The organism is Pseudoalteromonas sp. ATL1 (genome assembly GCF_058933015.1).
The window spans coordinates 865,071-922,741 of sequence record NZ_JBZYXL010000002.1 but is presented as its reverse complement, the minus strand read 5'-3'; the positions used below and the strand labels follow the sequence as shown (position 1 = coordinate 922,741).

Annotated in this window: 49 protein-coding genes and 1 pseudogene (2 of these 50 cut by a window edge); 42 read left to right on the top strand and 8 right to left on the bottom strand. The window is 44.1% G+C overall.

The genetic code is table 11. From position 1 onward, the window contains the following. Window positions 1-40, top strand: the 3' portion of a protein-coding gene (locus AC5FX4_RS22035) for a cold-shock protein (protein WP_476289520.1). The gene continues 170 nt to the left of window position 1, outside the view; the window shows 40 of its 210 coding nt (coding positions 171-210); the start codon falls outside the window, past its left edge; it ends in the stop codon at window positions 38-40. Window positions 41-123: 83 nt separating this feature from the next. On the opposite strand, the gene AC5FX4_RS22030 is transcribed toward AC5FX4_RS22035, so the two are convergent. Next, entirely contained in the window at window positions 124-894 is a 771-nt protein-coding gene (locus AC5FX4_RS22030) for a substrate-binding periplasmic protein (RefSeq protein ID WP_493608563.1), read from the bottom strand. 150 nt (window positions 895-1,044) lie between these two features. On the opposite strand from AC5FX4_RS22030, the gene AC5FX4_RS22025 reads away from it, so the two are divergent. The 31 genes and pseudogenes from AC5FX4_RS22025 (at window position 1,045) to AC5FX4_RS21875 (ending at window position 43,963) form a co-directional block, all read left to right on the top strand. Continuing rightward, window positions 1,045-3,081, top strand: coding sequence for an LTA synthase family protein (locus tag AC5FX4_RS22025; RefSeq protein ID WP_493608773.1), 2,037 nt, complete (start codon window positions 1,045-1,047; stop codon window positions 3,079-3,081). A 189-nt stretch (window positions 3,082-3,270) separates the two neighbouring features. Further along, the gene (locus tag AC5FX4_RS22020) at window positions 3,271-3,657 is read left to right on the top strand and encodes a diacylglycerol kinase (protein ID WP_493608562.1); all 387 of its coding nucleotides are present in this window, start codon (window positions 3,271-3,273) and stop codon (window positions 3,655-3,657) included. 249 nt (window positions 3,658-3,906) lie between these two features. Continuing rightward, window positions 3,907-4,572 carry a GntR family transcriptional regulator gene (locus tag AC5FX4_RS22015; protein ID WP_476289516.1) on the top strand — a complete coding sequence of 222 codons (666 nt, stop codon included), beginning with the start codon at window positions 3,907-3,909 and terminating at the stop codon, window positions 4,570-4,572. An 11-nt stretch (window positions 4,573-4,583) separates the two neighbouring features. Continuing rightward, a complete protein-coding gene (gene prpB / locus AC5FX4_RS22010; protein ID WP_493608561.1) occupies window positions 4,584-5,474 on the top strand; it encodes a methylisocitrate lyase in 891 nt (296 codons plus the stop codon). Window positions 5,475-5,563: 89 nt separating this feature from the next. Further along, window positions 5,564-6,685, top strand: a complete 1,122-nt coding sequence (gene prpC / locus AC5FX4_RS22005; protein ID WP_493608560.1) for a bifunctional 2-methylcitrate synthase/citrate synthase — start codon at window positions 5,564-5,566, stop codon at window positions 6,683-6,685. Between the two features lie 72 nt (window positions 6,686-6,757). Continuing rightward, a complete protein-coding gene (acnD, locus tag AC5FX4_RS22000) occupies window positions 6,758-9,349 on the top strand; it encodes a Fe/S-dependent 2-methylisocitrate dehydratase AcnD (protein ID WP_493608559.1) in 2,592 nt (863 codons plus the stop codon). A gap of 63 nt (window positions 9,350-9,412) precedes the next feature. Continuing rightward, the gene (prpF, locus tag AC5FX4_RS21995) at window positions 9,413-10,585 is read left to right on the top strand and encodes a 2-methylaconitate cis-trans isomerase PrpF (RefSeq protein ID WP_493608558.1); all 1,173 of its coding nucleotides are present in this window, start codon (window positions 9,413-9,415) and stop codon (window positions 10,583-10,585) included. A 77-nt stretch (window positions 10,586-10,662) separates the two neighbouring features. Beyond that, window positions 10,663-11,253 carry a LysE family translocator gene (locus tag AC5FX4_RS21990; protein ID WP_493608557.1) on the top strand — a complete coding sequence of 197 codons (591 nt, stop codon included), beginning with the start codon at window positions 10,663-10,665 and terminating at the stop codon, window positions 11,251-11,253. Window positions 11,254-11,701: 448 nt separating this feature from the next. Continuing rightward, the gene (locus AC5FX4_RS21985; RefSeq protein WP_493608556.1) at window positions 11,702-13,105 is read left to right on the top strand and encodes a phage tail sheath family protein; all 1,404 of its coding nucleotides are present in this window, start codon (window positions 11,702-11,704) and stop codon (window positions 13,103-13,105) included. 23 nt (window positions 13,106-13,128) lie between these two features. Then, entirely contained in the window at window positions 13,129-13,593 is a 465-nt protein-coding gene (locus AC5FX4_RS21980) for a phage tail protein (RefSeq protein ID WP_493608555.1), read from the top strand. 74 nt (window positions 13,594-13,667) lie between these two features. After that, window positions 13,668-14,156: a phage tail protein gene (locus AC5FX4_RS21975; RefSeq protein ID WP_493608554.1), complete on the top strand. Its 489-nt coding sequence runs from the start codon at window positions 13,668-13,670 to the stop codon at window positions 14,154-14,156. Window positions 14,157-14,159: 3 nt separating this feature from the next. Then, complete coding sequence (locus AC5FX4_RS21970; protein WP_493608553.1) at window positions 14,160-14,336, top strand: hypothetical protein; 177 nt, start codon at window positions 14,160-14,162, stop codon at window positions 14,334-14,336. Beyond that, entirely contained in the window at window positions 14,337-15,044 is a 708-nt protein-coding gene (locus tag AC5FX4_RS21965) for a CIS tube protein (protein WP_493608552.1), read from the top strand. Window positions 15,045-15,046: 2 nt separating this feature from the next. After that, window positions 15,047-16,672, top strand: coding sequence for a phage baseplate assembly protein V (locus AC5FX4_RS21960; RefSeq protein WP_493608551.1), 1,626 nt, complete (start codon window positions 15,047-15,049; stop codon window positions 16,670-16,672). A gap of 29 nt (window positions 16,673-16,701) precedes the next feature. After that, on the top strand, window positions 16,702-17,115 hold the full coding sequence (locus tag AC5FX4_RS21955; RefSeq protein ID WP_493608550.1) for a GPW/gp25 family protein: 414 nt from the start codon (window positions 16,702-16,704) through the stop codon (window positions 17,113-17,115). Further along, complete coding sequence (locus AC5FX4_RS21950; protein ID WP_493608549.1) at window positions 17,116-17,538, top strand: contractile injection system spike tip protein; 423 nt, start codon at window positions 17,116-17,118, stop codon at window positions 17,536-17,538. A gap of 13 nt (window positions 17,539-17,551) precedes the next feature. Then, the gene (locus tag AC5FX4_RS21945) at window positions 17,552-20,671 is read left to right on the top strand and encodes a baseplate J/gp47 family protein (protein ID WP_493608548.1); all 3,120 of its coding nucleotides are present in this window, start codon (window positions 17,552-17,554) and stop codon (window positions 20,669-20,671) included. A 19-nt stretch (window positions 20,672-20,690) separates the two neighbouring features. Next, window positions 20,691-21,530, top strand: a complete 840-nt coding sequence (locus AC5FX4_RS21940) for a hypothetical protein (RefSeq protein ID WP_493608547.1) — start codon at window positions 20,691-20,693, stop codon at window positions 21,528-21,530. Window positions 21,531-21,638: 108 nt separating this feature from the next. Beyond that, window positions 21,639-24,035, top strand: coding sequence for a hypothetical protein (locus tag AC5FX4_RS21935; RefSeq protein ID WP_493608546.1), 2,397 nt, complete (start codon window positions 21,639-21,641; stop codon window positions 24,033-24,035). Window positions 24,036-24,051: 16 nt separating this feature from the next. Then, window positions 24,052-30,435 (top strand): translocation/assembly module TamB domain-containing protein, encoded by a 6,384-nt coding sequence (locus tag AC5FX4_RS21930; protein ID WP_493608545.1) that lies wholly within the window; start codon window positions 24,052-24,054, stop codon window positions 30,433-30,435. A 62-nt stretch (window positions 30,436-30,497) separates the two neighbouring features. Next, window positions 30,498-30,779 carry a hypothetical protein gene (locus tag AC5FX4_RS21925; protein WP_493608544.1) on the top strand — a complete coding sequence of 94 codons (282 nt, stop codon included), beginning with the start codon at window positions 30,498-30,500 and terminating at the stop codon, window positions 30,777-30,779. Between the two features lie 51 nt (window positions 30,780-30,830). Beyond that, window positions 30,831-32,813, top strand: coding sequence for a contractile injection system tape measure protein (locus AC5FX4_RS21920; RefSeq protein ID WP_493608543.1), 1,983 nt, complete (start codon window positions 30,831-30,833; stop codon window positions 32,811-32,813). Between the two features lie 21 nt (window positions 32,814-32,834). Next, on the top strand, window positions 32,835-34,793 hold the full coding sequence (locus AC5FX4_RS21915; protein ID WP_493608542.1) for an ATP-binding protein: 1,959 nt from the start codon (window positions 32,835-32,837) through the stop codon (window positions 34,791-34,793). 33 nt (window positions 34,794-34,826) lie between these two features. Beyond that, a complete protein-coding gene (locus AC5FX4_RS21910) occupies window positions 34,827-35,807 on the top strand; it encodes a Pvc16 family protein (protein ID WP_493608541.1) in 981 nt (326 codons plus the stop codon). Window positions 35,808-35,935: 128 nt separating this feature from the next. Continuing rightward, window positions 35,936-36,283 (top strand): eCIS core domain-containing protein, encoded by a 348-nt coding sequence (locus AC5FX4_RS21905; protein ID WP_493608540.1) that lies wholly within the window; start codon window positions 35,936-35,938, stop codon window positions 36,281-36,283. 374 nt (window positions 36,284-36,657) lie between these two features. Then, on the top strand, window positions 36,658-37,596 hold the full coding sequence (locus AC5FX4_RS21900) for a hypothetical protein (protein ID WP_493608539.1): 939 nt from the start codon (window positions 36,658-36,660) through the stop codon (window positions 37,594-37,596). A gap of 1,457 nt (window positions 37,597-39,053) precedes the next feature. Further along, the gene (locus AC5FX4_RS21895) at window positions 39,054-39,584 is read left to right on the top strand and encodes a hypothetical protein (RefSeq protein ID WP_493608538.1); all 531 of its coding nucleotides are present in this window, start codon (window positions 39,054-39,056) and stop codon (window positions 39,582-39,584) included. Between the two features lie 297 nt (window positions 39,585-39,881). Beyond that, entirely contained in the window at window positions 39,882-40,856 is a 975-nt protein-coding gene (locus AC5FX4_RS21890) for a transposase (RefSeq protein WP_493608537.1), read from the top strand. A 405-nt stretch (window positions 40,857-41,261) separates the two neighbouring features. Further along, a pseudogene (locus AC5FX4_RS21885) lies at window positions 41,262-42,077 on the top strand (transposase); the annotation flags it as partial. 93 nt (window positions 42,078-42,170) lie between these two features. Further along, the gene (locus AC5FX4_RS21880; protein WP_493608536.1) at window positions 42,171-43,145 is read left to right on the top strand and encodes a transposase; all 975 of its coding nucleotides are present in this window, start codon (window positions 42,171-42,173) and stop codon (window positions 43,143-43,145) included. A gap of 611 nt (window positions 43,146-43,756) precedes the next feature. Beyond that, on the top strand, window positions 43,757-43,963 hold the full coding sequence (locus AC5FX4_RS21875; protein WP_493608535.1) for a hypothetical protein: 207 nt from the start codon (window positions 43,757-43,759) through the stop codon (window positions 43,961-43,963). 133 nt (window positions 43,964-44,096) lie between these two features. Here the strand turns inward: AC5FX4_RS21875 and AC5FX4_RS21870 are convergent, their stop codons facing one another. Beyond that, on the bottom strand, window positions 44,097-45,218 hold the full coding sequence (locus AC5FX4_RS21870) for an ISAs1 family transposase (RefSeq protein WP_493608534.1): 1,122 nt from the start codon (window positions 45,216-45,218) through the stop codon (window positions 44,097-44,099). 284 nt (window positions 45,219-45,502) lie between these two features. On the opposite strand from AC5FX4_RS21870, the gene AC5FX4_RS21865 reads away from it, so the two are divergent. Further along, the gene (locus AC5FX4_RS21865) at window positions 45,503-46,825 is read left to right on the top strand and encodes a hypothetical protein (RefSeq protein WP_493608533.1); all 1,323 of its coding nucleotides are present in this window, start codon (window positions 45,503-45,505) and stop codon (window positions 46,823-46,825) included. A gap of 235 nt (window positions 46,826-47,060) precedes the next feature. Here AC5FX4_RS21865 and AC5FX4_RS21860 read toward each other — a convergent pair whose 3' ends face one another. Continuing rightward, window positions 47,061-48,338: a hypothetical protein gene (locus AC5FX4_RS21860; RefSeq protein WP_493608532.1), complete on the bottom strand. Its 1,278-nt coding sequence runs from the start codon at window positions 48,336-48,338 to the stop codon at window positions 47,061-47,063. Window positions 48,339-49,128: 790 nt separating this feature from the next. Here AC5FX4_RS21860 and AC5FX4_RS21855 point away from each other — a divergent pair. The 4 genes from AC5FX4_RS21855 to AC5FX4_RS21840 all read left to right on the top strand — a co-directional run bounded on the left by AC5FX4_RS21855 (window position 49,129) and on the right by AC5FX4_RS21840 (window position 51,391). After that, on the top strand, window positions 49,129-49,605 hold the full coding sequence (locus AC5FX4_RS21855; protein ID WP_493608531.1) for a GNAT family N-acetyltransferase: 477 nt from the start codon (window positions 49,129-49,131) through the stop codon (window positions 49,603-49,605). A gap of 189 nt (window positions 49,606-49,794) precedes the next feature. Beyond that, window positions 49,795-50,310 (top strand): GNAT family N-acetyltransferase, encoded by a 516-nt coding sequence (locus AC5FX4_RS21850; protein ID WP_493608530.1) that lies wholly within the window; start codon window positions 49,795-49,797, stop codon window positions 50,308-50,310. 206 nt (window positions 50,311-50,516) lie between these two features. Next, on the top strand, window positions 50,517-50,681 hold the full coding sequence (locus tag AC5FX4_RS21845) for a hypothetical protein (RefSeq protein WP_493608529.1): 165 nt from the start codon (window positions 50,517-50,519) through the stop codon (window positions 50,679-50,681). 206 nt (window positions 50,682-50,887) lie between these two features. After that, complete coding sequence (locus AC5FX4_RS21840) at window positions 50,888-51,391, top strand: hypothetical protein (RefSeq protein WP_493608528.1); 504 nt, start codon at window positions 50,888-50,890, stop codon at window positions 51,389-51,391. Here AC5FX4_RS21840 and AC5FX4_RS21835 read toward each other — a convergent pair. Then, window positions 51,388-52,254, bottom strand: coding sequence for a LysR family transcriptional regulator (locus AC5FX4_RS21835; RefSeq protein ID WP_493608527.1), 867 nt, complete (start codon window positions 52,252-52,254; stop codon window positions 51,388-51,390). The genes AC5FX4_RS21840 and AC5FX4_RS21835 overlap by 4 nt on opposite strands. Before the next feature lie 204 nt (window positions 52,255-52,458). On the opposite strand from AC5FX4_RS21835, the gene AC5FX4_RS21830 reads away from it, so the two are divergent. Next, window positions 52,459-52,704, top strand: a complete 246-nt coding sequence (locus AC5FX4_RS21830) for a TIGR03643 family protein (RefSeq protein WP_493608526.1) — start codon at window positions 52,459-52,461, stop codon at window positions 52,702-52,704. A gap of 80 nt (window positions 52,705-52,784) precedes the next feature. On the opposite strand, the gene AC5FX4_RS21825 is transcribed toward AC5FX4_RS21830, so the two are convergent. Beyond that, window positions 52,785-53,684 (bottom strand): LysR family transcriptional regulator, encoded by a 900-nt coding sequence (locus AC5FX4_RS21825; RefSeq protein ID WP_493608525.1) that lies wholly within the window; start codon window positions 53,682-53,684, stop codon window positions 52,785-52,787. Between the two features lie 158 nt (window positions 53,685-53,842). Here AC5FX4_RS21825 and AC5FX4_RS21820 point away from each other — a divergent pair, with 158 nt between their 5' ends. Genes AC5FX4_RS21820 through AC5FX4_RS21810 form a run of 3 tightly spaced genes read left to right on the top strand, consistent with a single transcriptional unit; the run spans window position 53,843 to window position 55,068 of the window. Beyond that, window positions 53,843-54,466, top strand: a complete 624-nt coding sequence (locus AC5FX4_RS21820) for a glutathione S-transferase family protein (protein ID WP_493608524.1) — start codon at window positions 53,843-53,845, stop codon at window positions 54,464-54,466. A gap of 6 nt (window positions 54,467-54,472) precedes the next feature. Continuing rightward, entirely contained in the window at window positions 54,473-54,856 is a 384-nt protein-coding gene (locus tag AC5FX4_RS21815) for a nuclear transport factor 2 family protein (protein ID WP_493608523.1), read from the top strand. An 8-nt stretch (window positions 54,857-54,864) separates the two neighbouring features. After that, entirely contained in the window at window positions 54,865-55,068 is a 204-nt protein-coding gene (locus AC5FX4_RS21810; RefSeq protein ID WP_493608522.1) for a 2-hydroxymuconate tautomerase family protein, read from the top strand. 332 nt (window positions 55,069-55,400) lie between these two features. On the opposite strand, the gene AC5FX4_RS21805 is transcribed toward AC5FX4_RS21810, so the two are convergent. From AC5FX4_RS21805 to AC5FX4_RS21795, 3 genes are all read right to left on the bottom strand, one after another. Then, complete coding sequence (locus tag AC5FX4_RS21805; protein WP_493608521.1) at window positions 55,401-56,036, bottom strand: hypothetical protein; 636 nt, start codon at window positions 56,034-56,036, stop codon at window positions 55,401-55,403. Between the two features lie 105 nt (window positions 56,037-56,141). Then, the gene (locus AC5FX4_RS21800) at window positions 56,142-56,642 is read right to left on the bottom strand and encodes a hypothetical protein (protein WP_493608520.1); all 501 of its coding nucleotides are present in this window, start codon (window positions 56,640-56,642) and stop codon (window positions 56,142-56,144) included. A 29-nt stretch (window positions 56,643-56,671) separates the two neighbouring features. Beyond that, the gene (locus AC5FX4_RS21795) at window positions 56,672-57,286 is read right to left on the bottom strand and encodes an NAD(P)H-dependent oxidoreductase (RefSeq protein ID WP_493608519.1); all 615 of its coding nucleotides are present in this window, start codon (window positions 57,284-57,286) and stop codon (window positions 56,672-56,674) included. Window positions 57,287-57,588: 302 nt separating this feature from the next. Here AC5FX4_RS21795 and AC5FX4_RS21790 point away from each other — a divergent pair, with 302 nt between their 5' ends. Further along, a protein-coding gene (locus tag AC5FX4_RS21790; RefSeq protein WP_493608518.1) for a GFA family protein crosses the window boundary here: on the top strand, window positions 57,589-57,671 show its start. 319 nt of this gene lie beyond the right edge of the window; only the first 83 of its 402 coding nucleotides appear in the window; its start codon is at window positions 57,589-57,591; the stop codon falls past the right edge of the window.

Here is a 57,671-nt window from a genome sequence, read left to right as displayed (position 1 = left end):
CCAAAAAGGTCCTCAAGCTGAGAACATCACAGTTATCTAAGCAATCTATGCTTAAGAGAAAAAGCAAGCTTCAAGCTTGCTTTTTTTATGCCTACTGTTTTGAAACTGATGAAAAGGTGGATTTTATCGAGTTGGCACAGCAAGTAGCACTTGCTGGTAGGTGGGCGTCTTTTGGATTTCGGCAAATGCCTCTTTTAGCTTCGCAACCAGTGGTTCCGGCGTGCCAATACTTGCAGCCAAGTAGCCACTGACGGACAGATCATTAACAGCAAATAAAAACTTGAAATGTTCTTTAGGCAAGTTGAGCGACTCAGCCATGGCGCTTAAGTATCTTGGGTCATCTAGGACCAAATCGACTTTATTCGCAACAAGTAGCTGATATGATCGCTCAATATCGGCTGTGAGAACGTAGTCAAAGCCAAAACTTTTTAGTTTATCTGCCGCAATATCTCCTCGTTGTACTGCTAAACGGTATTGTTTGGCATCTGCCAATGAATTAACACTCACGTCATTGCGATAGGCATTAGTAACAAACCCTAAATGAAACATGGCAACGGGACCAATCCAGTGGAACAGGTTAGTCCTGTCTGGGGTTTTAGCCATGCTGTAAATTAAGGTATTTTTGTGGCTGCTCGCCAGTTTATAGGCCCGTGCCCACGGATAAAGTTGATAATCACCCTGCAGCTTGGCATGGCCAATAATTTGCTTAACTAACTCAGTACTGGTGCCTGCCACAATGCCATTCTCAAGGGTTTGATTCGGAGGAGATAACTCCGTGACTATTGTGAAATGAGGGGCTTTTTCGGCATTAGCCATGCAACTGATCAACAGTGCCGCACTTACTAATAAGTTAGTTTTTACTTGATATAACAATAATGTAATTGGTTTTCTCACAGTGTAACCTGTTGGCTTTCTATCCTTAAAGTTTAGCAAATTGTATTGCGATGCAAGTAAATGTTGAGCGTTTTAGCAATTATCAAACCTTAAGTTTTCCTTAAGTTTAGTTCGCTAACTTGAGGAAAAATTCAAAATGATAAATGCATGATGAACAGCTTGATTAAATACGCTCAGCAAATAAAGCCGCTTATAATGGGTGGCGTGATTTTGCTGTTCACTTTCTCCGTTAGTAGGTTGGTTTTAAGCGGATGGCAAAGTGCCAGAGTGTCGGGTAGTGAGGTGTTTGAATTAATCATTGGCGGTATCCGCATTGATTTAAGTACGACGGCTTATTTATTGCTACCAGTCGTGCTGGCATTTTTCCTACAGCTTATTACCCCTAGCAAACTCAAAAATTGGCTTGGCCATATCATTAAAATTTATGTTTGCCTTGTTGTTACGCTGGTTGCTTTGTGTGAAGCGGCAACACCCGCATTTATCATGCAATATGACGTACGCCCAAATCGATTGTTTGTGGAATATTTGGCTTACCCACAAGAAGTTTTTTCGATGTTGTTATCAGGGCATCTGGCTACTGTGGTGATCACATTATTGATATGTACAGGTGTTTTTGTGCTGACTTATCGGGCGCTTTTACGAGTAAACGTTTCAACAACCCGACAAGATAAACTTCCCTTTGCACTTTACAACTTTGCCTTACTTATTGTGCTTTTTGCCTTTGCACGTGGCACTTTGGGCCATCGACCGTTAAACCCTGCGTTGGTGTATTTTTCTCAAGATTCATTGGTGAATTCCCTCACGCTTAATTCGCCATATAGCGTGGCGTTTGCGGTTAAAAACATGCATAACGAGACCAATGCGTCGTCACTTTACGGTGCTTTACCTGCGCAAGATATCACCACAATCGTTAAACAGGCATCTTATAAACAACGTTTTGTTAGTGAAGCGCTGCCTACCTTATCGCAAGAACCTAGCTTTCATAGTGGCGCTAAAAAGAACCTTGTGATCATCTTAGAAGAAAGCCTTGGCGCGCGATTTGTAGGGTCTTTAGGTGGAGTAGGGCTTACGCCTAACCTTGATGAACTGTATCAACAAGGGTGGGGATTTAAAAATCTGTATGCGACTGGCACGCGCTCGGTGAGAGGGATTGAAGCGGTGCTGACTGGGTTTTTGCCGTCGCCTTCTCGCTCTGTGGTCAAGCTCTCGAAATCACAAAGTCAATTTTACACGCTTGCCAGTGCACTTACTGAGCAGGGTTATACCACACAATTTATTTATGGTGGTGAAAGTCACTTTGACAACATGAAGAGCTTTTTTCTTGGTAATGGGTTTAGCGATATTGTCGATATCAATGATATTGAATCCCCCGAGTTTGTTGCTTCTTGGGGTGCCAGTGATGAAGATGTATTTAATCAAGCGGACAAAGAATTAGCGACGCTTGCAAATGCGCAGCAACCATTTTTTAGTCTGATATTTACTTCCAGTAATCACGATCCGTTTGAGATCCCTGCTGGAAAAGTTACCTTAGATGACGGGTTTAATAGTGACAACCCGCCAAGAGACCTTGCTATTAAATATGCAGACTATGCGCTGGGGAAGTTCATTCGCACAGCAAAACAGCGTGACTACTGGCAAAACACGGTATTTCTGGTGGTCGCCGATCATGACGTGCGGGTGTTTGGTAGCGAGCCTGTTCCAATCAAGTCATTTCACATTCCTGCCGTTATTTTAAATAGTGAGTTTGACGCAAAGTTAGACACACGTTTAGTGAGCCAAATAGATTTACCAGTGACATTGCTGTCTCTCATTGGTGTGAATTCACCTTCGCCGATGGTCGGCTTTGACTTGACCAAAACCTACCCAAAGCAGCGCGCTATGATGCAGTACTACGACAATTACGCCTACATTGAAGATGATCAAGCAGCGGTACTGCAGCCGGGTAAAGAGGTTAGTTATTGGTCATACGATATACACAATAAACTTCAAAAAGAAATCGCGCCAACATCAGGCTTAGAAAAAATCAAAGAGAAAGCGTTAGCGCATGTGCTGTTTAGCTCGATGGCTTATCAGCAGCAGTTATATCGCACTTCTGCTAGCGGTGACAAACTATCGTTCGCATCGCTTAATCATGTGGGAGCAAAGGTGCTTACAGACCAAACACTCAGCTTACCTAGAAATGAATAATAGTGACAATAAAACGAATGATAGTCGCCTTTTTAGTGAAGGCTTGGACCATGTGATAGCTCTGAACAACGGCAGTAAAGAAAATGATATTTTCACGCTTGGCGCAAGTTAGCAGTGCCACTTACAATGCCAGTCAAGATGTTTTAGCAACTTGCCAGTATCAAAAACTCGCTCAACTTGGAGACCTCAATGAAATTTGATAGTAGTGACAAACCCACTGGATTCAAACGTGTTTACTTGGCATCCACGCATTCAGCACGAGCGCTAAAGTGGTTAGCAAAAAATGAGTCTGCCTTTCGTCAAGAGTTGGTGCTGCTTATCATCACATTTGGGGTTATTATCAGTGTTGATTTTTCCTTGTATGAAAAGGTGATGCTGTTGTGTGCAACACTTTTTGTGATGTTTGCTGAGATTGTCAATACGGCCATTGAAGCCACAGTGGATAGAGTAGGCCTTGAGATCCACCCACTTTCTGGGTTGGCGAAAGATTTAGGTTCAGCAGGCGTGCTGGTGTCACTCATTGTGTTTATTTGCGTATGGGGTAGCTGTTTTTACGTTAACTACTTTTCGCTCTAGTCGGTTCGAAAAACAGCGCAGTTACCTGTGCGTGACTAACATGATCTTAATAAGTTCCATGGCGATGGAGCTTATTTTTATATTTTCTCGTTAAATCTCTGGTCACTTCGGTATTCCTTTCCCTATTCAGCAAACTTATAAGCATTATAAATTAAATTGTCGACAATCTTACCTTAATCAGGTTGACGTCAACGTAAAGCACCACTATATTGTCTACAACTTATTTAGATTCACAGAGCCAAGTTCAAGATGGAGTTTTTTCAAGAACAAGCGGTAACTTCTTCAGATAAAGCATTTTTCCGCCTTAGAAAGGAAATTGTCGAAGGTGTTATCCCATCGGGCACTAAACTCAGTGAAACTGAATTGTCGACAAAGTATGAAGTCAGTCGTGCCGTTGTGCGTGAAGCGATTAATCGTTTAGAAGCGTGCAATATCGTTGAGCGCAAAGCCAACGTGGGCGCGAGAGTGGTATCGCTGTCACCCGAAGGTTTAATCGAGCTTTACCAAGTGCGTGAAGCATTAGAAGGCATGGCAGCACGCCTTGCGGCACAGCACATGAGTGAACAAGAGATCATTGAACTCAATGCTTTACTCAATAGCCAATCTGACAAAGTCAAAAGCGCCAAATTGTATTATCAAGAAGCGGGAGACTTAGATTTCCACTACCGCATTATTCAAGGTAGTAAAAACGCGCACTTAATCTCCATGCTAGTGAATGGCTTATATCACTTGGTGCGCATGTATCGTGTGCAACTTGGCATGGCCGGGCCGCGAGTTACCACAGCATTTGATGAACATAAGCATATTGTGCAAGCCATTAGCAATCGTGACCCCGAGCTTGCCGAAATGCTGATGCGTCGACATATCACTTATTCTAAAAATAATATCGAAGCCAAACTTCAACACAGTTTATAAGAGAGATCATCATGACAGGATTTACTAGCGCAGGTAAAAAGTTCCGCGAGGCACTTAAAGCCAATCAACCATTACAAATCGTCGGTACCATCAATGCATACTCGGCAATTATGGCGAAAAAGATTGGTCATCAAGCGATTTACCTATCTGGTGGTGGTGTGGCAAACGCATCATATGGCCTGCCTGATTTAGGAATGACGTCGTTAAATGATGTGGTTGCTGATGTACAACGTATTACCGCAGCCTGTGATTTACCTTTGATGGTGGATATAGACACAGGTTGGGGCGGCGCTTTTAACATTGCTAAAACCATTCGCGATATGGAAAAAGCCGGTGCAGCAGCGGTGCATATGGAAGACCAAGTAGCGCAAAAACGTTGCGGTCACCGTCCAAATAAAGAGATCGTATCGACCGAAGAAATGGTTGATCGTATCAAAGCCGCAGTGGATGCACGCACCGACCCTGATTTTTTCATCATGGCGCGCACCGATGCATTTGCGCAAGAAGGTTTGGAAGCGGCTATTGAGCGTGCAAAAGCCTACGTGGCAGCAGGGGCGGACGGTATTTTTGCCGAAGCGGTGCAAACAGAAGAGCACTATAGAGCGTTTAGCGAAGCGCTCAATGTTCCTATTCTTGCCAACATCACAGAATTTGGCAAAACCGAGCTTTGGAACAAAGAAGAACTAGGTCAGTGGGGCGTCGACATGGTGTTGTACCCGCTAAGCGCATTCCGTGCCATGAACAAAGCGGCAGAGCTGGTTTATCAAACCATTTTAAACGACGGTGACCAAAAAGCTGTCATAGATACCATGCAAACTCGTATGGATTTATACGATTATCTTGGTTATCACGAGTACGAGCAAAAACTTGACTCATTATTTGCGCAAGGCAAAAACAAGTAATTGATACAGAAAAGAATACATTCGCGATAACGCACGCGTTATCGCATACAAAATAATTATCCAGCAGGTAGAAGAATCAGGAGACAAAAATGGCAAAAGTACTAAGCGGTGCGGGCCTTCGAGGTCAGGTAGCAGGGAAAACAGCACTTTCAACAGTGGGTAAATCAGGTTCGGGTCTAACTTATCGTGGCTATGATGTGAAAGATTTAGCAGAACATTGTCAGTTTGAGGAAGTGGCACACCTTATCTTAAAAGGTCACTTACCAACACAAGCCGAATTAGACAGCTACAAGAGCGAGCTTCGCTCAATGCGCGGTTTACCATTAGCGCTTAAAGAAGTGTTAGAGCGTATTCCAGCAGATGCACACCCGATGGATGTATTACGTACTGGCTGTTCTATGTTAGGTAACTTAGAGGGTGAAACAAGCTTTGATATTCAAGGCAAAGTGACCGACCGCATGTTAGCGTGTTTCCCAAGCATTATTTGCTACTGGTATCGCTTTAGCCACGACGGTGTGCGTATTGACGTTGAAACTGATGATGATTCAATTGGTGCGCATTTCTTACACATGCTGCATGGCAAAAAGCCAAATGAATTGCATGAGCGTGTTATGCACGTATCGCTCATTCTTTATGCTGAGCATGAGTTCAATGCATCAACTTTCACAGCGCGTGTTTGTGCTTCAACACTGTCTGATATGCACTCATGTGTAACGGGTGCCATTGGTTCGTTGCGTGGTCCACTGCACGGTGGTGCGAACGAAGCGGCAATGGAAATGATTGAAAGCTTTACATCGGCAGATGACGCAGAAGAGAAAATGATGGGCATGTTGGCACGCAAAGAGAAGATCATGGGCTTTGGTCACGCGATTTACTCTGAAAGCGACCCACGTAACGAAATCATCAAACTATGGTCAGAAAAACTCGCAAACGATGTGGGTGACACTGTACTTTACCCTGTGTCTGTGCGTTGTGAAGAAGTGATGTGGCGCGAGAAGAAGTTGTTCTGTAACGCAGATTTCTTCCACGCTTCGGCTTACAACTTTATGGGTATTCCAACCAAGTTGTTTACACCGATTTTCGTGATGTCACGTTTAACGGGTTGGGCTGCACACGTGATGGAGCAGCGCGCAGATAACCGTATTATTCGTCCATCTGCTGAATACACGGGTGAAGAGTTACGCCCAGTAACGCCAATCTCACAGCGCTAAATTTAGTGTCGCGGCCAACTTAGTTTGGCCGCATCTTCCAAACACCGTCATCAATTTCCACTGGATGTAGTTATGAATACCAAATACCGCAAGCTCCTGCCCGATTCGCAATTGAGCTTTTATGACACGCGTGAAGCGGTCGATGCCATTAAACCAGGTGCCTACGACACCTTGCCTTACACGTCACGTGTACTGGCTGAAAACTTAGTGCGTCGTTGTGAGCCACAAGTGCTTGACGATTGCCTAACACAACTTATTGAACGCCGTCGCGATTTAGACTTTCCTTGGTTTCCTGCGCGTGTTGTTTGCCATGATATTTTAGGACAAACAGCGTTGGTTGACCTGGCTGGCTTGCGTGATGCGATAGCTGCAAAAGGTGGCGATCCATCCAAGGTAAACCCTGTGGTGCCAACGCAGCTGATTGTTGACCATTCATTGGCAGTGGAACATGCGGGTTTTGAAAAAGATGCCTTTGAGAAAAACCGTGCCATTGAAGACAGACGAAACGAAGACCGTTTTCACTTTATCAATTGGACCAAAACGGCCTTTAAAAATGTGGATGTGATCCAGCCGGGTAACGGTATCATGCACCAAATTAACTTGGAGAAAATGTCTCCAGTAATTCATACTCGTGATGGTGTGGCATTTCCAGATACCCTAGTGGGTACCGACAGTCATACCCCACACGTTGACGCGCTAGGCGTGATAGCTGTGGGTGTAGGTGGTCTTGAAGCGGAAAGTGTGATGTTAGGTCGTGCATCGTACATGCGTTTACCCGATATTGTGGGCGTAGAGCTTACTGGTAAAGCACAGTCGGGCATTACCGCGACCGATATTGTATTAGCCATCACCGAATTCCTACGCGCTGAAAAAGTGGTTGGCGCATATTTAGAATTTTACGGTGAAGGTGCATCAAGCCTAACATTGGGTGACCGCGCAACTATTTCAAACATGACCCCTGAATACGGCGCAACGGCTGCGATGTTTTATATCGATCAACAAACCATCGATTACTTAAAACTCACAGGCCGAGACGATGAACAAGTACGCTTGGTTGAAAACTACGCCAAACATACCGGTCTTTGGGCTGACAGCCTTGAAAGTGCACAATATGAGCGCGTACTCACATTTGATTTATCATCGGTAGGGCGCAATATTGCTGGCCCTTCAAACCCACATAAACGTGTAGCTACTGCAGATTTAGCCAAAGCGGGTATTGCAGGTAAGGTAGAACAAGAAGAAGGTAAAATGCCTGATGGCGCGGTGATCATTGCAGCTATCACCAGTTGTACCAACACCAGTAACCCGCGTAATGTGATTGCTGCAGGTTTATTGGCGCGTAATGCTAATGCCAAAGGCTTGATCCGTAAACCTTGGGTGAAAACCTCGCTAGCACCGGGCTCAAAAGCGGTAAAAATGTATCTGGAAGAAGCTAAGTTATTACCTGAGCTTGAGCAGCTTGGTTTTGGTGTGGTGGCATTTGCCTGTACAACTTGTAATGGTATGAGTGGCGCACTTGACCCACAAATTCAGCAAGAAATTATCGACCGCGACCTGTATGCAACGGCTGTGCTTTCAGGCAACCGTAACTTTGACGGCCGTATTCATCCTTATGCAAAACAAGCATTCTTAGCTTCTCCACCGCTGGTGGTTGCTTACGCGATTGCGGGTACTATCCGTTTTGATATCGAAAAAGACGTGTTAGGGCATGATCAACAAGGCAACCCAGTAACGTTAAAAGATCTATGGCCAACGGATGAAGAAATTGATGCGGTGATTGCACAAAGTGTGAAACCAGAACAATTCCGCCAAGTGTATGAGCCTATGTTTGATTTGAGTGTAGATTACGGCGAAGACAATAACCCGCTGTATGACTGGCGTGAAATGAGTACTTATATTCGTCGTCCACCATACTGGGAAGGCGCATTGGCGGCCGAGCGTACCATGAAAGGCATGCGTCCACTTGCGGTACTCGGTGATAACATCACCACGGATCACCTATCTCCTTCAAATGCCATTTTGGCCAGCAGTGCCGCGGGTGAGTATTTGGCAAAAATGGGCTTACCAGAAGAAGACTTTAACTCGTATGCAACGCACCGAGGCGACCATTTAACGGCGCAACGTGCTACGTTCGCAAATCCGAAGTTATTCAACGAAATGGTGCGTGATGACAACGGCGAAGTGAAACAAGGCTCATTGGCGCGTCTTGAGCCGGAAGGCCAAGAAATTCGCATGTGGGAAGCCATTGAAACTTACATGCAGCGTAAGCAACCATTGATCATTGTGGCGGGCGCAGATTATGGCCAAGGCTCATCTCGTGACTGGGCTGCCAAAGGCGTACGCCTAGCGGGGGTTGAAGTGATCGCCGCAGAAGGTTTTGAGCGCATTCACCGTACTAACTTGATTGGTATGGGTGTGTTACCGCTTGAATTTAAAGCGGGCACAACGCGCAAAACGCTGGGCATTGATGGCACCGAAACCTTTGATGTAGAAGGTGAACCAAGCCCGGGTGCAACGCTTACTTTAGTGGTTAACCGCAAAAATGGTGAGCGCATTGAAGTGCCCATGACATGTCGTTTGGATACCGCTGAAGAAGTGTCAATCTACTCAGCCGGTGGTGTTTTGCAGCGCTTTGCAAAAGACTTTTTAGAAGCAAACGCATAACTCAAAATAAATGACTAGGCCCTCTATACAGGGCCTTTTTTAGGCTTTTTGAAGGAACTTTTCATGTCTTTTAAACCGCAAATAAAGGTACCAGCTACTTACATGCGTGGTGGTACTAGCAAAGGGGTGTTTTTTAACCTCACCGATTTACCAGTGCAAGCACAAACCGCAGGTGCTGAGCGTGATGCGTTGTTACTGCGCGTGATTGGAAGCCCCGATCCCTATGGAAAACATACCGACGGCATGGGCGGCGCGACATCCAGCACCAGCAAAACGGTGATTTTGTCAAAAAGCACACAACCAGATCACGATGTGGATTATTTATTTGGCCAAGTAGCTATCGACAAACCATTTATTGATTGGAGCGGCAACTGTGGCAACTTAACTGCGGCAGTTGGGTCATTTGCTATTAGCAATGGTTTGGTGGACAAAAGCCGTATTCCAGAAAACGGCATTGCTGTGGTGCGTATTTGGCAAGCAAACATTAAAAAAACCATTATCGCCCATGTGCCAATCACTGATGGAGAAGTGCAAGAAACCGGAGATTTTGAGCTTGATGGTGTGACATTCCCTGCAGCCGAAGTGGTGGTGGAATTTATGGACCCAGCCGACGGTGAAGGCGCGATGTTTCCGTCAGGTAGCTTAGTTGACATGCTAGACGTGCCTGGTATTGGTAAGTTTGCAGTAACTATGATCAACGCGGGTATCCCAACTTTGTTCTTTAATGCTGATGAATTGGGTTATACCGGCACTGAGCTGCAAGAAGCCATCAATAATGATGAACAAGCGCTAGCCCGCTTCGAGACCATTCGCGCCCATGGTGCGCTGAAAATGGGTTTGATCAGCTCACTAGAAGAAGCGGCAAGTCGCCAGCATACACCGAAAATAGCCTTTGTCAGTGGCCCGCAGAGCTATGTGGCTTCAAGCGGTAAACAAATTAATTGCGACGATATTGATGTGTGTGTTCGTGCACTATCAATGGGCAAGTTGCACCATGCGATGATGGGCACGGCAGCTGTTGCCATCGCCACTGCTGCGGCTATTCCCGGTACGCTGGTGAATTTAGCGGCCGGTGGTGGCGAGCGCGAAAGTGTTACCTTTGGGCACCCATCTGGCACGCTTCGTGTTGGCGCTGCTGCAAAATTGGTTAATGGTCAGTGGCTAGCAGAAAAAGCCATTATGAGCCGCAGCGCTCGAGTCTTGATGGAAGGCTCGGTGCGCGTTCCGCAAGACTAAGCATTCACTCTTTTCTACTTGTAATGTTACCAAGGCCCGCGTGAGGGCCTTTTTTATCCATATTTTTAAGGAAGTATATGGACGCAATAATTTCATTGGCCATGACCACGGCGTTATTACTGGGCTCTCCGGGGCCTGCTCCTTTAGCGTTGGCAGGCGTGGGAGCAAGTTTTGGTGTTCGCCAAGGCGCAGGTTTTTTAGGGGGGATCCTTGCTGGTTTGTTGGTTGTGATAGCTTTAGTTGCCGCTGGGCTGGGCACTTTGTTTAATACTTACCCTCTCGCGCAGCAAGTGTGCCAAGTGCTCGGAGCGGCCTATCTATGTTACATAGCCTATAAAATTGCCACAGCCAAAGGCGGCATTGGCAGTGTGCAAGGCAGTGCACCACGCTTTAAAGATGGCTTTATATTAAACCTCATAAACCCCAAAGCTTATGCAGCGTTTTTAGCGATATTTGCCAACAACATGCTGACGCAGTTTAGCCCGGCAGTTAATGCATTGGTTACTTTGCTCATTTGCTTTAGTGTTGCCGTGTTGGTGGATAGCGTATGGTTGTGTATTGGTGCCAAAGCGCGCGTTTTATCTAATACACCAAGAAAAACACAAATGCTCCGCTTAGGGTTTGCAATTGCGCTGCTGTTGAGTGTGTGTATGGTTTTGCTGAAGTAGATTCTTTTTCAATTCATCTGAGTAATATGGTTACAGCAATGCAGATCAAATTGGTTATTTACGTTTTTTATAAAAATGTTAATTTTTAGAGTGTTCAGGTAAATTTTGACCTGTTCCTTTTTAAGAAAAAGGGTAGTATTTACGTATTCTGAAAATAGTCTTGAGGGGGCTAAGCCATTAAGCGGTGTAAAGCGCCCTTATTAACATTAATAACAGCTTAGTGGCCAATTTGGTCATCGCAAACTTCAATTCGAATGCACTAAAGAAGCCTGTGTAGGTTCGTCTTATTGTAAAACATGTCGGTAGTTAATTAACTCTTTTAACACACCAAACATCACTTAAATGATTTGGGTACAACCTATTAGGCTTCCGCCTGAATCAAATCAATCTGTAATCATTTCTTAACTAACACAGATCCCTGCTTGGGATTGAAAAAAGGAAATATACTATGCAAAAAAAAACGCCAGGCGTTTACGTAGAGGAAAAGTCAATTTTTCCTCCATCGGTTGCTGAGGTAGCGACAGCTATCCCCGCTTTTGTTGGCGCAACCGACAAAAAACTTGAACAAGATGGAGAAACCTCTCTTCTTAATAAGCCTATACGCATCACTTCGATGCTTCAATACGAAGCCGTATTTGGCGGACCAGAGCTTGAAGTATTTACCATAACGACCGCCGGTGAAATTGATAAAAGTGCAGACTATCGTGCAGTACCGAAGAATATTATGTACCACTGCGTTAAACACTTTTTTGCCAATGGCGGTGGTGCATGTTACGTCACTAGTGTTGGTGGCAGCACTGAAGCGGGTTATGGCATTGAACCTACAAAAGATGATTACGAAGCAGGTCTAGCAGCCGTCAAGCAAGTTGATGAAGTCACCTTATTGGTACTGTCAGATGCAATACGTCTGATCAGTGATGGTACGGAAGAATCCCCTTTTCAAAACTCTGAGTATTATCAACTGTGTCAAATTGCGCTCAAGCAATGCGCCGAAACCAAAGATCGTTTTGCTTTAATTGATGTACTAGACGACCAAAAAGCGCTCTCTCCAGCTGACAACCTCGTTGAAAAGTACATGAATGGAATGCGTCAAGCTCTGGGCAAGGACAACCTAAAATATGGTGCTGCTTATTACCCTTATTTGAAAACTTCCATGGCGCGCAGTTATGACCCCTCTGAAACAAAAATGGGGGAAAAGAGTCTTGCTGAATACAAAAAGGATGGTGATGAACAAGCGTCCATCATGGAAAAAGCGCTGGCGAAAAATTATCTGGTATTGCCTCCATCAGCTGCGATGGCGGGCATTTACGCACAAGTTGACCAGTCGCGCGGTGTTTGGAAGGCGCCAGCCAATGTATCGGTTAGTCAGGTTTTTGAGCCGACACGCGTGATTGATGATGTCGCTCAAGAGTCGATGAACGTCGATACGGTTGGTGGTAAGTCGGTTAATGCGATCCGTGCATTTACCGGTCAAGGCACATTGGTATGGGGAGCTAGAACGCTTGCTGGTAACGATAACGAGTGGCGCTATATTCCGGTCAGACGCTTGTTCAACATGGTGGAAGAGTCTGTCCAGCAAGCCAGTCAATTTGCCGTTTTTGAACCAAATAACAGTTTTACTTGGCTCAAACTTAAAACCATGATCTCGAGCTATTTAGAAAGCCTTTGGAAACAAGGTGCATTATTTGGAAGTAGCGCGGATCAGGCATTTTTTGTCAATGTTGGTTTAGGTCAAACCATGACAGAAAGCGATATCAACAATGGCTATCTCAATATTGAAATTGGTCTTGCAGCTGTTCGTCCAGCAGAATTTATTGTGTTGACCTTCTCGCACAAATCTATCTCTAGCTAATTCAACTACTTTGGAGTAAACAAATGACACAACCGTACTACCCACTTAATGCATATAGATTCAAAGTATCTTTGAATGGCGAAGATATGTCTTTTTCTGAAGTATCAGGATTAGATATCGAATATGAACCGATCACTTACAAAGACGGTGAAGGAAATCGAGTGCATATGCCAGGGCAGCAAACAGACATCAATATTATGTTGAAACGCGGTATCGGCGATAAACACAGTGAGCTGTTCAAGTGGCTGAGTAGCGTCAATGGCAACATGGTCGAAAAGCGCCAAATCGTTATTAGCCTAGTAGGCGCACGCCCAGATAAAGTTGACCCTGAAAGCCCGGCACCACTGGAACCGTTATTAACATGGACAGTTTCTGGGGCATTCCCAACTAAGCTAACTGGGCCAACTTTGGATGCGTCGAGCAGTCAAGTCGCTTTTGAGTCAGTCGATCTGCGAGCTGATAGCATTACTGTAGAGTACCAAGCTTAATAAGGCTTTGTTATTCATTTTAATTTTTAGGCGTAGCGTTTGCTTCGCCTTTGATTATCTAAAAGGCCTTATTTATGTTTGATATACCCAGCCTTCCTTTACAGCCGCTAGTGAATTATCGCTTTGCCGTGGTGATTTTTGCCGGAGGAATGCCGCTTTTAACGGATGTTCGATTTCAGGAAGTATCAGGTTTACAAATTAGCCGCGATATTACTGAAAAAAACACCAAACCTATCATTGGCGCCAGTGATGCGTTTCACGCTTTAACTTTGAAAAGGGGCATAATGAATGTGCTCAAAGACGGCACTCTATTACCAGGTATAAGTGGCTCTGTGTTAACCAATCTTCAACACCTCGAAGCGCAATTTTGGAAGACCAAAGCATTGCGCTGTCGGATCTTACTGACGCTTATGGCACCAGAGGGTTATCCGGTGCGCGCATGGTTGATCAAAAAGGCTTATTTGGAGTCATTGCAGTGGGATCCCATGAACGCGGATGACAGTAAAGTTTTAATTGAATCAATGACCTATAAATATGCTCAGGTGAGTGAAATTTCGGTATAGCACATGGCAATTGAAATAGATAACTTAACAATGACAGCGCAACTGGGCACGAAAAAGTTGCCAGACACTGACAGGGCTCAAGTAAGCTCTGCATTACAAGAAAAGGATTTGATCATAATACAGGCGTTGGTTGAGCAGACTGTTGAGCGAGCGCTTAACGAGAGAGAACGGGAGTGGTAGATGAATATAGTAGCATCAAGGGTACCTGTGGAAATTCGGGCGTTCAAGGACATTAACCGTACAGGCAAAGCAAAACTTATTCAGCTTGAAAGTGAACCAAGTTCTTTGCAAATTAGCGCGTCTAACAGTTACAGCATGCCAAGCTCGCTTAATTCTATTAGTGGCGATACAACTTATCAGCGCAGTAATACAACGCGTGCATCAATGCGCTTTATTGTCGAAACATTTGAATCTAATAGCCTCGCAGATTTTAAAGTTAACACGCCTGATGTTAGTGAACAGATAAAACGCTTGCTCAGACTGTTATACACCATGGAAGACAGCTCTCATGAACCAAATTATTTAATCCTAAAATGGGGAGATATGCCGTTAGGAGATTCTGTGAGCGGCGGTTTTTATTGTCGATTGGAATCTATTGATTATCAAATTTTGTCAGCGGATAAACAAGCTAGACCGATACATGCAGAGGTAAATTGTACGTTTGTAGAGTGTTTATCAAAGAAACAACGAGACACGAAAGTCAAAAAGAATTCTCCTGATCTCAGTCATATCAGACAGGTACATGGCAAAGAGATACTGCCATTCAAAACCTTTGAAATTTACCAAGACCCTCGCTATTACCTTGAAGTTGCACGCGTAAATCAATTGGATAACTTTAGAAAATTGGAAAGCGGAGAAAATCTCATCTTTCCTCCATTGGGATATTGAATATGAACTTGCCAGCAAAAATTCAGCTCATTGTGGCTGGACGAGAAGTGAATCGCTACGACATTCGCGCTTTGCAGGTGGACTATCGTGCGCAACATATTCCAAATGCAAGTGTGCGTATATGCTTAGGTAACCATGCCACGGCTGACTATCCAGCACTTGAAGATGGTCTGTTTAAAAGCGGCAGTGAAGTAAAAATAAAACTGGGTCGACAGGGTAATTCTAATGCGCAAGATTTGGTATTCAGTGGCTTAATTTGTGGCAAGAAGCTGATCATACAGCATGGTTTAACTGAGCTGCAATTGACGTTGCAAAGTCATTTAATCAAATTGGTGGATCCAGCGCGAGACTTTGCTTTCGCTCAGAGTAAAACGGACGATGCCATCATTCGCTCAGTGCTTTCAGAACATTCAATTCGTAATGTGAAAGTGAGCAAAAGTGAGGTGCGTCACGAACAATTTTGCCGATTTAACATGACGCCTTGGCAGCTTGTTATGGAACGAGTACACGCCAATGGTTTTTTGTTGTTACCTGAACCCGATACAGTCAATATTTTAGATATAAAATCCTTCGCGTCTAAATCGCATGCTCTTGAAATTGGTAAAAATGAAATTGCCAGTATCGAGTTAGAAAACGATGTCTCTATGCAGTTAGGTAGCATCAGTCGAGTCGGATACGATGAAACCAAGCAAGCGCAATTGAGCCCATCAACGAGCAGTGTTGTGGCAATTTCAGGGGGACGCTTAAGCCCAAAAGCGGCGGCTCAGGCACTCAATAAAGCCCCCCTAAAGAGCTATAGTCCACGTCCACAAGAACGAGCAAGCGCACTGGCGTGGAGTAAAGCGCAAGCCACTTACCGCGCTTTGGATTTGTATCGCGGCAAGGTCGTGCTAGAAGGAAAAAGTGATTTTAAACTGGGTGACAAGTTATCTATCAGTAAGTTGGGTAATGAGTTTAGCGGTCAGTACATTATTTGTGGCATACGCCAGCGAGTTGATGCGAATGGCTGGAAGACGCAATTAGACTTGGGCTTGCAATTATCCCCTCTGCAGGCAAAAGGCACTGACGCGTCCATCAAAGAACAAGGGTTGCTATTTGGTAAAGTGCTTAGTTATGCCGATGATCCAAAGAAGCTATATCGCTACAAGGTAAGCGTTGATGCACTGAATAAGCAAAGCTTATGGTGTCGTTTAGCATCTCCTTATGCAGGAAAGGAAGAAGGCTTTTTTACACCACCCAAACCCGGTCATGAAGTGTTACTTGGCTTTGTTGCGGATGAACCCGAACATCCTGTCATTTTGGGTTCTTTGCATAACCCAAAAAATAAACCTCCGCTGCCATTTGATGGCAAGTTCAACCGCCGAGGCTTGGTCATTGTAAAAGACAAGCAATCAATACTTTTTGATGAGCAAGAAAAAACCACAACATTACAGGGTGGCAAAAAGAACCGCATCAAGATGGATGATGATAAAACATTGCTACTTGAGCGAGACAAAATAACCATTTCACTCGAAAAAGGCTTGATATTACAAAGTGATGCGCAGCTTGCGCTGTCAGCTAAAAGGGATGTAGTGGTCAAAGCCAGTGGTAAAACCAAAATAAAAGCGGCTAAAACTGAAATTAGTTGATCCACAATAACCTAAGCAAGGAATTAACCATGAAGGAAACACATTTTATAGGTCGAGGTTGGGGTTTTCCACCTAGATTTAGTCCCAATGGTGTGGGCGTTACTATGGTCTCTGGCGAGGAAGATATACGCCAGGCACTACATATTTTGTTATTTACCCAGTTGGCGCAAAGACCCATGGCCCCGAGCTTTGGTAGTGGTATAGCCGATTACTTGTTTGAGTCACCTGATGCGAATACGTTGGCATGGCTTAAGGAGCATATTGCTCAGCAAATAGTAACGCTCGAACCTCGGATTGATTTAAACAATGTCAGTATCGAGTTGTCTTTTGAGCAAGGTCAAAAACTAGAAATTGAGCTGGATTATGTGGTGCGTGATACAAATACTCGCAGCAATCTCGTTTTTCCTTACTATTTAACAGAATACCAAGGTGCAGAACTATAAATGGATAAATTGCTTCTAGACGCCGATTTAGTTCAATTTGATCCCATTTTTAGTGGTGCGGTGCTCATGGGGCCGCCACCTGTGCCAATCAAAGCAAGTGGCAAAGTGAGTGTGTCAGGTAAGTTGATATGCTTGCAAGGTGATGAGAAAAAAGTGCAGCTGCAAATTGGTTACATTAAACCCCCTTATGTGATCCCTGGCATGGGTATGTTGAAAATAACGAAGCTTGCAGGCAATCAAGTCAGCAAAAAAACCGTCAACGGCAAAAAAGCGCTACTGAAAGGCAGTGTCTTTGACGCTGAGTTCACGGTGTTATCTCCAGCTCAGCAGCCCACTGCTGCGGGGCCGGTTCCTGACGCAAAACCCAAGTACAAAGGTAAAGGCAAATTCATTTCTTTAAATCTTAAATGTGCGTCTAAGTAAATGGTACAAAATTATGGACACAAAAAACAGCGCAACCAGTGGCACGGTGCACTTCGATAGAGGCTTGTCTGCTTTGGAGCAGGCTTATTATTCAATAGAACAAAGATCATCCGAAGACTGGTTACTTTATCTCAAAGAGTTTTCAGCAAAGCTCAAATTTTTCGACATTCAAGGCAACGAATATGGTAATTGGGCGCAGTTATTACCAGATCAAGCACAGCTTAAATCGCTTGCAGACTGGATCTATCGTGACGCTACTGTGCCAGAAGAAATTAAAGCGTTGGCATCAAGACCCGACTTGAGTTTATTGCTGACTTTTATTCAATTACTGAAATACCCAGTAGAGCAATTTCAAGCACTCACAGCGCGTCACTTATTACACTACTATCAAAACGTTTTAGAGCTTGAAGCTAATAAAGGGCAGCCGGATAAAGCAAATTTAATTGTTGCACTCAATGAAGAAACTGAGGTGTTAACACTAAATAGAGGTACACGCTTTTCGGCAGGGGTTGATGACAATGATGAGCTAATTGAATATGTACTTGCGGACCCCGTCCAGCTTAATAGAGCTCAAGTCAGTGATGTACATACGTTGGTAAAGCATACCAAAAGTGACAAAACGACTTTTTATGCGGCCCAAGTGCAATCAACAGCTCAACAGCTGGACTTTCCAGAAGAGGGCGTACCTTGCTTTGGTGGACGAGCGCCGATAGCTGCCGATCTAGGTTTAATGATCAGCTCTAATTTGCTCTGGCTTAGTAGCGGTACACGGCAAGTGCGTATTACCTTTGCGGGGGTAGCTTCTGCATCGTCTGCTTTACTTAACGCGCTTGATATTGCAGTCTCAACTGAGCAGGGTAAAAAGCTGCTACCAAAAATTTCAGATAACGTTTCTAATCTCTCTGATTTAAATCAAGGGGTGCGTATCGAAGTGCAGCAAGGCGTTGAGGGGCTTAGTTTACTCTTAACATTTTTACCGGAGTATCCTGCGATAGGACTGTCTCCTGACGATATTGAAAATGGCAAACAAAAGCCATACATATGTTTGTCGTCAAAGTATCAAAATGACAATTTTAGCTTTGACAAATTGGCTCTGTCGGTGTCGGCTCAGGGCGTAGCTCCGACAAGTCTTGGAAATGACCAAGGTGAATTGGAAGCGGATAATCCAGATTTAATATTCGGACCTGATCCTGTTCGAGGCGCAAGTTTTTACTTCACACATCCAGAACTAAATATCAAGCCGCTGGAAAGTTTAAAACTGAATTTTGATTGGGCGGGTAAACCTCAAAATATGCATGCTTACTATCATGCTTATAGGATGTTTTTACAGGCTAACCCGATATACCAAATTGCGGGTGTAGATTTAAATAATTACCCAAAACATATCGTTAGTTTAGACAGCGACCAAGCACATTTGGGGTCTGAGTTGTCGTTGTTTGATGAGCTTGAAGTAAATATTTCAGCTCAGACACGTGCCGCGATCAGTGCTTTAAAAGACACATCGCAAGGTTATTTGGACTTACCTTTGACGGAGGTTGATCCTAAAGCGTATCCAACTTGGTTTAAATTAACCTTGACTGAAGATGATTTCGCCACGCGTCTTTATGGCCCGGCACTGCAGTATTTTGCGTCACAAACTCTGTCATCACAAGTTGGCGCTAATACCGTTGCAGAGCCTAGCATTATGGTACCCGAGCCATACACACCACAGGTTTTGGGTATGCGTTTAAACTACCAAAGTGAGCAGGTGAGCTTTGATGCGGCAGCAAATCACGTTGAGCTTGGCCATATTCACCCGTTAGGCGTTGAGCCAATTTCCGCGCCAACTAATGGGGAGGCAATTAGCCTACAACCACAACTAAATAATAATGGTGAATTGATCATAGGTTTGCTCAATCCTAGGTTGCCAGGTGAAGTTAGTTTGCTGTTTCAGCTTGAACCTCTTAGCCACTCTGTAAGTGGTCTAAGTCCTACCATCACTTGGTATTATCGCTATCAAAATACTTGGCATGAAATAAAACGTAACCACGTTGAGCGTCAGGGCCATAAGGCGCTTGTGTTATCAGATAGTACCAACGGGCTACTTAACTCCGGCATTGTGAGATTAAAACTACCAGAGCAGGTGAGTCTTGATGATGCGCTATTACAAAGTGGCAGAGCTTGGCTCAAAGCCGCGATATCTTATAAAGGTAACAGCCTACCTAGACTCACGCATTTAAAGCACCTTGCAGCTCAAGCGATCGAGGTGACATATGTGTCTAAAACAGAGTCAGACCCAAGACTAGGAGAAGTGTTAGCCGCTGGAACCATTAATGAGTTAGTGGAGTTAGATGCTCGCGTGGATAGCGTTGTGCAGCCTGCGGAAAGTTTTGCAGGTCGCTCTGCGCAGAGCGAAACGGACTACGTTATGCACTGTTCAGAGCAATTGCGACATAAAGGTAGAGCACTTACGCAATGGGACTACGAACATTTAGTACTCGAAGCATTTAACGAATTGTATTTTGTAAAATGTTTTCGAGGAACGCCTGGACAAACGCAAAACAGTGCCAATGGGGCGGTAACGCTGGTGGCTATCCCTAAAACTCGTGACTTAGATCATTTTCAACCTTTGTTGGCTGATCACCAGAAAAAACAAATAGCGCATTTCTTGGCAAGCAAAATGCCACGTTATGCCACGCTTAATGTTGTTGATCCAGACTATCGAGAAATACGTTTTGTGGTCACCGCGGTGATAGCTGAGGGTTATGACAAGGGTCAGGCACTAGAGCGTATCAATGCGACGTTAATTGAGCATATGTCTCCTTGGATTGAAAAAGCAGGTAAGGCACCTAAGCCTATCAATAACAATATTAGCTTATCGTCGGTTGTAAAAATCATTGCTCAGTTAGATGAGATCAAATCAATACATAACATCGCTACCGAAATTGAGAATGATAAAGGTGAGTTTGTACCAACCCAAGATATTACAACACGAACACGCAATGAACATGAGATCTTGGTGCCCGCTACACAGCATATATTGCGAGTGTATGGTGAACAAGAACCCGTTATTACAGGTATTGGCGTGATGGCCATAGAGTTTGATTTTGTGGTTGCCGAAAACGACAAAGTTGAACCGCCTACAACCAATTAACTTTTAAAAGGATATCGTTATGACAGATACACAAGACAAAGATTACCAAGACATTCCCAATGTTGACACTATGAAAGGCTTTTTCAAGGCTGGTGCAATCCCAAACCAGGGACAGTTCGAGAACCTTGTTTTATTGGCTGACTATTGCCGACATGTGCTTAACGCTTTACCACAAACCAGTGGCCTGAAAATCCAAGAAGGCAGTCTTGCACTTAAATTGCAAGAAAATTCAGGCCTTACCTTAAATGAAAATGGCTTAGCATCCACGGTGTCAGCACTGTCTGCAGCGAATAACAGTGGATTGGAAATAGACAATAGTGAGATCAGTATTAAAACACCAAACAGCTCTGGTCTTAAGTTAGACACAAATGGGTTATCCGTATCATTATCTGATATTGCTTTAGGTATCGTGTCGGAAGACAGCGGTGTTGAGGTCGATAATGAAAATAAGATTGCGTTAAAACTTGCCGACAACACTGCACTAAAGGTTGATAAGGATGGTTTGGCATTGGATAGCACCACCCTGATCAAAGGCGCAAAAGGGCTAAAGGTATTAACCGACGCACTTGAGCTTAAAATTAAGTCTGATACTGGGCTCATTCTATCTGCGGATGGGCTTGCGCTTAAACTCGCTACTAACCAAGGGCTTTCGCTAACGAACAAGGGTTTAGCGGTTAGCTTGGCAGACGACAGTGGGTTAAATTTCAACGGTGGTGCACTGAATATTGATTGGGCAAATGTGGTGCCTGCATCCGAAGATGCAAAGCCCAGTGATGACGCCAATGCGCTACTTAAAAAACTCTGGGATTTGGAAAATAGACTAAAAGAAGCGGAAGATAAGCTAGAGCAGATGAGCTAGAGCAGATGAGCGTTACTCCAACGCCTTAATAGTTTCACATTGTATTTTCTAAATACCTATCAATGAGCGGCTCTGCTCAAAACACCTCACTCTCTTAGTAGAATATTTATGGATAATCTAACCATTGCGACTCGTCCTTTTGAAAAGACGGGCATGGACTTTTATCGCCTTAAAGAAATCGGCGTGGAGTCCTTACAGCGGTTGGCTGGGCAGACTTGGACGGATCATAATTTACATGATCCGGGGATCACAATTCTAGAAGGGCTATGCTACGCCATTACAGATTTGAGTTACCGTTTGTCATTTCCAATCGAAGACTTGATAGCGCCCTCTAGCCCCGTTTCGGCGCAGCCTTATTGGGCAAAACATGATGCACTGGCATGTAACCCAGTCACCGAAGACGACTATCGCCAGTTACTACTTAGCTTGCCTGAAGTTAAAGGCGTCACTGTTAAACCTGCAAGCACAATATCAGGTGGGCCACAAACACATGGCTTGTTTGACATTGTTATTGAACCACAAGATGGGATCAGTGACGAAGCGAGTATGATTGACAAGGTCAAACGACTGTTTGTTGGCCATCGCAATTTAGGTGATGACCTAAACAAAGTGCAAGTAGCTTGGCCGCAAAACTTAGTGTGTAAAGTGGCATTGAGTTTAAATAGTGATGCGGATGTAGAAGGCACAATTGCAGCCACTCTGGCCGCTTTAACAAAGTTTGTTGATAGCGAAATCCATGAGCGTAATGTCCAATCACATGTGCAAATTTATGTCTCCGACTTGATTAAGGTTGTGGAGGCGATAAAAGGCATAGAAGCGTTTGAAATTTTGGGGGTGGCACAGCGAAGGGCTGGAATTGGCCTTGCAAAAGTAGCTTCAGAACAAAATCAACAGCAGCAAAATATGCTTCGGGTAGCAGAGCATCAAGCGCAACTAGACTTTGAAAGTTGGGTACTTGTGCTTGAGCAGTTAACTCAGCCAAGTTATGTGCGTTTTGACTATCAAGCGATGCTGGCAACCGACATGGTTGAAGTATCACAAGCGGGGCATTCACTCACGTTTGACAGCGAAGCGGTTGCTAAAAAGGTGTATACCTTGTTAGCGCCCGTTACCTCAGAAGCGTCGTCTGAACAGCGTTTTACGGGACGATATCGTAATTTAAACGATTACACCCCTGTGCAACATGAACTGCCATCTATTTATGGAGTCGGGCAAGAACGTTTGGCATTACAAGGCGATACGACACGACAAGCAGAGATATTGCAGCTTAAAGGGTATCTAACCCTGTTTGATCAAGTGTTAGCGAACTTGTTCGCACAATTGGAAAATATCAAACATTTATTTGCGATACCCCATAGTGCTAAGTGGCGAAATATAAGTAAAGTTTTTGACGATATGTTCGCCAGCCGAACCTTAACTCGCACCCAAGTTGGCGACTTTTGGGATGCCGTAGCGGTGTTGCAAAAAACGCATTTAACTCAACCGCTTACTACAGTGAGTGAGTTAGATACCTTACTCGGCGACGCATTTCGTTGTTATATGCGCGATGGTTTCTCGGGGTTGACTGAAGCGCCGTTCTCAGATGCGATGTTAACGCGCAGTATCAATGGTATGCGTCATTTGCTAGCACGTTTTGGTGAATCTCCTGTGGATGCGTCGATTCTGAAATACAAAGAAGTTTTAAGTCACTATCAGAGCGTTTTAACGCAACATAGTCATGCGCCAAAAAATGCCACGGTTCTGATTTCACGCTTGGTAAAGCTAAAAACATTACAGACTTTGGCCAGCTCACTTGCCCATTTACCGAGCATTTGTGGTAACCGAGGTCAAGGCATGGACTATTTAGGTAAACCTATTTGGGGGGCATGCAGCGCACCCGGTTATAAAGTTCGCTTATGCCATCAAATAGGGTTAACGACGTATAGTGAACGTTTGCTAACGCGGCACAATCGTGAAGGTTTTCATATTGTTGAATCCGTTATGTTACGTCCAGTCGCTGCAAAAGCGGATACTGCAAAGGTGTACATCGTTTTACCCGATTGGCCAACGCGCTTTGCGAATGAAGATTTTAGGCGCTTATTCGAGCAGCTTGTTTTACGAGAAACGCCATTACATTTGATGCCAGAGCTGATTTGGCTCACGCGTGAGCAAATGAATAAGTTTGAAGAAATCTATACCGCATGGCGTTATGAATGGAAAAAATCCGCGACACTTGGATTAACGGAGCATCTGTTAAAGCCTGAACCACAGCTCTCATTACAGCACTTAAATGAACTTAGCCAAGCGTTAGTATCGTTCTTCGACATTTATTTCAATGGTGCCGATAAACAAGATTTACTTAAGCTCAGCGTTCAGCCAACTGTGCAGCAACGTGTTGCCGGACAAGGCTTGGTATTAGGTGTACAGCAAAGCCATCAGCTTGAACAAGAAACGCGCTTAGGTGATGCCAGCACTAACTCATTCGTACTGTCAGTTACACAACCTCACTCTATATCTACAAAATAATCACGAAGGAAAACGTATGTCTAATTCAAAGACAAACTCACAAAGTCGAGATGGGCTTAAAGACGCATTCTCGGACGGACAGACTCTGTCTGGCAGCCAATTTGAACAACTGATCGATTCGAGTATTAATCAGCTCGATGATGAAATTTATGCAAAAGACACCAAGCTTGGTATTGGAGAAGAAAACCCCAGAGCTAAGCTCGAAATTAAAACCAATGATGACGATGCCATATCTGATGGCAATCAATGTGCTGGTATGCCACAAGGCAGCATTCATGCACTTCACATCAAGCATCATGAGCAATCGTTATTTGACGTATCTTCTACTGCCGTGAGTGCTAAAGTGGATACCCATATTGATGGTGATTTAGAGATTAAAAAGGCGGGGCAAAATAGTCAGGTTAATGTATCAGCTGATGCTACCCATTTGGTTTCATTGACTGCCAACGCGGATCAGGCCGCATTAGCAATATTGGCACAAGATGGAACGGCAAAAAGTGTTATTGATGCCGATGGTAAATTGGGCATTGGTACCGCCTCACCAGAGCAGCCGCTTGAAGTTGCTGGTGGTGTGGTGATTGGCAAAAAATTAGCAGGTAAGCCGCAATCGGGTATTGAAGATGGTCTGGTTGTCGAAAAGGATCTTAAAGTTGGTGAGCAAGTAGAGGCTAAATCAGCCATCGCAACGCAGATCCAAGCAAAAAGTTCGCTAAAAGTAGGCCAGCAAGTCTCATCCAATGCCTCTTTGTCAGTGTCAGGTTTTAATAGCAAAGATGCATTAAGTATCAAAAACGACGACAGCAGACCCGAGTCCATCATCGTTAAAGCTGACGGTAAAGTAGGTATTCACACCAACACGCCAAAAGAGCATTTTGAAGTAAACTCAAAAGCCAAAGTAAACGATGTGTTATCTGCCGAGAAAGGCATTGTCAGCAAAGGCTCTGTGACAATTGGTGATACAAATACACCGAAAGATACGCCAGAAAAGGGCCTCAGTGTACAAGGCGATGTGCATGCGCAGGCATCACTTCAGGTTAACCAGCAGTTAGCCATTGGCGAGCACCCAAACACTGCTACAAGTAAGCTAAGCGTACAAAGTGAGCAAGGTCAATCGCCTTTAAACATTGCCACAACCGCAAAAACTGCTGCCTTACATGTGAATGAACAAGGACAAGTGGGGGTAGGAACCAAGACGCCAGCTCAGCAGTTAGATGTGCAAGGCAGTGTTGATGTGTCTGACACGCTTTACAGCACTAAGCTTGAGGTTAAAGAATATGCGCAATTAAAGGCGCGTGTTTCTGTAGGCGAGCGTCGCAATGACGAAAATGCGCGTTTGGCGGTACGACAACAAAGCAGTGCACCTGCCTTGTCTGTGTCTGACATGGCTGGTAACGCCAACTTACAAGTGGGTACTTCAAGCAGCACGGTTAAAATCAAACAAAAAAATGACGTTAACAAAGCACTGCTCGACATTAGCATTGATGGCGGTGAGCAAGAGCACAGCAAGTTTAAAGTCACTAAGTCAGGCAAAGTCGGTATTGGCGTTGAAGATCCTGAGCAACATTTATCGGTTAAGGGCGATGCTAAAATTTCTGAGGGCTTAACCGTTGAGGGCCAGACCAAAGTAGACACTCTGACGACTAAGCAAACGGCACAGTTTGACGGTAATACCAACATCTCTGGGCGTACCTCTATTGGCTTAAACGCAGGTGTTGAAGACGATGATAACACCGACCCTGCTCGTTTATTCGTTAAAGCCCGTCAAGACGATAAATATGCACTCAATATCAAAGACGCCAACAACCGAACCAGAGTCTCTGTCGGCCAAGGGTGCGATGATAATTTAGTGGTAACTCAGCCAAGTAATGCCAAAGGTGACATCTTTAAAGTTGAGCTTGATACAGCTAGCGAAAACCAACGCACTCGTTTGAGTGTAGACAAAAGCGGTAACGTGGGCATTGGGACAGGCAATCCACAAACTCCTTTAGATGTGCAAGGTAAGGCGAGATTGCAAAACGACCTGGAGGTCATAGGAAACGCAGATTTAAACAACTTAACAGTGAGAGGGAATGAATCCGAGACAACTCTAGAAGGCTCACTCACGGTTGATGGCGTGACAACGCTAAGTGATATTAGTGTGACTGATTGTTTGGCGGTTGGCATTGAAATTACCGTGGACGAGTCTGATGCACTGAGTTTTAAAGTAAAGGGTGGATCGAAATTAGAGGGCAAGCTAGAAGTCACGGATGAATTAGATGCTAACCATTTGCACGTTGAGCACATGTCGACGTTCGGTAAGCTCAATAACAATAATCAACCCAGTGATCAGGTAGTAGCTCAGTTCAATGGTAAGGTAAATGCTCGCGAAGGGCTGATACTAGACAAAACACTTGAGGTGAAAGGTAAGGCAATCTTTGCAGAGGTACAGACGAGTCAAAGAGCTACATTCAATGGCTTAACTGTGAAAAATCCTCAAGATGGTAGTGCTGCCGATACGCAGCTGAGCGGCGATTTAACGACGAACGGCAAAGCAACTTTTGATAAAACGTTGGCTGTAAAGGGTAAATCTTTACTTGGTGAGCTTAGCGTGTCTGGCGGTGCGGCACTGAACAAAGGGTTAACAGTGAAAGCCATCGGGACTAGCGCCGACGTGTTAGCAGTGACGGATCAGGTTACTGTCACGGGTGATATGAGCATTCACGGTAATTTAGAGCAAACTGGATGTTTTACACTCAGTGCGGCAGAGCTACCGAATCAACACAATACAGACGTATTTACGCTTACGGGCAATAGCACTCAAACAGGTACTGCCGCTATCACCGGTACATTAAAAGTTAAGGGCCATTCACTGCTGGAGGGAACCCAAGCAATCACTGGCACCCAAGCAATAACCGGCACCCAATCGGTGAGCGGGCAGGCATCACTGGGCAGTGTTGTGATAGGTCCTAGCAATGCTAAAGGTGAAAACGGCGACCCTATTGCCAGTGCCACGATACATGGTGCGTCTGAGCTTCATGGTGATGTTGACATAAAAGGCCAACTAGAAGTGGCCCAACAAGCAACTTTTGGTACACGTGTAGAAGGTGAACAAAGCCGCGTTGTTATACAAGGTCGCTCAGGTAAACACGCCGTTAAAGTGAATGATAGCGAGCACAATACCTTATTGGACATTGGCGGCTGTGCGCAAGTTGTGAAAATCTCCAAACCCACAGAGTCTCAAGCTGATCTATTAAAAATAATGGTTCAAGATGAACCAGTAAGTAAAGTCATGGTAGACAAGCAAGGTTGGGTTGGTCTTAACACAGATTGCCCTAGCGCGTTGCTTGATGTAAATGGTTCAGCAAGAGTGCAAAATAACTTAGAGGTTGACGAAAGCGCCTCAATTGCAGGCCAAATTGCATTGGGCGACTTTGAGCAAGGGCAAAGCGCACAAGCTCGTTTGCATGTAAAACACAATGCTTTAGATACCCATCCGTTACAAATTGATGTTGCACAGCCAGCAACCGAAGGACCGTCGTCTGAATACACCGCATTGACTATCGATAATCAGGGTCAAATCGGGATTGGCACAGATAAGCCAATGGCCTCTTTGGATGTACAAGGCGATGCGTTTATTCGTGATGGTCTAAAACTTGGCGCAGGTAACCTTGATGTTGAAGAGCAAGCCACAGTTGGTAAGCTTGAGGTGACACACACCACCACGCTTAAAGGTAAAGCGCTGTTACAAGGTGGTGCACAAATACAGGCAGAAGCCGGTAAACAAACCGCGTTGATAACAAAAGGTGATGTACAAGTCGCTGCGGGTGAAAACTCATCAGGCGCTCTACAGGTTGCAGGGCGCGCTTCGCTTAACGGTGCAGCGCAGATCCGTACAACAGACCAAGAGCAAGTAGCTTTAACGGTTGATGGCACCACAAGCCTACAAGGTAATACTGAGGTAACAGGTGGCGCTGCCAACGAGGTCGCACTGCGAGTATCTCATGGTGAAACGCACCTAAGCGGTCGGGCCACAATCAGCGGTGGCACAGCAACTATGCCAAGTTTAAATGTAGAGGGTGAGACGCAAATTACTGGCGACTTATCACTTAATAAGTCCTCGCAGCAAGCTGGTAGCTTAAATGCCGATGGCTACAGTGCATTCAAAGGTGGCGTACAGATTAGTGCAGATAATGCACCCTGTGGGTTACAAAACACATTAGAAGTACAAGGTCATACACATACTACAAGTCTATTGGTTGATGATAAAACCACTCTTAATGGCGAAGTTTGCGCAGCAGAGCTCACCGTTTCAGGTGCAACTAAGCTGACAAGTGGCCTTAATGCATTAGGCCCCATAACAGGCTCTGAGGGATTAAATATTACCGATGGCAATAGCCACTTTGCAGGCGAGTTGACCGTGTGTGATAAAACCGCCTTACGCAATGGGTTAAGCGTATCAATACCGGGCTGTGGAGACGATGACAAACTAGCACTAGAAGTGTCGGGTAAAGCACTTTTTGAAAAACAGGCTGAATTTGCGCAAGGTGCCATTGTTCATTCAGCGCCAGCACAAGGGTGTATGGAGCCTACGCCTGCATTGCAAGTACGTGGTGATGCAAAAGTGGACGGGCACACAGAACTGGAACAAGGCGTATCTATTGGGCGCGCTGATGCAGGCTGTGAGAGTGAGCCTGCATTGACTGTGAATGGTAAATCACATTTACACGATGACTTATATGTTGCAGGTGAAGGCACGTTTGGTGAGCGCAACTTAGGCGATAGCACCAAAGTGGTGGTGAGCAAGTCGGGCGACAATAGCTCAGTGCTTAAAGTGACCGATTTGGACAAACTGGCTCGTTTGGAAGTCAAAGCAGGCTGTGCAGAAAACGTGGTGGTTCGTCAGCCTCACAATGCGAGCAGTGCCGCATTTAAAGTTACTCAAAATGTCGCTGAAGGCGGCTGTGTGGGAGAGCGTACCAACTTAGTGGTTGATAAGTGTGGTCGAGTAGGTATTCACACAGATAACCCAGAGTACACCTTAGATGTGAATGGTGATGCGCGCATTAAAGATAACCTGACGATTGAAAAAAACACTCATGTAAAAGGTAAGCTGAAGGTAAGTAAACAAGCTCAGTTTGACACCACCGCAAACTTTAAAGAAGGCTTTAAATTTGGTCAAACCGGCATACCGGTACAAGGGGTGAGTAATGACTTAACCACCGCCAGCAGTTGCGTCAACGAGTTGGTGACTAAATCAGCGATTAAAACCTATGTTGATGAAAATACAGCATTACTTGGCCAGTTCCCTAATCATGTGGTGATCCGAGATCAGCAACAATTTGAGGCCGTATTTGGCGATGGTACAAGCGAATGTGTTGAGTTGCCTTCTGGCACTCGGGTGTTGTTAATTGCACCCAGTGAGCTGGCAAAGCCGACATGCCCGGATGATGTAACGCCGCAATTTGTGCAACATGATGAGTGTTCAGCGGACACTACACCTCAGTTTGCACGCTCTAGTGCGTATGGCTTTGATGAGGGCTCCTGTCAATCAGACTATGAACAGCCTTGCTGTGACAATGCACCGTGTTGCGTATGTCCACCGCACCCACAGCCTATGCCTTATGTTTTGAAAAACGCAGTGCGTTTGAACAGCCACATCAGCATTATTGGTCTGGATATGGATGCAACAAGAGTCGTAAAAGCACATGCCGCATGTCGTTTTATCATCGAGGGTCAACAAGACTGTTGGATAGAAAAAATTCGCTGTGAAGGCTGGACCTTTGATGGTCGCATGCTCGAATTAGACTGTAGTGGGGGCGCATTCCGATTGGAGTATGCCCGAGAACTCACCTTAAATTGCCAACTTATTAACCACTACGTAAAAGGCAGTGGCGGTGCTATTTATTCACCTAAATATAATATTGATGGCTGTTATCAGGTATATAACGAAGCAGTTGAAGCGCTACACATTCAGCAGTGCCGCGCACATCAATATGGCGAAGATTATGCACCCGAGGGCGGCGCTGCTTATGGTTTGTATCAAGCTAACCTATCTGCAAGCGAATGTTACGCCGATTTAGGGGGGGCTTATGCATCATTATTTGATAGTGTCGCAGTGGCCAAAGCATGTTACGCAATGATGGGGGGCGCAGCTTATCACTGTGAGCGCCTTAAATTAACAGCCACAAGCTGCTGCGCTAGTCAAAAAGGGGGAGCGGCTTACGAATGCGAAGACTTAATCTGTGAAGGTTACTGGCGTGGTAACCGAGCATTTGACTGTAGCAGCCAAACGCATGAGGATGACGAGCAACCACGCTGTTCAAGTAAGAATATTTACGCAGGTGGATGTTATTGGAGCGGTATATATGTGGATGGACGAAGAGGCAACCCCTATTACCCTTGGAATTGCTATAACTGCTGATCAACTTTAATCTAAACCTTTACGCCGGCTCAAGCAGCCGGCTTTTTTATGTGAGAAAAACAATGAAACACTATGTATTAATTTGTGCCGAGTCTGGGTTAGTCCTAAAAGATGAGGTATTTACCACACCAAGTAAAACCATTAACCCACATAGTTGTTATGTGGAGTTAACAGAGCCGGTTGAAGCGCAGCCTTGGCTCGCACAGCAAAGTAATGAGGTCGTTGTGTTTGAGTTTGATATTAACTCTATGGTCACAGCGGAAGGTTTAGCACCTGTGGTGCTTGAGCAAGACGGAATTTGGCATAGTGCATATCAAGCGATAGAGGCCCAGTCAGAGGCTTAACTGCCTCTGAAAACATGCGAATAACACACTATCTGCTTTTAAAGGATCATTATGGTTGATATTAAAATTGACCAAGCCGTACTTGATGTAACGCTAGGCAGCGCAGCTGTTGACGATTTTGCCCAGCAAACGCTGCTGCCGCTGGTACAGCAATTGCTGCTATCGTACCGCGTGCCAAATGCGCTGCAAAAAACCGCGTCTTTAACTGTCAGGTTGTCGTCATTGGAGTTAGATCTGGGCGAATTACCTCATGATGAAGCGCAGTTAAGCACGGTGCTCCGCGCGCGTTTATATCATCAGTTGAATGATGCAATCGCTCAAGTTGGCGCTCAGGCATCGTTAACGCCTAGTGCTGCGCTTAGCCCTGTCGAGTGTGCGGCCGAGCAAAGTAGTGAGTTGACAAGCTCAAACGTGGTATTTGCAAAGCATCAGGTTAACGAACTACAGGGGCCATTGCAGCAATTACACAAATTGCAAAGTAGCGAATTTGCTTCATCAACGTGGTATAACGCGTTAACCAAACTTGAACGGATATGTCAGCAGCAACCCACAATCCCCGCGTCATTAAATACTTGGTTGGCACAGGCTAAGCGGGCAACTGAGCAAGCCCAAGCAGCCAAGCGTTATGATAATGCGCAGTTGCAAAAGTTGTTGCATGTGGCGGCACACAAACTGAGCTTAGGGCATTTGGATGCGCATCAATTTGCCGCGCAACTGCGTCTAAAGCTGGTTCAGTTGGCCAACCTGTTACCCGCGTCAGATGCTGCGCAAGTAAACGAATGGGCACACGTACTGGGCAGTCGAAGCGCGGTTGAACACAAAATGGTAGTGAACGTGTTCTCGCGCCTCCTACTATTGTTAAGTCGCGATAATATACTCGGCGAGCGCAATTTAGTGCACAGCAACGGTGAACACGAAAAGTCTAACGCCTTAATGTTTATTAAGCCCTTACAGGCGCAATTACGTAAGGAGTTAAAGCAATGGTTTAAGCTATTGCGTGCGACTGTACATGATCAAGTTCATGGTCCTGTTCACAACAATACGGCGGAACACTTTAGCCATGTTATCAGGCAGCTATTTCGCCAACTGCGCAAATCACTCAGCGTGCAAGCGGTGCAATATCGCGATTTAAGTCAGGCGCAAAGTCTGCTGGTGGCAAACCAAACGCATGCGGCGAACGTGTTGCTTGCCAAGCACGCCTGTGCGTTTAAATGGCTAAGTGATGCACGCTCGGTGCCAAGTGCCGCAACACATGCGGCAGTAACCAGCACGCTTAACTTTTTAGATGAGCAAAAAGCGGCGTTAAATCAGCAGCTCAGTAGTTTGTCACAGCTAAAATCTGGGTGGTTAACACACCCTGAGCGCTTAGAGCAGCCCGCTTATTGGCAGCAACTCAAGCTAGACAAACAATCGCTACAACGTCTTAAGCGCGCTTATCAACACAGTAATGAGTCAACCTCTCAAGCACAGCAATTAAAAGCACAGTTGCGAGAGTTAACGGCCAAAGCGCAAGCACTGCTTGACAAGCAAAACCAAGGCGAACAATGGCACTGCCCTGCAGGTGGTTTAATTTTACTGTGGCCTTTGTTGAACGCCTGTTTTGCCGAGTTGGGGTGGTTAAACCGCGCACAGTCGCAATTTATAAATGAACAGGCACAGCACCAAGCCATGTATTTGCTTGCACACCTTGCAGGTGAGCAAGCGCAAATACCGCTTAGCGCAGCTTTACTGGTTGGGCTTGGGGCTGAGCATATAGAGCAACCATGCGAGCAGCCCAGTGAACAGATGCAACAAGCGGGAGAGCGATTACTGGAGGGCTTACTGCACCACTGGCAGGGGTTAAATACCCGCTCAACGGCCACGCTTACTGACTTATTTATTCGTCGCGAGTGTGTGATAGAGCCTTATGCCAATGGCCATCGCTTAACGGTGCAAAAGCAACCGCAAGACGCATTGTTGCAGAGCCTGCCATTTGGCATTGCCACCATCAAACTACCTTGGTCTGAACTACTTATTTATGGGCACTGGTCATAAGGTGCCACGCAAAAGGTCACTATGAATATTCATACATATTTAACGCCACTGAGTGAGTTACTCGACAGTTTATATACCCTGCGCATTGCTGATGTAGACACCAGTGATGAGGCATACCAAGCCGCTGTGCAGCACTGGAACGAGCGAGTACATACCCATATTGCGCCATTATTGGCACAGGATGAACTGAGCACTTTTGCACAGCGCTTTAATTTAGATGCGCCGCAGTTGGCACTGTGCTTATTGTGCTTGCTGCCGCGTTTTGATGAACGCGCGCGCTACCCGATAGAGCGCCTGCAAGGTAGCTCCTCAGCCAATGGCATATCACTGGAGCTGCTGTTGTACTTTGTCAGTGATGATAGGGCGCAGCGCGCGCAATTACGGGCCAGCATGCAACACTTGCCGGTGTTTAAATGGCAAGTGCTGCAGATACAAGCGCACACACAACTGGGGGACCCCATGCTAATGCCAAGCGCTGAACTGCTGAGCTACTTTGCCGGTGCCATAGCACATAGCGATGTAAACGAGTGCGTAACCTTATTAGAGCCACCAAAGCACACCTTGGTGGCAAACATTGCAAAACTGCCAGAGCAATCAATTCAGGTTATAAGCGTCATTGGTGAAGCGGGTATAGGAAAAAAAAGCGCCGCACTGCAACTCAGTGGGCAGCGCCCTTTATATGTGATGAACCACAGTAAGTTTGCACAATTTACCGACAAACACCTTGTACTGAGCGACGTGTTACGTTTGTTGCTATGCCAAGGCGGCGACTTATACTGGCCACAAGGCCAGCAGTTACTGAATGATGCCCCTGAGCTGGTGCGTATTTGTGCTGATTGGCTTAGCCAAAGTGGTGGTCGATTGTACTTAGCGGACAACGCGCCATTTGTGTTGCCATTGCGCTTGCAAGATATCGCAAACAGCAGTTATGAGCTGAGCTTAGGATCACACATCGAGCTGGCAAACATACTGCAAGCCATGTTCGTCGCTTACAGTGCGCCTGATCAAATCGTGGATATTAATTACCAGCAAGTGTGCTATCACTACCCTATGACCCCAGCGCAATTACGTGCTTTGGTCAACGCTGTAGTAACATCTGCATCTCAACAGCCTATTACAAGCAATGAGGTACTGTTGGCTTGTGTAGCACACAGTGCTCGCCAGCTTGGCGAATTGGCAACACGCATTACCCCGCGTTTTGAGCAACATGACCTTATTCTAAGTGCCGACGGGCATGCCCAATTAAACGAATTGGTGATGCGCTTTGAACACCGTTATGCGTTGGAGTCGCAGGGGGTTGAACTTGAAAGCGGCACCTCTGCACTATTTTGGGGCCGCCCGGGTACAGGTAAAACCATGGCCGCAGAAGTACTAGCAAAACGGCTGCACTTACCTTTGTATAAAGTCAATTTGGCTAACATTGCCAGCAAATGGATTGGCGAAACTGAAAAACACCTTGCGCAGTTATTTGATATGGCAGAGCGCCAACACAGCGTATTGTTTTTTGATGAGGCCGACGCGGTATTTGCCAAGCGTAGCGAAGTAGAAAGCAGCCACGATAAAAATGCCAACCTTGGGGTGAGCTATTTGTTACAGCGCATCGAGCGATTTACCGGGGTATTGATTTTGGCGACCAACTTTAAAGGTAATATCGACGACGCCTTTTTACGGCGTTTAAGCCAAAGTGTTGAGTTTACCCTGCCCGATGAACCACACAGGCTGGCGCTTTGGCAGTCAATGCTCAAAGGTCACTTTAGCTACAGTGCCGACATAGAGCTTAAGCAACTGGCACAGCGCTTAGTGTTTTCAGCCGCACAAATTAAAAATTGTGTACGCCACGCCATGCTACTGGCAACCGCCGAGCAAACCACACAGTTGAGCAAGGCCCATATCGCAGCAGGCGCACACCGTGAATACCAAAAGCAAGATGGCAACACCATGGTTGAGCACTGGCTTAAGCAATGGGCGTTATCAAAATAGCTCACCTCAAATAGAGTATTTTTAAGGAAGATTATGAATTACAGCGCTTTTCATATTGCTAATCGTATTGTGGAGCACATGATCCGCAAACATACCTTACAACAGAGCGATTTGGCAGATATACGCTTTGATGTGCCCGACGCCGAATTTGTGGCCGCTTTGCCGAGCAAGCCGGTGATTAATGTCTATTTAAATCGTATTACCGACAATTTAGAGCGCCGACAAAGCGAAACCATGCGCGTTGCCAGTGTCGATAGCCAAGGTATGATGGATATGGTTTATCGCCCGCGTTTTATTAACCTGCATTACATTGTGTCGGTGTGGAGCAAATCAAGCGATGCAAGCGATGCACTCAATACTGAAAGCTTTTGGTTATCGAACCTCATTCAAAGCTTGGGGCGTTTTACCCATGTGCCTCACAGTGTGTTAAAAGTAGCAGACCCTGAATTTGAACCAAGCCCTTTTCAAGTAGAGATCTCTTTGCTTGACGACCCGATTGATATGGGCAGTCAAGGCGAGTTCTGGAGCGCATTGGGCTCGCGACCTAAACCCATTATTCAGCTTAATATTGTAATGCCAGTGGACGTTTGGCAAGACGTTGACACGCGCATGCCGCAAGTTAAAAACATTCGTTCTGAATATAAAAAGTTTGCCAATAGTGCGGTGCGCCAAGGGCTCAGCGAAGACGACCTACTTGCTAATAACAAAGACAATGCCTATGAACAAAGCCGCATGTCGGTGGTAGGTATCATTGCTTTTGCTGATAACAAGTACCCGCAAGACCACCGTATTTTTATAAAAAAGAGTGATGACACCGTGGATAGTTACAACATCAATCAAGATGGTCACTATTTTATATACGACTTACCAGCAGGTGAGTACGAGATTGGTGTGGCAAGTGAAGTGCAACTGCGCGATGCATCTCCAATGCCCACAGGAGAGAACATCACTGTGCTAGATAGTTCAGACAATGCATGGCCAGCGGCCGTAGTTTGGCATGGACAAGTGGATTAACGTTACCTTTAAACCTCTGCTTGCTTAGCCAAAAAAGCGATTTAACGACTGGCGCAACAACGGCTCATCAACGGTAAAAACAACGCACAGATTGTGCGCTCGACCCAATCAACAATTTAGGAACGCTTATGTATCAATATGCAACCAAACAACGCAAGCCTAACAATACGGGTTTACCCGATAAAGTAAAAAACGGCATTGAGGGCCTCTCCGGCATGGATATGTCAGATGTAAAGGTCCATTACAATTCCTCTAAACCCGCGACGGTGCAGGCGCACGCGTATACTCAAGGCAGCAACATTTACGTTGCCCCCGGACAGCAACAGCATGTGGCCCACGAAGCATGGCACGTAGTGCAGCAAAAACAAGGACGGGTAAAACCCACCACCTCCATTGGCGGCATGGCGGTGAATGACAATGCAGGCCTAGAACGAGAGGCAGATATTATGGGGGCGAAGGCGGCAAGATTGGGGTAAAAGGGATCTGATTGCTTGTTTTTCTAGCGCCATCCTGACTTACTATACCGTCATCCTGACGCAGGTCAGGATCTTGTGAAGCAAGCGACTTGACCCCTTTTTATTTTATAGAAAAAGGGTTTAACAGTGATTTGGGGCAAACGCTAGTGCGTTTGCATCGAGTGAACTTGCTTTACTTTAGTTAGAAGATTGTGAAACGAGGGGCTTGACCCCTTTTCGTTTTAAAGGGTTAAACAGTGATTTGGGGCAAGCACTAATGCGTTTGTATAAAGTGCACTTGCTTTACTTTAGTTAGGATAGTGTGAAGCAATGTGCTTGAGACCTTTTCGTTTGCTTTTCAACGATTAAAGTCAGATTTAAGGATGGTTTGAGATATGTATGCACTAAAAGTTAAGCCGGAAGGGCAGATGAACACGACCTTTGGAAATTCTGTTGTTCAGAACAAGAGCAAGACTAAGGTTACAAAGGAGGTGAGTAATAGAGAAATAACGAATGATGGGTACCGGGAAAAAAGGACCACTACTTGTAGCCAGATGAAAATAACTAACTTTAAAAGTGTCTGCGAGAAAGTGGATTCTCCAAAAGTAGCTTACCTGGAGGAGATAGATGAGATAAAAGATTTTGGGAAGAACCCGAAAGGTATGACTGTGAGCGAAGCCCTGGATGGGATATTACCAAAAGCTAGTAAAGATTTGAATCGCATCGACAAAGTAACAGGTACCTATAGGAATGATGGACCCACAGTATTCGACAGGAACGGGACTGTGACAGGACATGTTGGTCGAGCTGGGCGACAGCAGGCGCTACTTCATCTTGGGATGCAGCCGTACTATCAAGGGGGGCACCTGATAAGTCACTCTTTACTAGGGAAAGGCTCTACAAGCGATACTGCCGATAAAGTAGATGGGTGGACAAACATAGTGGCGATGTCTGCTGATTTGAATAATTTGACATATAAGAAGATTGAAACAACGGTAAGTGAGATGCCTACTCCTGCAAATCTGACTATCAAGGTTGGACAGGGTAAGGCTACTGTTGATGTAATGCATGACCGAGTAGCTGAACTAACTCAGTGTCCTATTAAAAATAAATCATTAATTGGTAAATCCGTAAAGATACCTAACATAATCGCCGAGAGCATTGATGTGACCGCCAATGGAGGGACTAAGATGTCAGCCGAGGAAATTCCGGCCACGCGGTCAGTAGCTGGCTCCTTTAAGAATGGTCCTCAACTAATGGGGCACTTAAAGTTCATCGGAGTTGATAAACTGATGACAGATGGCCTGAAAACTAAAGTGGCGGGCATTAAGTAGTAACTGAAAATCAAAATTAATAGCTAAAAATGGATTAGTATCAAGATTTAGATAAAAAAAGGGGTAAAGTAACTTGGTTCACTCTACTTTTCAACTAGAGTTAAAGAAGGGACAAAAGAGGGGTCAAGTGACATGGGTCACACTACTTTTCAACTAGGGTTAAAGAAAGGTGACTGATAAAAAAGAACTAAAAGGTGTCAAGTCACTTGCTTCATAATACTTTCCAACTAAAGAGAAGTAAAATGAGTGAAAATAAGGGGTCAAGTCGCTTGCTTCATAATATTGATTAACTAAAGGTAAAGTAATATGTCGATCGCGTCGACCACCTAGTCCTGATTCTCAGTGCTTTCAAGATTTTCTACCGAGCACCACTTCCAAAAATTGCCAACGTTACAAAAAACCAGTAAACATTTTGCAAGACGTCACAAGACAATGAACTTTGTCTGGCAGTGCTAGATGAAAGGCTTGCTAATATGGTTAGTTTTTAATTTCGGGCACAGCGGCTCAATGAGTTTTATCATGCATCAGTTCAGAAAATTACACGACGGCGAGAAGCATTTGCCAGTCGGCTATCTGGTATTGTTGATGGGATTGAGAATCAAGCATCCTGCTCCCTTTTGGTTATTCCTCGCTTGGAAAACCTTTTAGTAAACTTAAGCTGCTTTATGAGCAAGGTGCGAGAACTCAGCACATCGCTAATGTAAATAAAACACTGGTTGGCGTGGACCAAAGGCGGGGTAAATATAAATTTAAAAAAAGAAATAGCAAAAGGGTTAAATAGTGATTTGGGGCAAACGCTAGAGCGTTCGTATCAAGTGAACTTGCTTTATTTTAGTTAGGGTATTGTGAAGCAAGCGACTTGACCCCTTTTTCTTTTCTTGACCCCTTTTTCTTTTCTCGCTTGGAAAACCTGGGCTAACCACTTTAGTAAACTTAAGCAGCTTTATGAGCAAGGTGCCACCATACAGCGCATCGCTAAGTACATAAAACACTGGTTGGCGTGGACCAAAGGTGGGGTAAATATAAATTTAAAACAAGTAATAGTAAAAGGGTTAAACAGTAATTTGGGGCAAACGCTAGTGCGTTTGCATCAAGTGAACTTGCTTTACTTTAGTTAGGGTATTGTGAAGCAAGTGACTTGACCCCTTTGCTTATTGCTGACCCCTTTGCTTATTGAAAAATGAGGTAAATTAATTATGTACGAAAACAATAGAAAATTATCAGAGAGGTGTGACGTAATACAATATATGAACGGTTCAACGACAAGGGGGGCGGCTGCTCCAGCTAGAACGGCTGCTGGCGGTACACTGGGAGGGACTGCTCCGACTAGGGTGGCAGGTGCTCCAAGTTGGGTTAGTTTCGTGGGTTGTGTGGAACGTAAAACAGGACCGCAGACTAAGGACAGAACAAAAAGGGAAGCTTTACGGCGTATACCTAACTTGGGTCCGTCTACTGTTGTGACTACAAGTGACCTAAATACGTTAACTAACAACATAACGAATGAATTAGACGCTGGGTTGTCAGAAGCTGAACTAGTACCAAACTATATAACACGTGGTGGGGGGAGCGCTCGTATCTATCACCCTGGGACCAACATTACTATCAACGGGGTTCCGACGTGGGTGCACTGCACCTATTTTAGCAGTGATCTACATAACCAGGTTGGGAATGGGACGTTGCAAAAACGGTGGGTAAAAGATGGAGACTTAGAACAGGTTTTCCCTTCGAATATAGGGAAAAACCGAGGGCTGCACGCTAGTGTAGCGTTAGGTGGTGGTATAGGAGTAAATGCACATGCATATAGAAACAAGAGTCGGGAGGTGCATGAGGGGACATTGGACCCAGCGAACGTAAGAGCTCTACGAAACGTGTTATTGGCGGAAGAGCAACGTCTTACGAAACATCTTAGATCGATGTATTTGGATGCGAGAAGTTTAAAAAATGTAGTAATGGGTGTGGGGATGGCTAGGCAGGACTATGGCTTGTAACTAACCATGTATGAGCCAAATTTCGTGCATAATAAAACCGACGCAGGAAAAGGTAGTTGCTTCATAAGGGTCATTGGGGTCAAGTCACGTGCTTCATAAAATAATTAGTCTAAAAAATTAAGAGAAAGTAAGAGAAAGGGGTCAAGTCACTTGCTTCACAAAAGTCTAAAGGGGTCAAGTCACTTGCTTCATACTACTTTTCAACTAGGGTAACTAATCAAGACACCCACTTTTATTTGCTCACTTTTCATTCATTGCCTATCTTTTATTAATCTGATTAAAAGGTAGGCATTTGTCATGGCAACGGCACGTAAGAGACAGGTCAGTTTGGTTGATACGAAGTATTATCATTGTATTTCACGGTGTGTTAGGCGTGCATTTTTGTGTGGGGATGACACGTTAACCGGTAAAAGCTATGAGCACCGCAGGCAATGGGTAGAGGACAAGCTTTTAGCGCTTGCCAAAGTATTTTGCATTGATGTGTGTGCTTATGCAGTGATGAGTAATCACACGCATATTGTGTTGTATGTGGATGATAAAAAAGCCCAGCGGTTGAACGATAAAGCCATACTTATTCGCTGGCACAAGTTATTTAAAGGCACGCTACTTACGCAGAAGTTTCTTCAAGGTGATAAGCTGGATAAGGGGCAGCAATTCATTTTAAATCGCACCATTGCTGATTATCGGGAGCGATTGGCGGATATCAGTTGGTTTATGCGCGTCCTCAATGAGGATATTGCCAGAAAAGCGAATAAAGAAGATAACTGCACAGGTCGTTTTTGGGAAGGGCGCTTTAAATCTCAAGCGCTTTTAGATGAAGCAGCCTTGGCAGCCTGTATGGCGTATGTTGATTTAAACCCCATCAGAGCGAAGATGGCAAAAACACCAGAAGGCTCTGACCACACTAGCGTTCAAAAGCGCATTAAAGCTGCCAAAGATGTAAAACAACCTAAGCAACTCGCTCGCTTTGCAGGCAGCCCCAGAAAGCACATGCCCAAAGGACTCCCCTTTGAATTAAAGTCTTACCTAGAGTTAGTTGAACTGACCGGAAGCTGCATGCGAGGAGACAAGCGCGGACACATAGAGCAGAACACATTGCCTATTTTAGAGCGATTAAACATTGCCCCTGAAAACTGGCTAAAACTCACCACGCAATTTACCCGAGTTTTTAAAGGTGCAGTAGGGCGACCTAATAAACTTGATAGCTACTACGCACATTTAGAAGTAAAACGACGAACCGGCATCAGCCATTGTGAGAAGCTACTCGCATAAATCACTCTACAACCCTAACAGTGTAAGAAAAACCGAATGATGCTGAACAAGTAGACGAATTAATCAAGACACCCATATTTATTTGCTTATTTTTCATTCATTGCCTACCTTTTAGTTATCTGATTAAAAGGTAGGCAATCGTTATGGCAATAGCGCGTGAAAGACACGGGGAGTTTGGTTGATACGAAGTATTATCACTGTATTTCGCGGTGTGTTCGCCGTGCATTTTGAAAAATTAATCAAAAATTAATCAAGACACCCACTTTTATTTGCTCACTTTTCATTCATTGCCTATCTTTTATTAATCTGATTAAAGACGAATGAAGCAAGACACCCACTTTTATTTGCTCATTTTTTATTCATTGCCTACCTTTTATCTATCTGATTAAAAGGTAGGCATTTGTCATGGCAACGGCACGTAAGAGACAGGTCAGTTTGGTTGATACGAAGTATTATCACTGTATTTCGCGGTGTGTTCGCCGTGCATTTTTGTGTGGAGATGACACGATAACAGGCAAAAGCTATGAACATCGCAGGCAATGGGTAGAAGACAAACTGCTAGCGCTTGCCAAAGTATTTTGCATTGATGTGTGTGCTTATGCGGTGATGAGTAATCACACGCATATTGTGTTGTATGTGGATGATAAAAAGGCCAAGCGGTTGAACGATAAAGCTATACTTATTCGCTGGCACAAGTTATTTAAAGGCACGCTACTTACGCAGAAGTTTCTTCAAGGCGATAAGCTGGATAAGGGGCAGCAATTCATTTTAAATCGCACCATTGCTGATTATCGGGAGCGATTGGCGGATATCAGTTGGTTTATGCGCGTCCTCAATGAGGATATTGCCAGAAAAGCGAATAAAGAAGATAGCTGCACAGGTCGTTTTTGGGAAGGGCGCTTTAAATCTCAAGCGCTTTTAGATGAAGCAGCCTTGGCAGCCTGTATGGCGTATGTTGATTTAAACCCCATCAGAGCGAAGATGGCAAAAACACCAGAAGGCTCTGACCACACTAGCGTTCAAAAGCGCATTAAAGCTGCCAAAGATGTAAAACAACCCAAGCAACTCGCCCGTTTCGCAGGCAGCCCCAGAAAGCACATGCCCAAAGGACTCCCCTTTGAATTAAAGTCTTACCTAGAGTTAGTTGAACTAACCGGCCGCTGCATGCGAGAAGATAAACGCGGACATATAGAGCAGCACACATTGCCTATTTTAGAGCGATAAGCAAAAACAATCAAGACACCCACTTTTATTTGCTTGTTTTTCATTCATTGCCTACCTTTTATCTATCTGATTAAAAGGTAGGCATTTGTCATGGCAACGGCACGTAAGAGACAGGTAAGTTTGGTTGATACGAAGTATTATCACTGTATTTCGCGGTGTGTTCGCCGTGCATTTTTGTGTGGGGATGACACGTTAACCGGTAAAAGCTATGAGCACCGCAGGCAATGGGTAGAGGACAAGCTTTTAGCGCTTGCCAAAGTATTTTGCATTGATGTGTGTGCTTATGCAGTGATGAGTAATCACACGCATATTGTGTTGTATGTGGATGATAAAAAAGCCCAGCGGTTGAGCGATAAAGCCATACTTATTCGCTGGCACAAGTTATTTAAAGGCACGCTACTTACGCAGAAGTTTCTTCAAGGCGATAAGCTGGATAAGGGGCAGCAATTCATTTTAAATCGCACCATTGCTGATTATCGGGAGCGATTGGCGGATATCAGTTGGTTTATGCGCGTCCTCAATGAGGATATTGCCAGAAAAGCGAATAAAGAAGATAGCTGCACAGGTCGTTTTTGGGAAGGGCGCTTTAAATCTCAAGCGCTTTTAGATGAAGCAGCCTTGGCAGCCTGTATGGCGTATGTTGATTTAAACCCCATCAGAGCGAAGATGGCAAAAACACCAGAAGACTCTGACCACACTAGTGTGCAAAAGCGCATTAAAGCTGCCAAAGATGCAAAACAACCTAAGCAACTCGCTCGCTTTGCAGGCAGCCCCAGAAAACACATGCCCAAAGGGCTCCCTTTCGAATTAAAGTCTTACCTAGAGTTAGTTGAACTAACCGGCCGCTGCATGCGAGAAGATAAACGCGGACATATAGAGCAGCACACATTGCCTATTTTAGAGCGATTAAACATTGCCCCTGAAAACTGGCTAAAACTCACCACGCAATTTACCCGAGTTTTTAAAGGCGCTGTAGGGCGGCCCAACAAGCTTGATGACTACTACGCACATTTAGAAGTAAAACGGCGAACTGGCATCAGCCATTGTGAGAAGCTACTCGCATAAATCACTCTACAACCCTAACGGTGTAAGAAAAACCGAATGATGCTGAATAAGTAGACAAAATCACGCCTAGCTCTGTGCAATTTAGCCCTAAAATCTCGCATGAAACAAAAATTAACAATGAGCAAGTGGTGTTGGCGTGAGAATGTCAAACTGCGTTTATAGGCTCATTTGTTGATAATTTAATTATGGCTGTCTTGTTTATTTTGTTTACTACTACGCACATTTAGAAGTAAAACGGCGAACTGGCATCAGCCATTGTGAGAAGCTACTCGCATAAATCACTCTACAACCCTAACGGTGTAAGAAAAACCGAATGATGCTGAATAAGTAGACAAAATCACGCCTAGCTCTGTGCAATTTAGCCCTAAAATCTCGCATGAAACAAAAATTAACAATGAGCAAGTGGTGTTGGCGTGAGAATGTCAAACTGCGTTTATAGGCTCATTTGTTGATAATTTAATTATGGCTGTCTTGTTTATTTTGTTTTTTATTTAGTCTTGTTTATTTATTGCTAAGCTTTTTTAATAACTTTGTACTTGTAAAGGGGACTATTTAAATGTACGGTATATTGTATCCAAAGTGGATTATTTATTAAAACAATAGGAAATGTTATGAAACTTAGATTGAACAAAAAATCATTAAAATCTTTGAATATGTCTGACAATCTGCTTTCTGGTAAAGCTACAAAATTAATTGCGGCTGGAACAGGTGGTAGAAACGGGGAAGACGGGGAAGATGGAGCTGATGGAGTAAAAACAGCCGCGGCAACTTGTGCCTCTGCATGTGCAAGAATCACTTATAACTCACAATGCTGCTAACTACTTTCGCATTAAAGTATATTAACTAAACTGAGAGCAGTATATGAATTAAAGCCGTGCCCTACTATGCTCGGCTTCTTAGCTAGAAAAATATCATCAATAAGCCCCGCCATCAGGGCAAGAGCATGAAAAATCACTTGCTATTCAATACCTTTTCTAGATAGCACTCGTTTCTAGCTGCTTTTAGCTGTTTAGCGCGTACACCTTTGTTAAAGGATGTCTCTTTCTTTAATAAATTCAATGCAATATGTCTTACACCAGCCAACACTTCTGCTGCTCCGCCGCGGCGTATACGGCAACCATCTTCATTCATCGCCACATCCAAACACCAATGAAGACTGTTCTCAATATACCAATGTGCTCGCGTGGCTTCAGCTAGTCTTTGCGCACTCAAGTTCGCTGAACTTATGTAATATCGATAGGTTAATTCACCTTGCTTTTGGTTATCCGATTTACGATAAGACACTATCACGCCTACACTTTGTAAATTGGGCCAGCCAGCTCTTGCGGGTATTTGAGCCATTTCATGACAGACAACAGCCGCTCTGAATTCTTCTCGACCTCGTTGATAATCTACTTCACTTAGTAGGCTGTCATTCGCTATTTGGCGTGTGATTTCTGGTTGCAAGAGTTGTTTCACTTGTTCAAATAAGTTGCCCTGATTGGCTTTGAGAGCCAGCAAATAATCTGCTTCTTTTTCTATAATTTGCTTCGCAATCTCCTTTTGGCAGCCCATCGCATCAATCGTTACTAAGCAACCTTTTAGCTCTAGTAACTGTAGCAACTCTGGGGTTGCGGTGATTTCATTGGACTTCGAGTCGGTCTTGCATTGACCTAACGTAACACCATTTTCACAGGCAAACGCACTGACAATGTGGATAGCATCTTTTCTATCTGGCTGTTTAAATGAACCTTTTAGCCTTTTTCCATCAATGGCAACCACACTGCCGTCTGTGAGTTCACTACAGCTGTGCATCCATTGAGAAAAACTGGCTTGAAACTGGGTCATATCGATACGGCTTATAACCCTTGCAATCGTGTCATGCCGAGGCACACCGTTCGATAGTGCTATAAATTTACGTAACCAAGATAGCTTGTCATGGGCAAACTCTTCAATTTCTTCCCAACCTTGGCAACCTGCGATCACGGCACTGATAGTTAGAAACAGAATATCGAACAATGTATGTTGTACTTTGCCTTGCTGGCGTGGGTCATCAATTGAAGAAAAGTGTTCGAACAAAGTATTGGCTGACATAATTGTGCTGCTTAATCTGAAAAGCAGTATAAGATCATAAAATTATGTCAAGGTAAAGTTCATGATCTTACCCTGGCCCCGCCATCATGTTTACCTTAAAATGAAAGACAGCCACAGTGATAATTTTATTATGGCTGTCTAAATATTTTTTTCATTTGTCTCTGTGTTTCCACTCTTTTATACGTAAGCCCAAATGGGGTTTACGTGACCACATTGCAGCAAGCAACAAACCGTGCTGATAAAAGTGCCACTACACGTTTAACTTCAGGCAATAAGGAGAAATAATGTATAAGAGTAAAGTTCCGCAACCGACTTATGCGCCTAATATGGCACATAAAAAATCCGTGACTTCGTGTCAAAATGGAACGCCTTCGCGGCAGACACCTACAACCATTTCAGTTCAACGTATGCCCGGAAGGTATGTTCCTCCAATGAATAACTCGTCGAGGTTTGACCATTATAGCGAGGTTGAACAAAGGGTAGTTAACATGCTTAATATGGCTTTTGAGGCACCTGAATATCTAAAAGTGACGCGAATTAAAGATACGGGGAATAAGAAGGCTGGAAGATTTACGACTGAGGTAAACCTGGCTATTTACAGATGCAACTTTAAATTCGGAAGTAGTACGGATATGTTTGAGTTTCATATTCATGAGTATGAGGATGGCAGTGCGACTTTAGGTTCGGTTGTGTATCAGGGGGGCAAAGTTAATCAGCAGTTGAACCCCCATGGGTATGAGTTTGAGCAACGACTCACACTTTTTAGAGCGCTAGAATTGAACAGGACGATGGGGTGGGATGTAGGTGAAACGCTATCCACGAGAGGAGATTCGAATAGTGAGATGGAAGAACAGAACGGTCCAGAGTCATTAGGAAGAGCACAAGAGCTTGAATTACACGAAGGCTTACGTGAACAAGAGGAAAACGAAGTAGACCAAGCCATGAGTCATACTGCGAAAATCATTGGAAAGTTTAATAATCTGGTGAAAGAGTTTTTGATAAAGCGGCACTTGGTAGAGCAGTATGCTCAGGTTACGAGTAATTATTCGCCTACCGCAGTAGAGAGCGACGGTGTCTATCTAGATTTAATACACGAATTTAGAGTCGCCTTAACTCGTCACAATGAACTAACAGCCGGGATATTTGAGGATTTTACTGGGAGTGCTAAGGATTACTTTGAGTTTATTAGTAACTCGGAAGAGGAGTCGTATAATGAGCTGAAGATTCAATTACCTGATGAGCAAGCTGTATCGTTGATTTATGAAGCTATTGATTCGGATGTCCAAACACAGAAATTCAATGAGGGTGTGGTTTATAAAGCGACACATTTAACTAATCATATTGAAAGCAGGTATATGAAAAAACTTAGGGAAGTGATTGATAACTATGAAACCGTCGCGTCTGCGTATCAAAATTTTATTCGAAAGCTTGCGGTGCCCGATAAGCTATCCAGCCTACCAACTAGACCGAACCTTGTTAAGATATTGACCGGTTCGGAGAATATAGAAGCTTGGTTCACCGAGAAAGTCGTCTCTACTGCACATGGAAGCGGTAGGACAGCAAGGAGCAAGAAAAAAAATAATGCAAAGAAGAAAAAAGGACGGTGACGTAGTAGATAATCTACGGAGGTAATCAAGACCCCTACCTTTATTTGCTTATTAATTACCCGCTTCCTACCTTTTATCTATCTGATCAAAAGGTTAGAGTATGCGAATGGACAGTCACTTGAACTGAATCGCTTGAACTCACTGTCACACGAACTCGCTCCGCAACACTCAAAATCTTAACCTGTACCAAAAAAACGCGCTACCCAGTGGTAGCGCAAAATGGTTAAGGGAGGGGTTAATTTGTTGCAGGAATGCCTGTCCAAGCGGCAGAATCAGTGGTTTCAGTTAAGGTCAAAAGCACGTTGGCTTGTTGTGCACTGAGATCCAATGAAATCACTTCTTTGTCGTGTACTATGTAAGTCACATCGTACGCCTGATTGTTTATTAACAGTGTTGGTACATCAGTTGAAATTGTCTCGATTGCTTTGAATCTCCCCGCGGCTTGCCAATTATTTTCACTATCAAATACGTTGATATAACCTTGTTCGTCTAGGATCAGTAAGTCTTGAGAGATTGCGCTTATTCCGTAGGCTAAGTAATTTTCAACCCCTTCTGGTTGCCAGTTAAAAGCGCTAATTTCATTGTGCGCTAAGTCAACATGGTAGAAGTGACCTCTAGCTATACCTAGCACATGGGCATTGCTATGACTGCCAATGAGTTTGCCAATGCGATGGCCCTCGGGTAATACGTCAGTATTGGCGATATGTTCCGATGTAAAGGTGTCGTCTTGTTGCGTTACTTTTACAATGCCGTCAGTACAGGCAAACGCGATGTAAGATGTAGTTTGAATACTGCCATGTAATTGAGGGCAGGCATGTTCAAAGGTTTGCTCTTGGTGAAAATGATCGCCATGCTTTTCAAATAAAGCAATTGAACTTGGAAGCGAGCTTTCGCTTTGTGGGTCGCGCAATGTGGCTATTACCCACTCTCCACGAACTTGCCCCGTACCATGCATATAGGTTGTGTAATCATGGCTTGCAAGCACTGTACTGTTCTCAATGCTGGTGTCTGAAAGTAACGCAAAGCTTGCATCTTTACCACTGTATTTATCGCCGTCAAAAAATAGTAATGCATTTTGTGTACTCGGTACATAATGGGTCGCCTTACTGTCGTAAAGCTCAAAACCGAGCAAGCGGGGCGTATCTTGGTGAAGGCTTTGCGTATTTTGAGCTGTTTCTAGGTGTAAACCTGAATCTATGAATTGAACCAGATCATTTTGGCGTGACATCGCCAGCACATACCGCCCTTGGGCACTGCTTGCCAGTGTGAGTTCTTGATACGCCATTGTTAATGACTCAACTAAGCGCCCATCTTCCAGATTGTAAATGGAAACGGTATCAGTATGTGCAATAGCGAGTCGCCCTTGCGGCAACGTGATAACAGGCTGTTTGCTAACGGGGGTCTCTTGCTCTTCGTGGCTCTCTTGTTTTATCGGAGTGAGTGTATGTTTGTCTGAGCCACAGCCTGCGAGGGCAACCAGTGAGACAAAACTAAGTAACAAGTGTGCTTTCAATTTGATGTTCCTGAAATGTTATAATATATCATTATTGAAATGTTATATTATAACAATGTTGAGAGTCAATATATTCGTACCTATTTTTATGATGGGCGTGGAGTTATCGTTAAATCGATATAACCATTTAATTTTAATTGGTTTGTAAGTGTGTTGACGCGGCTTGTGGTATATAGGCGCTTTAGTCGTCATTAAGAAGCGATTGTGTTGAGTCGTGTTTTTGATCTGAATTTTGTGTGCCTCTGAGCTGAGTTTATGCAGCTTAATCCATAGTTTTGCCCTATGTTACTCATTGCTTACTTCTATTTTACGTGGCCGTCTACCAATTTTATGATGCAAATTAGGTACAATTTAGTTAGGAAAAAAAGATAATGAAGGCAAGCAGTAATGCGCTATTGCATAAACGAGTTTACGCAGATAAAAAGCCACTAGAGAGGCTGATAGGGCCGATATCTATACCTCAAATTAATAGAGGAAATAATGATTTTTTGGCTTTGATGTATCCCGCTTTTGCTCAAAAGCGCTAGGAAATTAATCGGAGCTTTCGATAACTAATATCTCTCTCGCAGTCAGCTTTCACGCTAACTGCGTTGAATGCACGTTTTTTAGCTCGCTATTACTGCATAAATTTGCTTTGTTATTCTTAAAATTAACTGGCTAGATAAGAGAGAAAAGTGATTACTTGCCCTAAAAACAGTGAGTTAATCTATTTTTATCGAAACCTCAGGTTATTTAGCGATAAGGTGGTCATTGCATTTGTTTTTTAAATAGGTATTTTAAAGGTTTTAGGATGTTTGATATGCACACTGCGATAGCCACCAACGCCCATTTACGACAACTCACCACTTGGTTTGCAAATCAGCAAGAAGTGACCCAGTGGGCTGGCCCAAATGTGGTATTACCATTGAATTACCAATTACTCAGGCGCAAATTAAATATTACCGATGAAAATACGTTGGTGTTGCACTCGAATGACGGTGTGCTTTTGGCGTTTGGGCAATATTATTTGCGCGCTGGTCGATGCCATTTGGCGCGTTTAGTCGTCAGTCCAACACAAAGAGGGCGTGGCATTGCGAAGCAATTAATGCTTGCTCTATGTAAAAGAGGTTTACAGTCGTTGGGTGTGAGTGAGTGCTCATTGTTTGTGTATGAAAACAATCAAGGCGCGATTAAGGCATATGAAAAGTTTGGTTTTGCAATAACCGAAGTACCTGATGAAGAAGCGCTAGAAGGTTGTATTTTCATGGTGAAGCCATCGACCTACTAACCTGATGCTTCGGATAACGAATATTTTTCTAGCAGTCAATTTCAAGGCTAACTGCGTTGAATTCACTTCTAATAGCCCGCTATTAATACGTAAATTCGCCTTGTTATCTGGCAAGATGAGAAGGAAAGTTAATCTATTTCTTATCCAAACCTCAGATTAAGTAAAAAACTAAGTGAGGAAATACAAATAATGCAATTAACCATTTCTACTGAACGTTTACTACTTCGTGCTTTTCAGCTTAGTGACGCCGCTCGTGTTGCCTATCTTGCTGGTGATAAGCGAGTGAGTGAAATGACCAAAAATATTCCTTACCCTTACTCTGAACAAATGGCAGTTGAGTGGATCAGCACCCATCAGGCGAAGTTTGAGCGTGGCGAAGGCGTTGTTTATGCCATAACTCAAGCGGGTAATGACGATATTATAGGAACTGTTAGCTTTGTGACGTTAACAGATGGTATTGGCGCTCTTGGCTATTGGTTAGGATTCGATTATTGGGGTAAGGGGGTTATGCCAGAGGCCGTTCAAGGTTTGGTTTCATTTTACAAAGAACAGCGTGGTTTAAAGGGTCTGGAAGCCACACACTTTGTTGAAAATGAACGTTCAAGAGCCGTGATCAAAAAAATGGGATTAGTGTATCTTGAGGATCGAACAATAGAAATTCGAGCGCAAAAAAGAACTGTGAGCGTTCATCAGCGCATATTCTGACGCAGTTACCCTCACGTGCGGATATTTTCTCTACCAATAACAATTTACTACAAAGACTCTATTTTAGGGAAAAATTCCTTAAATTTTATGATTGTGGAATAGTATCTGACTCAGTACCATGCTGTGGCTTGAATAAAAAATGTTCAAAGTGCGGTTGTAAATCATGCCGAGTATGAACAGCCTTCTGATTTAAGAGGACCAAAATAATGAAAAAAAAGCCAACAGTAAAATCGATAAAATTAAAAGAACTATCGCATAACAATGCACTGCTTGTAGTGGGGGGCGATAGCGATTTGTTTATCTCTGAAGCGAGGGGTAAAACGTCATTAAGAACGACTTCGGATACTTCAAAACGTACGTTGGGGGTTTAGCCTAATATTGGTTGATCTCTCACGCACTCAATATAATGGGGCTGAACAAGGTTTGAGTAGCCCCACATCTTATGACATTGCCCCTCACTTTGACGCTTTTGTAGCCATAGATAATCACTATGCTATGCATTGAAAACTCCTATTTTATCTTGCGATTGACTCTTTTTATGATGGTGCTAAATCACAACATGTAAGGAGTATTTAGTATGGCTCGTCCAGTTAGGCGTATTTTTAAGAAAATGACACTACCGCTCGTTGCCAGTCTCATGGCATTACCTGCTTTTGCTGGCCCCGGTAATTGGTTTGACGCCAGCAGTAACTTTGCAACATTGGATGCAAGCGCGTCTGAAGTTCGGTTGCGTGTGCAATATCCACAATTACGCGGTGGTAATTGTGGTATCGGCATAGGGCTTAATGGTTTTAGTAGTGAGGAGCGCTATTACAATAAGTTATTGGCGCAATTAGAGGTGAAATCTGATTACTTAACCGATCAGGGCACCTATGAGTTGGCGCCGGTCTCGGTCAGTCGTGATGGTATACTCTATGCGTTTAACTATTTCACGCAATACTATATGACTTATGTCACCATCAGCACCAAAGATGGCAGTACGTTTGGTGAGGTGTTTGATAGTTTGTTAACGTTTTACGATGTGCATGCGATAACCAGCGCCGTGACTTGCCAACAGCTGGATGACGCCAAACAGAACTAACCCACAGGCTCTGCCAATGCGTGTTTAATTTCAAATTTTAGGTTTTGACCAATTACGTTGTTTTGAATGTCAAAACGATGAATTAAGCACAATTCATCCACCACCATTGCGTTGTTTTTCTCAAGGCGGCGTAATGGTTCCATGCACTTTCTAGCGACTCGCTCTGGCAAAATGCCGGCACCAATACCTTTGGCGACTAGACTGGCAATGACTTCCAGGTTATTAGAATGCTCAATTTGAAATTGACTTAAATCGAGCATTTTTAACAGCGCTTGGCTTTGCTTTAAGTTGGGATCGCAATATAAAACAGTGCAATCGTTTTGCATGTGCAGACACGAAGCCGCCGGATTGTGCCACAATGTTACTTCATCCATAAAGAGCTTGTGGATCACTAAATCTGGGTGTTGAGTTGGGTTAATGACCAGCCCAAAGTCGATGTCACCACTGACGACTTGTTCGGTAATTTTGCGGGAAAGGTCATGCACTAGGTTAAGCTTTAAAGAGGGATACTTTTGTTTTAGTACTGGTAATAAAATCGGTAGGGTATACAGTGCCACGGACGGATGGCAGCCAATACTAAAAGTGCCCACCATATCGGTACTTGCTCGAGTAACATTAGAATGGAGTTGTTCCCAGTCACTCATAAACTTACGGCTATGCAGCGCAAGCGCTTTACCTGATTGCGTGAGCTTTACGCCATTTCGGCTTCTTATCAGTAGCTGTGTATCAAATATCTGCTCTAGTCGTTTTATTGCCGCGCTCATGCTCGGTTGTGTGATCCCAAGTCGTTGTGCGGCGCGTGACAAGTTATGGGTGCTAGCAACTTCGCTGAAATAGGCCAAGTCATCAAAAGACGGTCGCATCTTATTCCTTTGCATTAATTGTAATTTTTTTGTGAATAGCATAACTATAATTGCAATGGGCATTATTTGGGTACTTTTAGATATAAATATTTTTATATCGTATTTTGTGTTTCCTATAACCAACCTAAATTGAGGTGCGGTGCAAACCTTTAATGGCCATACATCGTATAAGGGCGTGTCAAAAGTACCATTGGAGGTTAAGGAATGTGGTTAGACGAAGAGAAAAGCCGAATTATTGAAATGGCATGGGAAGATAGAACCCCCTTTGAAGCTATAGAACAGCAGTTTGGTTTAAACGAATCACAAGTGATCCGCTTTATGCGCCAAGAGTTAAAGGCAAGTAGTTTTAAATTGTGGCGCAGGCGGATGACTAGCCGAGCAACTAAGCATGTAAAGTTGCGTCACCCTAGCGTGAGTCGAGGTTATTGCCCTTCGCAATATAAGCGTTGAACGCTCCAATATTTTATGTGGCTGTGATCATTGCGGGTTATTGAATTTATACGGTAAAAGCGACAAAGCAATAGTGTTGTTTACTCACGGTTTTCGTCGTTCATGTTCGCGCGTTTAAACCACTGCTCTAAATACTCAATACATTGCACCAGTTTGGGTGGCACAAACTGTCGGGCAGGGTAGAGGGCGTAGAGGGTGAGACTCGGGCGTATCGCATCAGGTAATATTTCAACCACTTCACCACGGTCTAGGGCGGATTGACAGACAAAGTCAGGGATAAAACCAATGCCTAAACCTTGTTTGATAGATTCCATCATAAAAATGGTGTTGTTTACTTTGAGCTTGCCACCAATTGCCACGCCACCATCTAAGGGCCACACATTTTTGCCTTTAAAGTAGCTATAAACAAAGCAGTTATGGTGCTTTAGTTCGTGCGTTTGTTTCACCTCGCCATATTTAGCTAAATACTTAGGTGAGACACACACTTTATATTTAAATTTGGTGAGTGGTCGGCCCACATAGGTTGAGTCAACGAGCGTACTGGATGCGCGAAAGCCTAAATCAAACCCTTGTTCAACTAAGTCGATGCTTTCGTCACCAAGGTGAATATCTAGCTCAATATCAGGGTTGGCTTGCATAAAGTCGGCAAACAAGGTTGATAAGTCGGTAATGCCCAATGCCATCGGCGCGTTTATTCTCAGCTTGCCTTTAATACTTTGCTGCAAGTCTTGAGCAAATAAGTAGGCTTCATCCACTTTGTTTAAGATCTCACGTGCGCGCTGTAAGTAACCCTGCCCAATATGCGTTAGTTGTACATTGCGTGTAGAGCGATGCAATAAACGCACCCCCAGCTCACTTTCTAATCGGCTGATCTCTTTGCTTATCATTGAGTTAGACGAGTGCATTTGCTCTGCAACACGAGTAAAGCTACCTAATTCTGCTAGCCTTACGAACAGCTGCATGGCCCTCAATTTATCCATTGCGTTTATTGCCTATTAAGGTGAATTTAATTGTTCTTAATCTGAGAACAGTATATGCACATTGTTGATATATAAGAAAGTGAATAATCCCCCTATTATTTCAGTGCGCCCCAACAAGGGGAATGACCAACACTAAAATACTCAGTTAGGAGATGATTATGTATACCTTGTATTACTTACCCAGAGCCTGTTCGTTAGCCACTCAAGTTATTTTGCGCGAGCTTGGCCAAAACGTGGAATTAATAAACAAAGATACGGTGGAGGAGTTTGAGAAAATAAACCCAGTTGGCAGCATTCCGGTGCTGATCGATGATGGCAAAATTCTCACCGAAGGTGCGGCAATTTTACTGTATTTACTGCATAAACATCATAGCCCCATGTTGCCAGTCGACCCAGATGGCTATCAAGGTGCGGTACAGGATATTTTGTTTGCCAATGCAACCATGCACCCAGCTTATTCTAAGTTATTTTTTATCGCGCAAAATATACAGGACGAACAAGTAAAACTTGCGGCCTTGCACAGTGCCTCTGCGCGCATTAATCAACTTTGGCAAGTGGTTGAATTTAGACTAAAAGAGCATGATTACTTAGGAGGAAACTCACCTTCAGCGGCGGATATTTTACTGACGGTCTATGCCTATTGGGGGCAGTTTTTCCCAGTAGACATTGTCATCGGTGCACGCACGCAAGCGATGCTTACGCGTGTTGAAGCTATGCCGAGTTTTAAGCAAGCCGTTGCAGCAGAGCAAGCTCAGCAGCCATCAAGTGATGCGGCGAGTTAGAGGTGAATGATGCAAGCAATGCCCTCAACAAACGGTGAACTTGCGAGTATTACTGCGCTGATAGAAAACTACTTTAATGGTTTGCACCACGGTAATACAGCGCTTTTAGAGTCACTTTTTCATACCGATGCGTGGCTCAAAGCGCCAAATTCTAGGCGCAGTTTATCGCAGTGGCTTGCGGATGTGGCGAACCGCCCCATTCCAGCAAAGTTGGGTGCCAAGTTTGGCTATGCCATTTTGTCGATTGAAGTGGTCCAAGATATGGCGATGGTAAAAGTCAGTTGCCCACTGTTTGAGTTCAACTATGTGGACTTTTTAGGATTACTTAAAGAGCAAGGCAAGTGGTTGATAGTCAATAAAATGTACTGTGATATTCAGATGAACAAGTGAGATAAATAATGCCATATATTAACGTGAAGGTGACCGACGAAGGGGTAACCTGTGAGCAAAAACGCGCCATTATTCGCGGCTGCACAGAATTAATGGTAAACGTGCTTAACAAAAACCCCGAAACCACATTTGTTGTGATTGATGAAGTGAGCACCGACAATTGGGGCATTGGCTTTGAGCAGGTAACGGAACTTCGTAAGCAGTCGCTTTAGTTTTAGTTAATGAGTGATAATGCGTTTTGACTGAACTGTCAGACTCGAGCAATAGGAGGTAATCTGACAGTTTGTAGTAGCTCATATCTGATCTTACAGTTGTGGTGAATAGATCTCGACTTCACCTGACAGACAGCTATGAGTGAGAAGCGGACGATAGCTCTGGCTCGTTTCTGGACAAAAACCAGTTAGAGCCAAAGGACGGCTTTGTGCCAAAATCAGATCTTCAACGCAGCCATCTCCCGCAACGGACCAGAGTGCCTTTTGTACTAAACTGGCGCTCGCGCCAAGCACAAAAGGCGCGGCGGGAAGGCATCGGCTGGATGGTTTTGTTAAAAATCGGCTTCGCATATTGGAAAACGAGACCCATTTTGGTCAAACTCCATTGCCTTCTCGAAAACCATTTTCACTTCATTTCGGATCGGTTCATAGAAAAACTTATCCCCCAACAAAACCAAGCAATTATTGTCGATGTCAAGCAGCTTAAAAATATGCCCGATGGGATCATCTGCCAATGTGTGGTCGTCAACTATTGAGCTAGGAAAGAACATACCAGCTTCGTGCTCTAACAAGTAACCATCTAATCGCTCATCGAAATGTTCCCAGGCGTTTCGCAAATCTCGGTTGCACAAAGGGGAAGACTCATTGAGGCCAAATGCACCACAGAGCTTCTTTCCACGATTTATTCTTAGCTTATTTTGCTGAGCTTCTTTCTTCTTACCTTTTGGCGATGGCCAGAAGTACCTTGAAAGTGCAGCAGCATGACCAACAGCCTCTTGTAGTATCGAAACAAGATAATCAGGAGTTACATCCTGAGTTTTAAAGTGGTCAAACCTATCAAAGGATTCTAAACAGCACCCTGCTGAGTATGGGATAGAGTGTATATAAAACGCTTCATAGGGAAAGTGGATTCCACCACATTCATTAGCTATAAGTTCTGCCCTTTGTTCTTTTTCTTCTAAATCCATAGCCTGAACTACCTCAAGATTTGTAACGAGCCTGTAGAATCACTCGTTTCAAATTTGTTTTTGTAATCAACAAACAAAATCAACAACTCTGACCCCATTGATACATTAGGCGTGAAAAGTGAGCCTAGATTTATAGAGCAAGTTGGCAGGCTTGCAGCCGTCGATGATGCGGCGCAATGGTCGAGTATTTGAATGGTACCAAGGAGCACTGAGCTTGTCGGGGCGCAGGCGATTTTCGCTTATAAACGTGTCGGTAAGTAGTTCGACCACTAAAACAAAATCAGCCAATTGCCACGGGTGTGTAAACTTGGCTGCAAGTGTTTGCAAAGTTCGTGTTAGCTGATGCGTAAACAGCTGAGTGTCTTTTTGGCTTTTTTGGTCAGTTGATATTTGCAGTGGACTGTTAGTAAGCTCAAAATTAGTGATTTGAACATGAGTTGTCTGGGGGATTAATTCAGATTCAGCATTGCTTATCTGCTCAGAGCTAAAAGGCGCACCGAACAAAAATAAACACAAAACTGTAAATTTAAACAACCAAGGTAACATAACACTCTGAACAGTACGACATAACAACCTATACAATGTGGGCTGTTTGATTTTTTTCAATACGTTTTCAAAACAATGCTTAATTGCTGCTAGTCGACAATCAATTTAAGTAAGTGTTGTTCGTATTGCTTTAGTAGTTCGGTTCGCTCAGCAAAAGATTTTTGCTGTACGCCGTGAGCAATAAAAGGAGTTAGCACTTCCCAACCCATAAAACCAAACACATCTTGGTATAATCCATCTATTTTTGTTTGATAATAGGCGCGTTCTTCATCATTGCTCGCTCCTCCTGTAGTCAGTGAATACATTACTTTTTTAGGAAGTAGTGTTGCGTCTTGTCCATATGCAAATCCCGAGGTCAACACTCTGTCAATCCAGCCTTTTAGAATGGCAGGAAATGACCACCACCAAAGAGGGAACTGCAATATTAGGATATCGCACGCTGCAAGTTTTGCTTGTTCGCGTTCTATGGATGATTCAAAGCCATTATTGGCGAGTGCCCAGCGTTGTGCTTTGGCTACGCTGAATTCTTCTTTAGGTACGTCAGGCGTATCGTTTTGGCTAATAACTGGGTTGAAGTTATCTTCGTACAGATTTGACTCGGTAATTGATAACCCATTTTGTACTAAAGCTGAGCATGCGGTTTTATGCAGAGCAGCGTTGAATGAATGTGGGTTTGGATGGGCAACAACTAGATGAACGTTCACGTTAACTTCTCGCAAAAATAAGACATTCAATAAGTAACAAGTTATCGCGAAGATGAATAGTAATTTGAGGTTAAATACGTTTTTATAGGGACTAAATAATCTGAGGTTAAACTAGTAACGCACTCGCTTAAGGTGATGAGATTCTGAAACAAATTTAGAATGACGAAATAGGCTTAGCGATGAAGCTAAATTTAGAAAGACAAAAGCACGCAAACATACGCTTTCATCATCCTGACGAAGGTCAGGCTCCTCTAAATGAGTGGCCCTAGGTTAAATAAGTCAATTGAGCGAGGAGAATGGAGATGGTTTCTGGGCACTGTAACTGTGGCGTCATTGCGTTCACGGCGCAATGTGATGTCAAAGATGTTTACTTATGTCATTGTTC

Coding starts and splice junctions, on each gene's coding strand:
- AC5FX4_RS22025 (WP_493608773.1), top strand. CDS start 1,045: ATGAACAGCTTGATTAAATACGCTCAGCAAATAAAGCCGCTTATAATG.
- AC5FX4_RS22020 (WP_493608562.1), top strand. CDS start 3,271: ATGAAATTTGATAGTAGTGACAAACCCACTGGATTCAAACGTGTTTAC.
- AC5FX4_RS22015 (WP_476289516.1), top strand. CDS start 3,907: ATGGAGTTTTTTCAAGAACAAGCGGTAACTTCTTCAGATAAAGCATTT.
- prpB (WP_493608561.1), top strand. CDS start 4,584: ATGACAGGATTTACTAGCGCAGGTAAAAAGTTCCGCGAGGCACTTAAA.
- prpC (WP_493608560.1), top strand. CDS start 5,564: ATGGCAAAAGTACTAAGCGGTGCGGGCCTTCGAGGTCAGGTAGCAGGG.
- acnD (WP_493608559.1), top strand. CDS start 6,758: ATGAATACCAAATACCGCAAGCTCCTGCCCGATTCGCAATTGAGCTTT.
- prpF (WP_493608558.1), top strand. CDS start 9,413: ATGTCTTTTAAACCGCAAATAAAGGTACCAGCTACTTACATGCGTGGT.
- AC5FX4_RS21990 (WP_493608557.1), top strand. CDS start 10,663: ATGGACGCAATAATTTCATTGGCCATGACCACGGCGTTATTACTGGGC.
- AC5FX4_RS21985 (WP_493608556.1), top strand. CDS start 11,702: ATGCAAAAAAAAACGCCAGGCGTTTACGTAGAGGAAAAGTCAATTTTT.
- AC5FX4_RS21980 (WP_493608555.1), top strand. CDS start 13,129: ATGACACAACCGTACTACCCACTTAATGCATATAGATTCAAAGTATCT.
- AC5FX4_RS21975 (WP_493608554.1), top strand. CDS start 13,668: ATGTTTGATATACCCAGCCTTCCTTTACAGCCGCTAGTGAATTATCGC.
- AC5FX4_RS21970 (WP_493608553.1), top strand. CDS start 14,160: ATGGCAATTGAAATAGATAACTTAACAATGACAGCGCAACTGGGCACG.
- AC5FX4_RS21965 (WP_493608552.1), top strand. CDS start 14,337: ATGAATATAGTAGCATCAAGGGTACCTGTGGAAATTCGGGCGTTCAAG.
- AC5FX4_RS21960 (WP_493608551.1), top strand. CDS start 15,047: ATGAACTTGCCAGCAAAAATTCAGCTCATTGTGGCTGGACGAGAAGTG.
- AC5FX4_RS21955 (WP_493608550.1), top strand. CDS start 16,702: ATGAAGGAAACACATTTTATAGGTCGAGGTTGGGGTTTTCCACCTAGA.
- AC5FX4_RS21950 (WP_493608549.1), top strand. CDS start 17,116: ATGGATAAATTGCTTCTAGACGCCGATTTAGTTCAATTTGATCCCATT.
- AC5FX4_RS21945 (WP_493608548.1), top strand. CDS start 17,552: ATGGACACAAAAAACAGCGCAACCAGTGGCACGGTGCACTTCGATAGA.
- AC5FX4_RS21940 (WP_493608547.1), top strand. CDS start 20,691: ATGACAGATACACAAGACAAAGATTACCAAGACATTCCCAATGTTGAC.
- AC5FX4_RS21935 (WP_493608546.1), top strand. CDS start 21,639: ATGGATAATCTAACCATTGCGACTCGTCCTTTTGAAAAGACGGGCATG.
- AC5FX4_RS21930 (WP_493608545.1), top strand. CDS start 24,052: ATGTCTAATTCAAAGACAAACTCACAAAGTCGAGATGGGCTTAAAGAC.
- AC5FX4_RS21925 (WP_493608544.1), top strand. CDS start 30,498: ATGAAACACTATGTATTAATTTGTGCCGAGTCTGGGTTAGTCCTAAAA.
- AC5FX4_RS21920 (WP_493608543.1), top strand. CDS start 30,831: ATGGTTGATATTAAAATTGACCAAGCCGTACTTGATGTAACGCTAGGC.
- AC5FX4_RS21915 (WP_493608542.1), top strand. CDS start 32,835: ATGAATATTCATACATATTTAACGCCACTGAGTGAGTTACTCGACAGT.
- AC5FX4_RS21910 (WP_493608541.1), top strand. CDS start 34,827: ATGAATTACAGCGCTTTTCATATTGCTAATCGTATTGTGGAGCACATG.
- AC5FX4_RS21905 (WP_493608540.1), top strand. CDS start 35,936: ATGTATCAATATGCAACCAAACAACGCAAGCCTAACAATACGGGTTTA.
- AC5FX4_RS21900 (WP_493608539.1), top strand. CDS start 36,658: ATGTATGCACTAAAAGTTAAGCCGGAAGGGCAGATGAACACGACCTTT.
- AC5FX4_RS21890 (WP_493608537.1), top strand. CDS start 39,882: ATGGCAACGGCACGTAAGAGACAGGTCAGTTTGGTTGATACGAAGTAT.
- AC5FX4_RS21880 (WP_493608536.1), top strand. CDS start 42,171: ATGGCAACGGCACGTAAGAGACAGGTAAGTTTGGTTGATACGAAGTAT.
- AC5FX4_RS21875 (WP_493608535.1), top strand. CDS start 43,757: ATGAAACTTAGATTGAACAAAAAATCATTAAAATCTTTGAATATGTCT.
- AC5FX4_RS21870 (WP_493608534.1), bottom strand. CDS start 45,218: ATGTCAGCCAATACTTTGTTCGAACACTTTTCTTCAATTGATGACCCA.
- AC5FX4_RS21865 (WP_493608533.1), top strand. CDS start 45,503: ATGTATAAGAGTAAAGTTCCGCAACCGACTTATGCGCCTAATATGGCA.
- AC5FX4_RS21855 (WP_493608531.1), top strand. CDS start 49,129: ATGTTTGATATGCACACTGCGATAGCCACCAACGCCCATTTACGACAA.
- AC5FX4_RS21850 (WP_493608530.1), top strand. CDS start 49,795: ATGCAATTAACCATTTCTACTGAACGTTTACTACTTCGTGCTTTTCAG.
- AC5FX4_RS21845 (WP_493608529.1), top strand. CDS start 50,517: ATGAAAAAAAAGCCAACAGTAAAATCGATAAAATTAAAAGAACTATCG.
- AC5FX4_RS21840 (WP_493608528.1), top strand. CDS start 50,888: ATGGCTCGTCCAGTTAGGCGTATTTTTAAGAAAATGACACTACCGCTC.
- AC5FX4_RS21835 (WP_493608527.1), bottom strand. CDS start 52,254: ATGCGACCGTCTTTTGATGACTTGGCCTATTTCAGCGAAGTTGCTAGC.
- AC5FX4_RS21830 (WP_493608526.1), top strand. CDS start 52,459: ATGTGGTTAGACGAAGAGAAAAGCCGAATTATTGAAATGGCATGGGAA.
- AC5FX4_RS21825 (WP_493608525.1), bottom strand. CDS start 53,684: ATGGATAAATTGAGGGCCATGCAGCTGTTCGTAAGGCTAGCAGAATTA.
- AC5FX4_RS21820 (WP_493608524.1), top strand. CDS start 53,843: ATGTATACCTTGTATTACTTACCCAGAGCCTGTTCGTTAGCCACTCAA.
- AC5FX4_RS21815 (WP_493608523.1), top strand. CDS start 54,473: ATGATGCAAGCAATGCCCTCAACAAACGGTGAACTTGCGAGTATTACT.
- AC5FX4_RS21810 (WP_493608522.1), top strand. CDS start 54,865: ATGCCATATATTAACGTGAAGGTGACCGACGAAGGGGTAACCTGTGAG.
- AC5FX4_RS21805 (WP_493608521.1), bottom strand. CDS start 56,036: ATGGATTTAGAAGAAAAAGAACAAAGGGCAGAACTTATAGCTAATGAA.